The following is a 57,671-nucleotide window of genomic DNA, read 5'->3' as shown; positions in this document are numbered from 1 at the left end:
ACCGAAGGTGAATCAGGTGATGTATGATTATCTAAAAGAACATAATAAAATTGATGCCATTATTTCTAATGATCATGTTACTGGAATTGTAGCTATTAATATGGCGAGACGACTAGGGCGAAAGATTCCAGATGATATTTCAGTTATTGGTTTTGGATATGAAAATACTCAGATTATATCCAGTCCTAAGATTTCAATTATTCATCAAAAGGCATTTGAGATTGGCGAAATGTCAATTAAGCTACTAATTGAAAATCTAAGTAATGAAGCTCATGAGTTACAAACTATTGTAGTGCCAAGTGAGCTCAAATTAAGTGGGTCCACAAAAAAAGCCTGATCTCACCACCAAGCTTAACTAAGTATTTTTTATTGGTATTTAATTACCAATACTTCCTTTTGCTTCGTCTACTGCATCGTTCCCTGCTTCTTGAGCTTTTTCAATGGCGTCATTTCCGGCCTTCTTTACTTTGTCTACAGTGTCATTAGCAATATCTTTAGCTTTGTTAGCCATATCTTCTGCACCTTCTTTAACAGCATCAATAGCATCATTAGCAGCGTCCTCAGCACTATCAAGTGCATCACTTGCTACATCTGTAGCATCTTCTAATGCCTCACTGGTAGCGTCTTTAGCGTCGTTAACAGCATCACTAGCAGAATCTGCTTCTTTTTCTACAGCATTTTCTGTTTTTTCTTTTGTCTCTCTACAAGAGTTTAATGACAATCCTAGAGCCACAACTAGTGCTAAACTCAATACAATTCTTTTCATGTTAATAGTTTTAGTATTAATTGTTATAGTACGAGAATAGAAATTTTAACATTTTAATTGCTATTTCTCGATGTTATGACCTTAAATATGAATATAATCTAGTATTTGGATTACCGCACCTTTATTTTCTTTAATGTAATTGGAATTAATGGAACCCATTTCTCTACGTTTGGATACATTTTTTAATAATGAAGTCACAATTTTATTAAACTCCTGTTTTGAAGATACAGAAACTAGACCGTTCGAAGCCATAAGCGTTTTGGCTTCAGGAAACTTATCGAAATTTTTACCAATAATAATCGGTATTCCAAATACAGCAGGTTCTAATATATTATGTAATCCGGTATTTCCAGCGCCACCACCAACATAAGCAATATCTGCATGACTGTAAACCTTGGACAAATATCCTATGGTGTCTAAAATAAAAACATTAGAATCATTAAGATTTTTAGTTTCCATTGCAGAATAGCAAACGTTACTGACAGTCAATTGTGATTTAAGTGAGGTAATATAATTTGGCTTGATATTATGAGGAGCAATGATATATTTTATATCCTTTGACGAATTATTATTAATAAAGTCTAAATATAATTTATCGTCTTCGGGCCAAGTGCTTCCAAAAACAACACACAGCTTATTATTGATAAACTTTTCAATGAAAGGAAGTGAATTGTCAATTCTCAGTTGATTTGTAACCCTATCGAATCTTGTGTCTCCAGAAACTGATACGTTTTTATATTGAATGCTTCCCAACAGTATTTTTGATTTTTCATCTTGGGTGAAAATATGCTTGAATGCAAATAATGCCTTACGTCTTAAACTACCATACCACTTAAAAAAACTATGGTTTTCTCTAAAAAGTGTAGAAATAAGTATTCCATTAAAATTTCGTCTTTTTATTTCACCAAGAAAGTTTGGCCATATTTCATATTTGACAAATATGATGTATGACGGGTTTGTCAGATCTAAAAATCGTTTTGCGTTTTGAGCTGTATCTAAGGGCAAGTAAACCACAACATCTGCGATATCAGCATTTTTCCGTACTTCATATCCAGACGGTGAGAAAAAACTGAGGACAATTTTATAATTTGGATGTCTTTTTTTCAATGCTTCAAATACAGGAAGGCCCTGTTCATATTCTCCCAATGAAGCACAGTGAAACCAAAACACTTTGTCGTTTTCAGAAATTGAAGATTGGAGAAGTTTAAATGTTTCCTTTCTGCCATTAACACCAAGTTTTAATTTTTGATTATAAACTGCCAAAATCTTAATTAAAACACTGGTAATATAAATCCCTATGTTATAAAGTAGCCTCAATAGTTGAAATTTGTGCTAAAATACATTTCTTTCAATTAATTGCATTGGCTTAGCAATTACAATTTTGTATTTTCGCTCTAGTCGTACTTTAAGAAACGATTAAATTCAAATCTTCAGAATGAAAAAAATCCAAATGGTTGACCTTCAGAGTCAATACGCTAAAATTAAAGATGTTGTAGACCCTTCAATTCAAGAGGTTATGGAAAGTGCAGCATTTATAAATGGTCCAAAAGTTCATCAATTTCAGAAAAACCTGGAAGAATATTTAGGAGCAAAACATGTTATTCCTTGTGCTAATGGTACCGATGCACTGCAAATTGCTATGATGGGCTTAGGGTTAAAACCAGGAGATGAGGTAATTACAGCAGATTTTACATTTGCAGCAACTGTAGAGGTTATTGCATTATTACAGTTAACACCTGTTTTAGTAGACGTTAATCCTGTAAGTTTTAATATTGATGTGGATGCTATTGAAAAAGCGATTACTCCTAATACAAAAGCAATTGTTCCGGTTCATCTTTTTGGATTAGCCGCTAATATGGATCAAATTTTAGATCTTGCTAAAAAGTATAACTTATATGTTATAGAAGACAATGCTCAAGGAATTGGTGCAAACTACACACGTAAAGATGGGTCAAAAATAAAAACTGGTGTTATTGGAGATGTAGCATCAACTTCTTTTTTTCCATCAAAAAATTTAGGTTGCTATGGTGATGGAGGAGCTATTTTTACCAACAATGATGATTTGGCCCATACTATAAGAGGAATTGTAAATCATGGTATGTATAAGCGTTATCACCATGATGTGGTGGGAGTGAATTCTAGATTAGATTCAATCCAGGCTGCTGTCCTAGATGCAAAACTACCTCATTTAGATTCCTATAATGATACCAGACGTAATGCAGCAAGAAAGTACAATGAGGCATTTAAGGACCATCCTAAAATTACTATTCCTTCAGGAAGAACAGAGTGTGAAGGAATTTGTAGTACTTGCGATTGTCATGTATTTCATCAATATACATTAAAATTAAAGGATGTAGATAGGGATGCCTTAGTTGCACATTTAAACGAGAATAATATTCCTTGTGGTGTTTATTACCCTATTCCTTTACATAATCAGAAAGCTTATGTAGACGAGCGATATAATGAAGCAGATTTTACAGTAACGAATGAACTTGTAAAATCAGTCATATCATTACCAATGCATTCTGAACTTGATGATGAGCAAATTAATTTTATTTCCAACACAGTACTAAATTTTATAAATTCCAATTCTTAATTAATGAAAGTATTAGTGACAGGTGGTTTAGGTTTCATAGGATCTCACACCGTAGTTGAACTTCAAAATAAAGGCTTTGAGGTTGTTATTATTGACAATCTAAGTAACTCTTCAATTGATGTTATCGAAGGCATTACAAAAATTACTGATAAGCGACCTGTATTTGAGCAGTTAGATTTAAGAGATAAGCAAAGTACAGATCAGTTTTTTGAAAAGCATAATGATATAACAGGTGTTATTCACTTTGCAGCTAGTAAGGCGGTAGGTGAAAGTGTAAAAGAGCCTTTAATGTACTATGAAAATAATATTAATACCCTAGTTTACATGTTGCAAAATTTATGTCAACTAAATAATAAAAATTTTATTTTTAGTTCTTCATGTACAGTTTATGGGCAAGCAGATGAGTTACCTATTACAGAATCTGCTCCCGTTAAACCAGCAGAATCTCCTTATGGAAATACCAAACAAATAGGTGAGGAAATCATAAGAGACACCTGTAAGGTAAATGAAGACTTAAATGCAATCGCATTGAGATATTTTAATCCAATCGGAGCACATCCTTCCTCCGATATTGGTGAATTACCAATTGGAGTTCCTCAAAACTTAGTGCCTTATATTACCCAAACTGGAGTTGGAATGAGAGATCAATTAGCTGTTTTTGGAGATGATTATCCTACTGAGGATGGTACATGTATTAGAGATTATATTCACGTTGTGGATCTTGCCAAAGCACATGTTATTGCATTAGAACGTCTTATCGAAAACAAAAGTCTCTCTAATTATGAAGTGTTTAATTTAGGCACTGGAAAAGGGAGTTCTGTATTAGAAGTTATTCAATCTTTTGAAAAGGTATCAGGCCGAAAATTGAACTATAAAATTGCGGAAAGAAGAGAAGGTGATGTGATTTCAGCGTATGCAGACACAACACATGCCAATAAAGTCCTGGGTTGGAAAACAGAATCTTCTTTAGATGATGCCATGGCGTCCGCCTGGAATTGGGAGAAAAAAATAAGAAATAAATAGAATCAATATGAAGACTTTACTGAACATCTTAGCATTTACAATTACTCTAACAATAGTGGCACAAAACACCTATTTGCACTGTGGTAATATTATAGATACTAAATCGGGTAAAGTTTTAAATGAAAAAACAATCGTTATAAAAGGTAATACTATTGTTTCTGTAAATGACGGTTTTATTACTTCAGATAATGCAAATGATGTTATTGTTGATTTAAAATCTAAAACGGTAATGCCTGGATTAATTGATATGCATGTACATATCGAAGGCGAAACAAGTCCGACGCGTTATTTGGATCGTTTTACAAAGAATAAATCTGATGTGGCATTCGTTTCTGCAGAAATTGCAAATAGAACACTATTATCTGGCTTCACTACGGTTAGAGACTTAGGAGGGTCTGGTGTAAATGTTTCTTTACGTGATGCAATAAATAAAGGAATAGTATCTGGCCCTAGAATCTATACTGCTGAAAAAGCTATTGGGACAACAGGTGGGCACGCCGACCCAACAAACGGCATGCGTAAAGATTTAATGGGAGATCCCGGTCCTGCTGAAGGTGTTATTAATAGCCCAGAAGATGCTAGAAAAGCTGTAAGACAACGTTACAAAAATGGAGCAGATTTAATTAAAATTACAGCAACTGGTGGTGTTTTGAGTGTAGCAAAAAATGGTCAGAATGCCCAGTTTACTCAAGAGGAAGTAAACGAAATAGTCAAAACAGCAGAGGAATACGGAATGGTTGTAGCTGCTCATGCCCACGGCAAAGAAGGTATGAAGCGTGCAGTTATAGGTGGCGTGCAAACTATTGAGCACGGTTCCTTTATGGATGCAGAAGTTGCCAAATTAATGAAAGAGAATAATACGTATCTGGTACCAACTTTATCTGCAGGCAGATACGTTGAGGAGAAAGCTAAAATACCAAACTATTATCCAGATGTAATATTACCAAAAATTGCAAGTACTATGGACGTTCTTGATGATACTTTTAGCATGGTAGTTAAAGAAAATGTTCCAATAGCTTTTGGTACTGATGCAGGTGTTTTTCCTCATGGCGAAAATGCAAAAGAATTTATTTATATGGTAGAGGCTGGCTGGTCACCTATGTTCAGTATTAAATCTGCAACAATTACTAATGCCAAATTATTGGGCATGGAAGACAAACTAGGAGTCATAGAGTCTGGCTACTTAGCTGATATTATTGCGGTAGACGAAGATCCTACCAAGGACATTTCTACAATGGTAGAGGTCTCTTTCGTAATGAAAGATGGTGTTGTTTATAAGAAATAATGTTAAGACTCTTTTTTCGTTTTATTAAATACACCACTGAATAATAACATAATCATTCCTGTTGTTACAGATAAATCTGCGACATTAAAAATACCGGTTTTGATAGTCTCAGTGATTTTAATAAAGAAAAAATCGGTAACCTGACCATAAACAATTCTATCGAATACATTAGCGATTCCGCCACCAACTATACAACAAAAAGCAATTAAACTTGTTCGATCTAGGTCTTTGGTTTTTACGATGTAATAAATGACATAACCAAGGACTACAGTTGGTAAGATTAATAGAAAAATTAATTTCAAGGTAGGATTCATATCACTACCCATACCTAAAAAAGCTCCTTTATTTTCTACCCAAATTAGTTGAAAGTAGTCTTTAATGATGTCAATTTTACCACGTGCGCCTTCAATCATATTAGACCTAACAATTGTTTTTGAGATTTGGTCAATAGCAATATTAAAAGCTATAAGTAGGGTAATAAATACGTTTCTATTCAAAATGGATGATGTTAGGTGTTAGAATCTAAAGTGGCAGAAGAAGTTTCAGCCTCTCTATGTATTTTTTTAACTAGGCCTTGCAATACCCTGCCAGGTCCTACTTCTGTAAAATGTGTAGCACCATCAGCCACCATTTGTTGCACAGACTGTGTCCAACGTACGGGTGCCGTTAACTGAGAAATTAAATTACCTTTTATTTCATTTTCATCTGTAATTGCCGAAGCAGTTACATTTTGGTATATAGGACAATTAGGCTTACTAAAATTTGTGTTTTCAATGGCGCTTGCCAATTGTTCTCTTGCTGGTTCCATCATAGGAGAGTGAAATGCACCACCAACAGGTAATACTAATGCTCGTCTTGCACCTTCTTCCTTGAGGGTCTCACAGGCTTTATGTATTGCTTCAATTTCTCCTGAAATTACCAGTTGACCTGGGCAATTATAATTAGCAGCAACTACAACTCCTTCAGTCATTGCACATACTTTTTCTACAATGTCATCATCTAATCCTAATACAGCTGCCATTGTACTTGGTTGTAACTCACACGCTTTTTGCATAGCCTGTGCACGCTGTGAAACTAATTTTAATCCATCATCAAATGTTAACGCGCCATTTGCTACCAAGGCAGAAAATTCACCGAGTGAATGACCTGCAACCATATCTGGTTTAAAGTTATCTCCAATTGTTTTGGCAAGAATTACAGAATGAAGAAATATTGCAGGCTGTGTAACTTTAGTTTGCTTAAGATCTTCTGCAGAGCCTTCAAACATAATATCAGTGATATGAAATCCTAATATGCCATTCGCCTTTTCAAATAACTCTTGTGCTAATGGTGATTTTTCATAGAGATCTAATCCCATGCCTGGGAATTGAGCACCTTGTCCTGGAAATATATATGCGTTCATTTCGATTTAAAATTAGTGATGCAAAAATAGGAATATTTATTTTCTCATATAGGATACAAATGAAAAGGCATGTGCATGTTTTTCATCGGCATCATGTAATGTTCTGCTAACCTCTTTCCATATGGATTTATCAATTTCTGGGAAAAAAGTATCAGCATTATCAAAAGTAGCGTGAACTCTAGTGATTTCGAGTTTATCGGCAAGGCTAATGGATTGCTTGTATATTTCTCCACCACCTATTACAAAAGGGTGGTCGTCATTTTTAGCAGCATCAATTGCATCTTCTAAGCTATTTACAATAATTACACCTTCAGGAGCCTTATAGTCTTCTTGTCTCGTAATAACAATATGTGTACGATTAGGAAGAGGCTTCGGAAAGCTTTCAAAAGTTTTACGCCCCATTATAATATGATGCCCATTGGTTAATTTTTTAAATCGTTTAAGATCATTGCTTAAATGCCAAATGAGGTCATTGTCTTTACCAATAGCGTTATTTTCTCCTGCTGCAACAATAACTGTTAATTCCTTAGTCTTTTTTTTTTTTGAAATCTTGGGTTGAGATTGTACTTCATTATAGGCTTGAGACTGCGCTATTTTAGATTCTTCTTTTAGAAAATCCTTTTTTAAGGCATCTATGCGTGATTGCTGCAAGTTTACAAGCTTATCTAACTGTAATTTTTCCCATTCTTTACCCATGAATTTATTGGTTATAAACACATTAATAAAGTGATATATAAATAGAAAAAGCCAAGCCAATATGGCATAAACAAACCAATTAACACCGGCAATGGTAAAATCTTTGCCAATTCCTAATACTGTATTAGCAATAATCAAGAACACAGCACCAATAAGAAAAACAATAAAATGAATATATAGACGTTTTTTTTGCCTTATTCTTTTTTGTGCATATTTAATGAGTTCTAATTGATCTTTATCTATTGAAGAAACTTGTTTTTTCTTTCCAAACATAACTGAAATTTGAATGGTTAAAGATACCTAATTTTCACTAAAACGTTTTAGTTTTCCTCAGAGCTTAGAATCGTTAGTTTAACGCAAACGATATAGTTGATAATCAGGGCTTAATGACAATTAAATAACGTTGACAATCTCATAAAATTAGTCTTATAAAAATATGTACTTTATCAAAAATATAAGTCTATTTTATGAAAATAATAATTCTTTGGACTTAAGGGAATTAATGTTTATTTAGTGATTTATTCTTTTATACTTTTAACCCATAATTAAATCTATCTATTATGGCAATTAAAAAGCAGTATTTAAAAAGCAAGCCAGTATGTAAGGTTACATTTTCTGTGCCTGCGGAAGAAGCAAAAAAAGTAGCAGTAGTTGGAACATTCAATGAATGGAACGAGAAGAAAGCTGTTAAGCTTAAGAAATTAAAAAGCGGAACCTTTAAAGGAACTGTTGATTTAGAAAAAGACAATTCTTACGAATTTAGATATGTTGTTGATGGTGCTTACATCAATGATGAGCAAGCGGATGCTTATGCATGGAGTGATTATGCAGGAGCTGAGAACAGCGTTTTGAATTTGTAATTATTAATGTGCTATTAATCAATAAAAAGCGCCTCAATTTTGAGGCGCTTTTTATTATTGGTAGTTTTTTAATTTAAACTGCAACTTTACCTTTAATATGTGGATGTGGATTATAATCTACTAAAGTAAAGTCTTCAAATTTGAATTCGAAAATGTCTTTTACTTCTGGATTCAAAATCATTTTTGGCAATGGTCTAATATCTCGGGAAAGTTGTAATTCTAACTGCTCTAAATGATTATTGTAGATATGGGCATCTCCAAACGTATGGATAAATTCACCTGCTTCGAATCCACAAACTTGTGCCATCATCATGGTAAATAATGCATAGGATGCAATATTAAACGGTACACCCAAAAATATATCTGCACTTCTTTGATATAATTGACAAGAGAGTTTTCCGTCTGCAACATAAAACTGAAAGAAAGCATGGCATGGTGGTAAGGCGGCTTTGCCATTAGCTACATTCTCTGAAAATGATTTTGAGGTGTCCGGTAATACTGAAGGGTTCCATGCAGATACTAACATTCTTCTGCTATCTGGATTTCTTTTTAAACCTTCAATTACCGCTTTTATTTGGTCAATATCTTCACTTGCCCAATTGCGCCATTGATGGCCATAAACTGGTCCTAAGTCACCATTCTCATCAGCCCATTCATTCCAAATTCTAACACCATTTTTATTTAAGTAGTTAATATTTGTATCACCTCTTAAAAACCAAAGCAATTCATATATTATAGATTTAAGATGTAATTTTTTGGTTGTGACCATCGGGTAACCTTCACTTAAATCAAATCGCATTTGATAACCAAAAACACTCTTTGTACCAGTGCCTGTTCTATCACTTTTTTCATTACCGTTTTTTAATACATGTTTTACTAAGTCGTGATATTGTTTCATAAGCGTAGTGTGTTCTGTCTTGTTTTGGCTAGAATTTTTAAGAAAATTATTCGGGAACGAATTTAATTAAAAAGTCAATTAAATTTGGACTAATGAGTTTGTCAGATATTAAAAGTTATTAACGTGTACTATTAGATTTTGTAACGTTTAAATTGGTTTGCTTAACCAATGATCATACCTGCAATTGTAGCAGATAAAAGCGAGGCTAAAGTACCTCCAATTAGAGCTTTAATGCCAAACTCAGATAAAGTTTTACGTTGACCGGGTGCTAACGATCCTATACCTCCAATTTGTATACCTATAGAAGCGAAATTTGCAAAACCACATAACATATATGTAGCCATGATAATAGATTTCTGATATTTCAAATGAAGCAATTGTGCCGGATTTTTTAGTTCGGCCAGTTGAATATAACCCACAAATTCACTTGCTGCTAATTTGATTCCTAATAGTTGTCCCATAAGGGCAATATCTTCTTTAGCCACACCAATTAACCACATTAAAGGCGCAAATGTGTAACCAAGAATAAACTCGAGTGAAAACTCAGAATAGGTTGTATTACTTGCAATCCAACCATTTAGATTTGTCATATCACCAGCCCATCCTAGGATACCGTTTATCATTGCTATAAAAGCAAGGAAAACCAGAAGCATAGCACCAACATTAACTGCTAATTTTAAACCTTCGGTGGTACCGTTAGCAATAGCATCTAAAATATTTGAGCCTATTTTATCTTGAGTTATTTTTATTTCAGAATTGATTTTTTCCTGTTGAGGGTATAATATCTTAGAAATAACAATTGCTCCTGGGGCTGCCATTACCGAAGCTGTTAATAAATGTTTAGCATAGAATAATCGCAGTGCTTCATCTGAACCACCCAAAAAGCCAATATAAGCTGCCAAAACTCCACCTGCCACCGTTGCCATTCCACCAATCATCACTAAGAGAATTTCTGACTTTGTCATCTTTTCTAAGTAGGCCTTAATCATCAATGGTGATTCAGTTTGACCTAAAAAGATATTGCCGGCCACACTCAAGCTCTCAGCTCCAGAAATCTGTAATAATTTGGTGAGTAACCACGCCATTCCTTTTACTACTTTCTGGATTATTCCAAGATAGAATAAGACTGAAGTTAGGGCCGAGAAAAATATTATAGTAGGTAAAATTGATACTGCAAATGTCATTAAAGAATCTGCGATTTCATTGGTGCTGAATGATGCAAATAGAAATTTTGTTCCAGCCATAGTAAAATCGAGAACACTAATAAACAGTCCACCAACCCATTCAAATGCTGCCTGAACAAATGGTACTTTGAGGACTCCAACAGCCAAAACTAATTGGGCAAGTAATCCAAATCCAACTGTGCGCCAATTAATAGCTTTTCGATTTTTACTTAATAGAAACGCAATTATTAATAAAACCAACATACCTAATGCACCACGCATTATACTATTGAGTGTAAATCCTTGACTTGGTATAATATCATTTGTAATTACCTTATCCTGAATAAAAGGTTTGTAGCTATAAACGATGTTATTTTCTGTAAAAACTAATGTAGAATCCGTCAATTCCTTGATTCTATAATGTCTTATTGTATCCTTTGGCAAGGAATAATAGAGTACTAATACATTGCTTTGATGTAAATAATCACCAGACGCCCTTAATTTATTCTTTGTGTCCAGTGAATACATAAATTTTCCGGCATCAAACCTAAGTGTATCTGATTCAATGGTGTTGAATAAATTTTGTCCTGAAGTATCTTTAATAGATTCGAATTGCCAGGTTTTTTCAAGCTCTTGAGCTGTTATTGTAGAGAGTGCAATAAAAAAAGCTAATAGGGCTTTGAAAAAATTTGTCATCGAAGTTGTTAATTAGTTAACGCTTAGAAATTTCATCTCGTATCTTGGCAGCTTTCTCATAATCTTCATTATTCACAGCCTCATCAAGAAGTGTTTTTAACTCATCTAAAGATTTGTCTTTGTAACCTTCTTGTGCAATTACTGCAGTTTCAATTTCTTCAGCAACAAGATCGTCAACCAAAATACTATCTTCTTCCTCATCCTCTTTTTTAGGATTTACCTTAAGATAGATTCCTGCCTTGTCTAAGATGTTTTTATATGTAAAAATTGGAGCCTTAAACCTTAAAGCTAAAGCGATAGCATCACTAGTTCTGGCATCAATAATTTCTTCAATTTTATCACATTCGCAAATTAAGCTCGAATAGAAGACACCATCCACAAGTTTATGAATAATCACCTGCTTTACTACAATGTCAAATCGATCCGCAAAATTTTTAAATAAATCATGTGTTAATGGTCGAGGAGGTCTAATTTCCTTTTCTAGGGCAATTGCTATGGATTGAGCTTCAAAGGCTCCAATCACAATAGGAAGTTTTCTGTCGCCATCAACCTCATTGAGTATTAACGCATAAGCACCATTCTGAGTTTGGCTATAGGAAATTCCCTTGATATTTAAACGAACTAAGCTCATAAAATGTAAAACACAAAGAACTGTTTAAATTTGGACTTTACCAACTGTATTTAACAGTTTTGGTTTTTAACTGAACAAATACTAAATATAATGCGTCAGTAACATTCCAAATTTAAACAGTCCTATTGATAATACAAGTTAATAAATTTATGCGTTTTGTGCTTTAAAAGCTTTTAATTTTTCTGTTAATTTTGGTATAACTTCAAAAGCGTCACCAACAATACCATAATCTGCTGCCTTAAAGAAAGGTGCTTCAGGATCAGTATTAATTACGACTTTTACCTTAGAAGAATTTATTCCAGCTAAATGCTGTATAGCGCCAGAAATACCAATAGCGATATATAGGTTAGATGCAACAGGTTTGCCTGTTTGTCCAACGTGTTCGCTATGAGATCTCCAGCCTAAATCTGATACAGGTTTTGAACATGCAGTTGCAGCTCCAAGAACTTCAGCTAAATCCTCCACTAAAGCCCAGTTTTCAGGACCTTTTAATCCTCTACCTCCAGAAACAACAATTTCGGCATCTGCAATACTTACCTTATCTGTTGCCTTGTCAACAGATTCTACTGATACTCCTGAGTCTGGTATTGAAGGAGTAAATTCCTCAACTGAGGTGCTTCCTCCAGATTCTACTAATCCAAATGAATTATTTGAGAGTCCTACTAGCTTTACATCTGTGCTAATTTCTGTGTTGGCGAAGGCCTTGTTAGTAAAAGCTGTCCTTTTTACTGTAAAAGGTGATACACTTGATGGTGCTTCAACTACATTTGGAACATAACCTGCTTCTAATCCAACCGCCAATAAAGGAGCCAAATATTTACTGTCTGCACTAGAGCTAACAATTACAACATTTCCACCATCTTGCTTTGTAGCTTGCTCTATTACTGAAGCATATTGTTTGGCGTTAAATGTATCAAGGTTTGCATTATTGACAGACAAGACTTTTGATGCGCCATAGTTACCTAGACTTTCTACATTTTCTGCGTTTATTGTCACTGCGGTAACTGAAGTACCCATTTGATCTGCCACTGCCTTGGCATAAGAAACAACTTCAAATGCAGCCTTCTTAAATTTTCCTTTTTCTGATTCTGTATATACTATAACTGACATAACTTCTTTTTTTAAATCACCTTAGCTTCATTATGAAGTAAGCTTACTAATTCATCTACATTATCTGCATCAACCAATTTAACAGCTCCTTTTGGTGCTGGTTTTTCAAAACTTGTAGCATTGGTTTCAGCACTTGGGTCTAATGGTTCTATTACGTTTAAAGGTTTTTTCCTTGCCATCATAATACCTCTCATATTTGGTATTCTAAGGTCACTTTCCTCTACCAATCCTTTCTGACCTCCTATAACCAAAGGAAGAGATGTAGAAACAGTTTCTTTACCACCATCTATTTCTCTAACAACCTTAGCCCTAGTACCTTCAATTTCTAATCCTATACAATTGGCAACGAAATTTGCCTCTATTAATGATGCCAACATTCCTGGCACCATACCTCCATTATAATCTATAGATTCACGACCAGCAATAACGAGATCGTAGGCGCCGTCATTAACAACTTTGGCTAATTGTTTTGCCACGGCAAAACCATCAGTAGCTTCTGTGTTAACTCTAATTGCTGCATCTGCACCAATCGCTAAAGCTTTTCTTAATGTAGGTTCTGTTTCTGGTCCTCCAACATTTACAACGTCAACACTTGCTCCTTGTTTTTCTTTAAACCACATGGCACGTGTTAATCCAAATTCGTCATTAGGATTTATTACAAACTGAACACCATTGGTGTCAAATTTCGTGTCACCATCAGTGAAATTAATCTTTGATGTTGTATCAGGTACATGACTAATACACACTAAAATCTTCATATTTATATATTATTTAGTTTTTATTAATGCTTTTTTACATTACGATAACGTTATCGTAAATGCCAAAAATATTTCCATTTTTATAACAATTTAAGGCGATTGAAAGTCCTATTTATTGCGGTAGCGAAGATAAATATTTTATTTCGAATATTTACTATGCATGCATAATAAATTTTAAAGAAATTTGACATATATAGTTTTTCATTTATTCCTATTTTTGCTACTTGATTAAAAAATAGACAATGAAGACAATTCAATTTAGAGAAGCAATTTGCGAAGCAATGAGCGAAGAAATGCGTCGTGATGAAAGTGTTTATCTAATGGGCGAAGAAGTGGCAGAATATAACGGTGCATACAAAGCATCAAAAGGTATGCTTGATGAATTTGGCCCAAAGCGAGTTTTAGATACTCCAATTGCAGAATTAGGATTTGCTGGTATAGCGATTGGTTCTACAATGACAGGTAATAGACCAATTGTGGAGTACATGACCTTTAACTTCTCTTTAGTTGGAATAGATCAAATTATTAATAATGCTGCGAAGATTAGACAAATGTCTGGTGGACAGTTTAAATGCCCTATTGTATTTAGAGGACCTACTGCTTCAGCAGGACAATTAGCGGCAACCCACTCACAAGCTTTTGAAAATTGGTTTGCGAATACACCTGGTTTAAAAGTTATAGTGCCTTCTAATCCATATGACGCTAAAGGTTTATTAAAATCAGCCATCAGAGATGACGATCCAGTTATTTTTATGGAGAGTGAACAAATGTATGGTGATAAAGGCGAAGTGCCTGAAGGAGAATACACAATTCCAATAGGCGTTGCAGAAATTAAAAGAGAAGGAACTGATGTCACCATTGTTTCCTTCGGTAAAATAATTAAGGAGGCATATAAAGCAGCCGATCTGCTTGCGGAAGAAGGAATAAGCTGTGAGATTATAGATTTGAGAACTGTGAGACCAATGGATCGAAAAGCCATTGTTGATTCTGTCAAGAAAACGAATAGACTTGTAGTTTTAGAGGAAGCTTGGCCTTTTGGTAATGTTGCTACTGAGATTACATATTTAGTTCAGTCTGAAGCATTTGATTATTTAGATGCACCAATCGTAAAAATTAATACCGCTGATACTCCAGCACCTTACTCACCAGTATTACTAGCTGAATGGTTACCTAATAGTGACGATGTTGTTAAAGCAGTGAAAAAAGTGATGTATAAATAAATAATTCGCAGTTTTTTGCGTTAAACAGACTTCATTGATAACCGTAGAGACCTTAAAAGTTTGGTTATGGATGAAGTTTGTTTTTTTAATATGAAAATAAAACTACTTTTCTTTCTATTAGCCATTTCATCAATTTGTGTTTATACCCAGACAAAGGTTAGTGGTTATGTTTTTGATGAATATAACGAACCTGTTGCATATGCAAATATCCTATTTAAAGGCTCAACAGAGGGAACAACATCTAACGAAAATGGACGATTTTATCTTGAATCTGATGAAAAGTGGGACACGCTTATCGTATCTTTTATTGGCTATGAGCTTCTAGAAATACCACTTCCAAAAAGTGTCAATTTTGATTTAAAATTTATTTTGAAAGAAGAGGCATCCTCATTAGATGAGGTTGTAATAATAACCGGTAAGCAGTCTAAGAAAGCCTCAGAAAATCCTGCGGTTAAATTGCTAGAGAGAATTTGGGAAAGGAAACGTCAAAATGGACTTAATCAATTTAAGCAATATGAATACGATCAATATGAAAAGGTAGAGTTTGACCTTAATACAATCGATAGTTCCTTGATTAAAAGTAAGTTGTTTAGAGGGATGGAGTTTGTTTTTGAAGAAGTAGATACTTCTAGTGTAACAGGTAAAACCTATTTACCAATATTTTTGAATGAATCCGTAAAGAAAATTTCTGGAGATAATATCAGTAATAAAGAACGTCAAGATTTAGTAGGAAACAAAAACAGTGGCTTTAGCAATAATCAAGTCATAATAGACTTTATTGACGATTTATATTCAGAGTACAATGTATATGACAACTACATAAAGTTCTTTGATAAAAGCTTTGTGAGTCCATTAGGCAGGTCTGGTGTTCAGACCTACAATTATGTGCTGTCAGATAGTGCTTTTATAGATAACAAATGGTGCTATAATATTATTTACTATCCAAGGCGTAAAAATGAATTAACATTTAAGGGAGATTTTTGGGTTAACGACTCTACTTATGCTATAAAAGAAATTAATATGCAGGCTTCAAAGAGTGCCAATATAAATTGGGTAAAAGAAATTTATATTGAGCAAGAATTTGAGGTGTTAAACGACTCTGTGTTTTTAATAAAACGAGATTATTTTTTATCTGATTTTGCCTTTAATAAAAAAGAGAAATCTCGTGGCGTTTATGGTAAACGGACTACATTATATGACAACTATAAATTTAACGAACCAAAGGATCCTAAATATTATGATAAAGTAGTCTATAATTATGATGCAGATGTTTACAATAGGGGCGAAGAATTCTGGAATCAAAATAGGTTAGAAGCTCTCAATAAAGACGAAAAAGGTGTCTATACAATGTTAGATACTCTAAAGACAGTTAAAAAGTTTAAACGACTGTATAATTTAGGAAGTATACTGGCATCTGGTTATGTAGAGTTTCCAAGTATCAATTTTGATTATGGGCCAATATTTTCAACATTTGGATTTAATGATGTTGAAGGTTTACGATTAAGAACAGGTGGTAGAACTTATTTTGGGCCAAATGACCTTTGGAGACTTGAAGGTTTTGTCGCATACGGCTTTAGAGATAATAAGTTTAAACACGGCATTTCTGGTAAATGGCTATTAGATAAGAAGAGTAGGCTAACAGTTTTTGGTGGCCACCGAAGAGATATAGAACAGATAGGAGCAAGTTTAACCAGCTCTACTGACGTATTAGGTAGAAGTTTAGCTTCAAATGCTGTATTTACGGCGGGAGCTAATGATAAGCTTTCTAACATAAATCTTACAAATTTTGGTGTTGCAATAGAACCTCTAAGAAATTTGGAGGTGAGATGGGATGGTAGTTTTAGGAAGATAAGTAGTGCCTCCCCAACATTTAGTTTAGATTTTAATGATCCAACCTCTCCAACAGGAATTAGCTCAGAGGTTAGACAGTTTGAAAGCAGGTTTTCTCTAGGCTATTTCCCTAAACGCCAGATGACTGGATTTGGCGTAGAACGAAAAAATAAGAATGATAATTTCGCCCGATTGTTTGCTCAAGTCACTAGAGGAGACAAGAATTGGTTTAACAGTGATTTTGATTACACAAAACTTCAATTCTCCTATATTCAACCCTGGCAGATTGGTGGATTCGGAAGATTAGTAAGTTCAGTAGAACTAGGAAAAACATTCGGTGAAGTACCATTGGCCTTACTTAGTATCGTACCTGGTAATCAAACATATTTTTCAATATATAATACTTTCCCGCAGTTAGATTTTTATGAATTTGTAACAGACACCTATTCCTCATTGCACTTAGAACATAATTTCAATGGAAGATTATTTTCAAGAATCCCATTCTTAAAGAAATATAATCTTAGAGCCATTGTTGCATTAAGAGGTGTTTGGGGTGAGTTATCTGATGAAAACATAGCCTTAAGTACAACAGGCAACCCATTAGAATTTCCATTGATTGCGCCAGATTCTGAAGTTTATTATGAATATAGCTTTGGTGTAGCAAATATCTTTAAGGTACTAAGAATTGACTTCAACTTCAGAGGAAATTATCTTGATAATCCAGATGCAAGACGATTTGGTGTAACAGGTAGTTTTGGTTTTTATTTCTAGTAAAACGTGATTAGAATTAAGTAATTTATTTCAAATACTTATAACCATTTTCTAGGTAGAACCTGCACTATGTTGTATCTTCGCTGCCCGAAAATTTAATCAAACGTCCCAAAGAAGGGTTAACCTAATAAACCATTAAATGAAAGAAAAGAAGAAAATTACTTTTGACGTATTAATTGAAATACCAAAAGGAAGTAGAAACAAATACGAATACGATTTTGCATTAAATAAAATACGTTTTGATAGAACTTTATTCTCATCTATGATGTATCCAGGAGATTATGGATTTGTGCCAGAAACGTTAGCACTAGATCAAGATCCACTTGATGTATTGGTGCTTTCAACAGAACCGTCATATCCAATGGTTGTGATGGAAGTAAGACCTATAGGAGTTTTTCATATGACAGACGAAAAAGGTCCAGACGAAAAAATTATTTGTGTTCCAGTTTCTGATCCTGTTTGGAGTAAACGATCAGACATTAATGATTTAAACCCACATCGTTTAAAAGAAATAGAGCATTTCTTCCAGGTTTATAAGGATTTAGAGAAGAAAAAAGTAGATGTAGGTGGCTGGGGAGATGCAGAAGAAGCGATAAAAATATATCTTCAATGTGTTGAACGATACGAAGAGAGTGAACACAAAAAGAAAAGAACTTTTACGATATAATATATTTATTGTAAAAATTCACCATTCAAATGAGCTATCTTTAATTAAAGGTGGCTTTTTTTATCAGGTATATTTTTCTATTTTTGGCAGCATTAAAAATCAGTAACTAACTAACACATATTAATATGGATATTTTAATTAAAGCGCTTCCAGCTTTTGGTGTTTTAGCATTACTCTTTGTATTTATTAAAAGTGCATGGGTAAGCAAACAAGACCAAGGAACGGACAAAATGAAAAGAATTGCTCAGAATATTGCAGATGGTGCAATGTCCTTTTTAAAGGCTGAATACAAAATTTTAGCAATATTCGTTGCTGCAGTAGCAATACTACTTTTCTTTAAAGGTATTAATGAAGAAGGGTCAAATGGTGTTGTAGCTATTTCCTTTATTATAGGTGCAATTTGTTCTGCCCTAGCAGGTTTCATAGGAATGAAAGTTGCAACTAAAGCAAATGTAAGAACAACTAGTGCGGCGAGAACATCTTTAGGTAAAGCTTTAGAAGTAGCTTTTGCAGGTGGTGCTGTAATGGGACTTGGAGTTGTTGGCTTAGGTGTATTAGGACTAAGCGTTTTATTTATGATTTACAGCGAAATGGGCTGGGGAATAAATGAAGTCTTAAATGTTCTATCAGGATTTTCTTTGGGTGCTTCATCTATTGCCTTATTTGCGCGAGTTGGTGGAGGTATTTATACCAAAGCAGCAGACGTTGGAGCCGATTTAGTTGGTAAGGTAGAAGCTGGTATTCCTGAAGATCACCCATTAAATCCTGCTACAATTGCAGATAACGTTGGTGATAATGTAGGAGATGTTGCTGGTATGGGTGCTGATTTATTTGAATCTTATGTAGGCTCTATAATTGGTACTATGGTTCTTGGAGCATTTATTATAACACCTGACTTTAATGGTTTAGGTGCTGTATACTTGCCATTAGTTTTAGCAGCTGTAGGTATAGTAATGTCTATTATAGGAACATTCTTTGTAAAAGTTAAAGATGGTGGTAACCCACAAACAGCTCTAAATATTGGTGAGTTTGGTTCAGCTGGTTTAATGCTGGTTGCATCTTATTTTATTATAAACGCTTTAATTCCTGGAACTGTTGAAGGGTTACCAAGCGGTGCAACAGGAGTATTTATTGCTGTAATTGCAGGTTTAATTGCAGGTTTAGCCGTTGGTAAAGTAACAGAATATTATACAGGTACCGGGACTAAACCAGTTAACTCTATTGTAAAGCAATCGGAAACTGGTAGTGCTACAAATATTATTGCTGGATTAGGTGTGGGAATGATGTCTACGATGATTCCTATTCTTCTTATTGCTGCGGCAATATTAGTATCTCATTATTATGCAGGATTGTATGGTATTGCAATTGCAGCTGTTGGTATGCTTGCAAATACAGGAATCCAATTAGCAGTTGATGCTTATGGACCAATTTCAGATAATGCAGGTGGTATTGCAGAGATGGCAGAATTACCAAGTGAAGTACGTGAGCGTACTGATAAATTAGATGCTGTTGGTAACACAACTGCTGCAATTGGTAAAGGATTCGCTATAGCTTCTGCAGCGTTAACGGCATTAGCGTTATTCGCGGCATTTATGAAAACAGCTAACGTAACAGCAATTGACGTTTCTAAACCAACTGTTATGGCTGGTCTATTAGTAGGTGGTATGTTACCATTTGTATTTTCGGCATTGTCTATGAATGCGGTAGGAAGAGCTGCAATGGCTATGATTGAGGAAGTAAGACGTCAGTTTAGAGATATACCAAAATTAAAAGCTGCTTTAGAAGTAATGCGTGCTGTAGATTCTGATATGTCTAAAGCAACTGATGCCCAAAGAGCAATATTTGACGAAGCTGATGGTGTTGCAGAATATGATAAGTGTGTTGAGATTTCCACACAAGCGTCTATTAAAGAAATGGTATTACCTGGTCTATTAGCTATAGCCGTACCAGTTGCTGTTGGTTTTATTGGTGGAGCAGAAATGTTAGGTGGTCTATTAGCTGGTGTAACAACTTGTGGTGTTCTTATGGCGATATTCCAATCTAATGCAGGTGGAGCATGGGACAATGCTAAAAAGATGATCGAAGAACAAGGAAGAAAAGGAACTGACGCGCATAAAGCAGCTGTTGTTGGTGATACTGTAGGTGATCCATTTAAAGATACTTCAGGACCTTCATTAAATATCCTTTTAAAATTAATGTCAGTGGTGGCTTTAGTAATTGCACCGAGTATTGCAATATCTGCTACAGGAATGGCTTCTTATGAGACTGAGGAAATTAAAAAGGAGATTGTTATCTCAGATGATAATGAGGCCGAAGCTACAGTAGAATATACAATGGTAGTAAATGGCGAAGAAGTAAATGAAAGCAAGACTTTTAAGGGTACTGAGGCTGAGGTTGAAGCACAACTTAAAGCTTTTGAAGAAAACTTAAAGTCTTCTGAGAAAGATGTAGAAGTGGAAACTATTATAGAAAAAGTAGAAGTTTCTAAAAGCTAAAATAAAAGCTTATTAAATAGAAAAGCCCTCGCAATTGCGAGGGCTTTTCTATTTAATAGAGTTTAGGCTATTTGCCTTTGGGTTTATCTCTATTCATTTCAGTAATATCAATATCAGTAGCTTCATGATTGAGTAAATGCTTGCTGAAATGATCTGCTCTTAACCAAAATGAGTATTCTGTCATATTGCCAAAGCCATGACGTTGGCCTGGCATTAACATAAAATCAAATCGTTTGTTTGCTTTTATCAATGCATTAGCCATACGAATTGTACCACCTGGATGTACGTTATTATCTACATCACCGGTAATCAACATTAAATGTCCTTTCAAGTTTTTAGCAAGTGATTGATTGTCATCAATCATGTATTTATATTTTACATTGCCATTTTTATCAATTTCTTCTTGTACACCATGGTGCGTTTCACTCCACCAACTATTATAGATATTGTTGTCATGGTTTCCGGCAGAAGATACGGCAGCTTTAAAGAAATCTGGGTATACTAAAATTGCTGCAGTAGACATAAATCCACCTCCAGAATGACCGTATATTCCAACTTTTTCGATGTCAATAAAACCATATTTATCCGATAACTGTTCAGCTACATGTTTTTTATCTGCTAAACCATAATCCCTTAGGTTGCCATAACCATAATTGTGATACCATTTAGACCTATCTGGATGACCTCCTCGATTACCCATGGTTACAACAATAAACCCTACCTGAGCCATTCGATCTAACCTATCCATCCGTACAGAAAATGATTTGTTTACAGCTTCGGTCTGAGGACCTGGATAAACATATTCTAGTAGTGGGTATTTTTTTGTTTCATCAAAATCAAAAGGCTTATACATTACACCATAAATATCAGTAATTCCATCATCAGCTTTCATTATAAATGGTTCTGGAAATTGATATCCAGATGCAAACAATTGGGATAAATCTGCCTCCTCTAGTTGCATAACAACTTTGCCACTGCTATCCCTTAATTCTGACTTCGGAGTGGTATTAACTCTAGAATAATTACTAACAAAATATTTATTAGAATCAGCCATACTTGTGTTAGTATTAAAATCTCCACGATTAAGAGCTCTTAAAGCCGTACCGTTAAGGTTTATCTTATACATATGCTCATAGTAAGGATCTTGATTTTTTGGAATGCCATGAGCTGTAAAATACAGTGTTCTTGTTTTATCGTCCACACCAATTGAACGTTCTACATGATATGAACCACTTGTCACCTGATTTTTTAAGTTACCTTCTGTATCATATAGGTAATAATGAGCCCAACCAGAACGCTCAGCCCAGTGCAACATTTCTGTTTCATTATTAAATAGTACTAATGGTCTAGATTCAATGTATGTGTTAAAGCGTTCTTCTATTAATACTTTAACATCTCCAGTATTTATATCTGCCACACAGATATCCAATTTTTTTCGGTCTCGACTTATCGTATTGAAATATATTTTCCCCTTTTGAGATAATAAAAGAGATGGTTGAAAATCATCTCTGTAAGTCGATTTTTTTCTAGGTGCTCGGTAAATTTGAATACTTTGTTGTTTTACCGTATCTATTTTGACCTGAATACTGCTCTTTGATGGCATATCAAAAACATGAATTTCTGTTTTGTAAAATTCATCTTCTCCTGGCATATGATACTTGTAGGTTTCAAGTGTTGGTCTTTTACTAGATGTTGTGTTGATTACCCATAGATCTTTAATGTGTCTGGCATCTCGTCTTTGGAAAACAAACTTTTTAGAATCGTGTGACCATGTTCCTCCAACATATTTTCGATTGTCCTTATTTTTAAGTTTGGTCTCATTATTTTCTCCCCTTGTTCTGCCACCATAACTATAATTTTCTTCACCATCATTGGTCCATTGATTTTCAACTATGGTAGAGTCTTTCTCGTTTTTTACTGCTTTAAGAAAGTTTTCTTTATCCATCCAATAAAGATTGTAGTTCTTAGAAAATAGGACTATGGAGCTATCAGGTGCAATATTGGCCCATTTTTTCCATTCTTCTTTTTCCTTCTTTTTATTATCTAATACGATTAATGAATTACCACCAAGGCGATACTCAAAATGATAAACCTTGTTTACCATTTTTGGTTTACTTTTTTTCTTTTTGGTAGAAGTAGAATCCGTTTTTTGTTTGTCTTCTTCGTTTTTATCTTCCTTAATTTCTTCTACTTTCTCTGTAGAGGTAACATAAAATTGAATTGCTGTATCGTTTTTCACAAACTTAAAATCGAATCTAGGTAGGTGCTTTGCATCATAGGGATCTTTAGTGATTTCTGTAAGCCACTTGGCCATTTTTTCATTATCAAAAAGTTCTTTTTTAGTTCTGTTGTCTGCATCAACAATATAATATTTAGAGCCTTCTGTAGTTTTGTATTGATACCAAAATCGATTCCCTTTTTTTAACCAATTTGGTCTTACTGCAGTAGAGTGCACCATTTTCCCAAGGTTTGTAGGAGAATATTTAGAGGCTAATCTATAGTTAGGAACAGAAATATTATCCTCTTTTTCATATTGTGCACTAACAGTACCGTAAGTAAATAATACTAAAAGAACGACGAGTATTTTCTTCATGATTAGTTGGTTTTTTGAAGTTTATTAGGTAATACCACTAAATTACTTGTTAAAAATTGAAGTTATTATTACTTTAACATTTTCCTTAGTTTTTTAACTTACAAACTAGACATAACTTATAGTTTTAGTATCTTCAAACTTTCAAAAACTGTTTTCATTTGAGTTGGTTTAAAAAAGATCCATTACAGATAATACCTTTTGACACCTATGGTACAAATGAACACCTTTATTTGAAGGGTAGGGCATTAGAAGATGAGGATATAGATTTAGATAAAAAGGACTGGTTTAGTTTACTTTTAAACTCTTGGAAGCGTTTTGAAACTGATGAGATAAGAAATACACCATTGGCCATCAGCTTACCTAATCAAGAAATTATTAAATCGAGCACAGATGCAGAAGGGTATTTCCTATTGGATAAATCTTCTGATAACTTAAAACATCATATTGATGATGAAGGTTGGCTAGAATATTATGTCTCTTACAAAAGCAATAGTAAGAAAAGGCAGATTCAGTTAAGTAATAAGTTTAAAGGAAAAATGCTTATTCCAAGGCAAAATACAAGCTTTGGTGTAATTAGCGATATTGATGATACGATACTACATACTGGTGTAACTTCTAGATTAAAGTGGAGAGTTGTTGTAAATACATTTTTTAAAACACCTCATAAACGGAAAGCATTAGAGGGCTCAGCAGAGTTTTATCATTTGTTACATAATGGAAAGACAAACTTAGAGGCAAACCCCATATTTTATGTTAGTAATAGTCCTTGGAATTTATACCGTTACTTGGCGTTTTTTTTAAAAAACAATAATTTCCCTAAAGGACCAATTTTGCTAAGAGATTTTAGAACTCCATTTGATAGAACCCCAAAAATGGAATTGGCACACAAGTATCATGAAATTTTCAATATTCTAAAGACGTATCCCAACCTCAATTTTATTTTAATTGGTGACTGCGGCGAGAAAGATGCTTATATCTATTTAGATGTCGTAAAAGAATTTCCAAATAGAATTGCGGCAATATACTTAAGAGCTGTAGAGCATACTAAACGTATGAAACGTATCAGTAATCTTTTTGAAGATTATAACGAAGTCCCTGTGCTGATAGTAGAAAATGGAGAGCAGGCTTTGTTACATGCCAGAAAACATGGGTTTATTGCTTAGAATAAACCGTGAATTTGTGCATCAATTTTATTAATAATACCTCCCAGATCTTCAGGATTATCAACGAAATCTAGATCATCAACATCTATAATTAGAAGATTCCCCTTGTTGTAACCATGTATCCATGCTTCGTATCGCTCGTTTAATCTACTTAAATAGTCAATACTAATTGAATTTTCGTAGTCTCTACCACGTTTATGAATCTGAGCAACAAGATTTGGAATTGAACTTCTCAGATAAATTAATAAATCAGGTCCTTTTACAAAAGATTCCATTAAATCAAACAACGAAGAATAGTTCTCAAAATCGCGGTTGGTCATTAAACCCATAGCATGAAGGTTTGGTGCAAAAATATGAGCATCTTCATAGATGGTTCTATCTTGAATAATGTCTTTGCCACTACTATGAATCTGGTTTACCTGACGAAATCTGCTATTAAGGAAATATACCTGCAAATTAAAGCTCCAACGTTCCATCTGATTGTAAAAATCATCTAGGTATGGATTGTCTACAACATCTTCTAATTGCGCCTCCCATTTATAGTGTTTAGCAAGTAATTTGGTGAGCGTAGTCTTTCCAGCTCCTATATTTCCAGCAACAGCAACATGCATAATCTATTCTAGTTTAAGTTGATATTGACGCAGAATTCCGTCGTTGTAAATATACAAGGTTTCATTGGTTACCAAAAACTGATTTATTAACAAATTTGGATGTGTAATTGGTATGATTTCAGAATTGTTTTTGGGTAAAATAGAAAGCTGATTGTTATTTTTTAAAACAGTATGTGCTTGGCTAAATTCCATTTTCTCATAGTTATTATTAGGAAATTTTTTCACCAAACTGCCAAAGTAATTATAGACGTATAAAAATTGTTTAGTAAGTAGATAGCAGAAGTTATAGTCACTTTTTAAGTCTAGTACTTCGGATTGGATGGGTACTGTTTTAAGTCTTATTTTATTGGTTTTGTAATCGTACAATTCTAATTGCTGTAAATCCTGATTAAAAATCCAAATTGTGTTGTCATAACCAGTAGAAACATAACTAACATTCTTATAAGGAACTACCGTGTTGAAGTCAATTTTAAAAATTTCAGCAAGTCTATTATCTAGAATAATAACCGAATTAAAATCCCTGTAGAAGAGATTTATTTTTAATGGATTAAACGTATTTGCAGTACTTATTTCACTAAGTTGATAATTGGTATATGTAATTGTAGTGTCCTTGGTTTTTTTGTTAAATGTATTGTCATTGGTTGAATAATACATGGTGCCAAAAGTATCTACTCCGAATATATCCAAGACGTCAATTTTCATTGAATCTACTAAATTGGCTTTAACGGAATTTTGGCAAAAGCAGACTGTACCTACAAATAAGAATAAATAAAACATTTTTTTCATACCGTTCTGAAAAATACAAAAATTGAGCCACAGTATAACGCTATGAATTTTGATTTAGTTTTTATCTAGACGGTAAGTTTATAGCCAAATCCTCGCACATTTATAATTTGAATGCTATCATCCTTATTTAGTTTTTTTCTCAACTTAGAAATGAAAACGTCCATACTTCTAGCAGAAAAGAAATCATCTGTTCCCCAAAGTTTATTAAGAATGAGAGACCTGTCTAAAACTTTATTTTGATTTTTAATGAGATGAAATAATAAATGTGCTTCTCTATGTGTAAGTTGTAAAGGTGCTTCTTCTTTATAGTGTAGAAGTTGTTTTGGGAAATTAAATTGGTATTCTCCAATATTTAAAATATCTGCAGTTTTCTGAACTTGGGTTCTATTTAGTAAATTATGAATTCTCACTATGAGCTCTTCCATACTAAATGGTTTTTTGAGGTAGTCATTTCCTCCAATTGAAAACCCTTCTACAACATCTTCGGTTTGAGATTTTGCAGTAAGAAAAATAATGGGAATTCTTTTGTCAATTGCTCTAATTTCTTTAGCTAATGTAAAGCCGTCTTTTTTCGGCATCATTACTTCTAGAACAAGTATTTCAGGTTGTTCAGACTTGTATTTTTCAAAGGCTTTAACGCCATTTTCACATAGAATTACATCAAAGTCTCTTGTTTCAAGACTTTCTTTAATTATTTGGCCTAATGCAATTTCGTCTTCTGCTAAAATGAGTTTTATTTTTTTAGCCATTAGGTAATGTAATTTTAAACGAGGTTAAATTATTAGATAAATCTAAGTTAATTGAACCATTGTGTTTTTCAACAATAGTTTTGGTATAATAAAGTCCAATACCAAATCCTTTTACATCATGTGTATTGCCTTTAGGTATGCGATAAAATTTTTCGAAAATTCTACTCTTATTTGTCTTATCTATAGAATTGCCATTGTCTGCAATAGTAATGTCAAAATTCTCGCCTTTTGATAGTAGTGTAATTGATATAATGTCACCACCGTATTTTACAGCATTATCTAATATGTTATTAACGGCATTTTCAAAATGAAAGGCATCAACCTTAGCCATAAGATTTTCTACCATTAAGTTAAGATTAAAGGTTTTGTTGGGAAATTGGATACTGTATCTATTTAATAAAGAATTTAAAAGGTCATTGATATTGATAAGTTCTTTATTTAGGCTCAAATTGTCGCTATCAAGAGTGGCAGTTTCCAATAACTTTTCAACCATTAGGTTCAGTTTGTTTAGCTGATCAGAAGACATGTTAATGTATTTTTTTGTCTTTTCTTTATCATCTATACCGTTGAAATTACTGATGCCTTCAAGGGCAACGCCAATCGTGGCAATTGGTGTTTTAAACTCATGAGTTATATTACTTATCAAATCATTTTTTACTTCAGCCAATTGTTTTTGGTTTCTGATGATTTTCAACAGATAAAATAAGCAACTAATTACTGCTAAAACTAAAATGCTCGAGATCAAAATACCGTTTAAACTTCGTTTAAGGATTGTAAATGTTTCATTACTATAGTTTAATTCTAAGATACTTCCTTTTGGTAGAAAAGTAGATTTTGAAATAGCAGAAAGGCTATACTCACCAATTTTACTTTCAGCTTTTGAAATTGAATCTTTAACCTTGGTTAATTGGTGCAATATGTCAGATTTATGAAAAGTAAGTTTACTCTTAACCTCAATTTGTTTTCTTTTAAATTCTTCATTTAAAAGACTATCAACTTCTGAAACATTTAAGCTGTCATTTGTTATTGAAACCACAATTTTAGATGTGAGCATTTCTATGTCGTTCAATTCAAAATCCAGAGTTTTTGATTTTATGCTATCTATTCGTTTTTTGAAAATGTCTGGTGTAGTCGTAGGATGTAATTCGTCATGAATTGTGGTCATGGAGTCTAATTTTGACCCTCTTAAAATTGTGATGCCTTCAATATTATTGATTTTTAAAGAATCTAGCGTTTTAAACTCACCTTTAATACTATCAATTTGGTTAAATAATTGATCTAATTCTCCACCTTCAGTTAGAGCATCTTTTTGTTGGTCACCTTCCAAAAAAATACCAACAGTTGTACGTTCTGCTAAATTGGCATAATAATCCTCTACAGCTTTGTCTAAACTAACCTGAACATCATTGATAAGTTGCTGTTTATTGTTGAGGTAATTCTTATAATTCCAATAGATTTGAATTGCTATTGTTGCCACAATTACAGTGACAATAACATATAAAATCCATCTATATCGTTTTTCATTCATATATCAAAAGTATAAGTATTTCTATAGTTTAACGAATCGGTTAACACACGTTAACACTAGTTAACTCAAATACTTGGTTTGAGTTGAGATATTTGTACTGTATTAATCAAAAGATATAAAAACATGAAAAAATTAATTTTACCTTTATTATTGTTAATCGGTTCTTTAGGCTTTAGCCAAACCAAATCTGTTGAAGAAATTGAAATAATAAAAAAGATCGAAGAAACCAAAGTAGAAAGTGTAGATGTTGTGGTGACAGTAGATAATATTGAAGAACTAGAATCTACATTTACAATAGATGACGTTAAAGAGATGTTTGATCTAAGTGAGGGAAAAGAATCGGTTTCATTTAAGTTAGTGTGCAACGGAGAAGTTATGTCTAGTGGAAAAAAGTCTAAAATGACCTACAAAGTAGAAGGAACTTCTGATGATAAAGAGACATTTGTACAGCGTGTAGAGAAAATTAGAAATGCAGCAATTAAGTATTACAAGAATAAAGAATAATTATAACATCAATCAAATGACAACAATAATTAGAGTTTTAGTTATATCCCTAGCATTAGTATATGCTTCTGCTATTGATGCACAAGATTTTCAAGGCGTTGCAACATATAAAACGCAAAGAAAAGTAGACATTAAAATGGATAGTACCTCCATGAATTCTGAGATGCATGAAAGGATGATGGAAATGATGAAAAAACAATTTCAGAAAACATTTCTACTTACCTTCAATAAAGAAGCTTCATTGTACAAGCAAGAAGAAGAATTAGACAAACCAAATGTCGGTATGGGTGATGGTATTCAGATTGTATCCATTGGTGGAGGTGGGGGTTCTGATGTACTTTACAAGAACACTAAAGAACAAAGATATACTGACCAAGTAGATACCTATGGTAAAATCTTTTTGGTTAAAGATGACATTGAAAAGATTGATTGGAAATTAGAATCTGACACAAAGTATATCGGAGAATATCAATGTTTTAAGGCAACATATACAAAAATGGTTGAGAAGCCTAGGGTTTCTTTTGGTAGTGATGATGAGTTTGATGAAGAGAAGGAGCCTGAAATGGAAGAGCGAATAGTGACTGCATGGTATACACCGCAAATACCTGTAAATAATGGACCTAATAACTACCAAGGATTACCAGGATTAATTTTAGAAGTTCATGATGGAAAGCTAACCATTATATGTAGCAAAATTGTACTTAACCCAGAAGATAAAATTGAAATTACGGAACCTACAAAGGGCAAAGAAGTTAATCAAGAGGCTTATGAAAAGATTATGGATAAGAAAGCCAAAGAAATGATGGAGCGTTATAGACCACGAAATGATGGTAGAGAAGGTGAAAGTATAAGCATCTCAATTAGAGGGTAATTCAATAAATTAATAAAATCGTTGAAGTAGTAAATAAATCACCTTGTGGTTTTTAGTGTTAATATTATGATAAACAAGATGGTATTGTTTAATGTATTTATAGATTTGTTAGACAATTTTAACTAAAAGTTTATCCCATTATGAAATCAATTCTATTAAAAATCAGTGTTTTAGCACTTCTATTTACATTTTCAGTTAATCCAAAACCAGAGGTTAAACAAGAATTTCAAGGTAAGGCCTATTATTTTTCAAAATCTAAAATGGAATTAGGTAGATGGGGTGCACGATTAAGTGAAGCGCAGAAAAAGCAAGTTGCTGCAAGAATGAAGAATAGATTAGAGAAAAATTATGTACTGACATTCAATAAGGAGGAATCATTTTTTGAGGAGGAAGACAAATTGGATGCTATGACTGGTGCTACTGATTCATGGGGTAAAAATTTTACTCCAGGTGATCAATATAAGAATGTGAAAACGAACACACAGATTCAGACACAAGAGTTTTATGGTAAGAAATTCTTAGTAAAGGATAATTTGCAACCAATAGAATGGGTAATGGGTTCTGAAACAAAACAAATAGGAAACTACACATGTTTTAAAGCTACTGCTTCAATACCAACTAATGAGTTGACATGGTATAACTTTTCATGGGATAGATTGAGAAATCAAGAACCAACTACAGATTCAACAGGTGTGGTAACAGTACCAGAGGTAAAAATGACAGAAATTGAAGCGTGGTATACCGTTCAAATTCCTGTTCGTCATGGGCCATTAGAATATTGGGGATTACCTGGTTTGATTCTAGAGGTAAGTGCAGATAACACAACAATGCTATGTTCTAAAATTGTCTTGAACCCTGAAGAGATTGTTGAGATTATTGCTCCAGATAAGGGTAAAGAAATTACAAAGTCAGAGTATCAAAAAACGATTACTGCCAAAATGAAAGAATTTAGAGATAACCGTGGTAGAAGAAGAAGTTAATCTTTTAACAATAGTTTAACTTCAATGAAATAAACCAATGGGATTTTATAGAGTCAAAGTGATATAATTGTTAAAATAGAACATGTTAATTTTATGATAAACCAAATGTAATAGGTAGATCATTAAGTTACATTTGTTGGATAATCAATTCTTAATAGACAAGATGAATAAATCATTACTAAAACTCACTTTCACTTTTATAGTTTTACTCTATGCCTTAAATACATTTGCTCAAAACGATTTTCAAGGAAAGGCATATTATATGTCTAAAACTACAATGGACATGGATCAATGGGGCGGTAGGGAAATGTCTCCGGATCAGAAAAAGCGTATTGAAGAAAATATGAAAAGCTTTTTAGAAAAAGAGTACATTCTTACTTTCAATAAATCCGAGTCAATATATAAGGAAGATGAAAAATTAGAAGCTCCTGGATCTGGCAGAGGATGGGGAGGATTTGCAAGTAGTTTTACTGGTGGCCCTAAATATAAAAATGTAAAAAACCAAGAATTGTTACAAGATCAAGAATTTTTTGGCAAGCAGTTTTTAATAAAGGATGATTTAAAGCCACTTGAGTGGAAAATGGGCACTGAAACCAAACAGATTGGTCAATATACCTGTTTTAAAGCTACTGCAACCAAGGTATTAGATGAGTTCGATTGGAGAAGTATGAGACGAAGGACGCCTCCACCTCCAAAAAAGAAAGACTCTACAGACTCAGGTGACTCTGCTAAGGCAGATTCAGATGATCCAATGAATGAAATTGAAGTACCAAAGACCATTGAGGTAGTTGCTTGGTATACACCTCAAATTCCAATAAACCAAGGACCTGACGATTATTGGGGGCTTCCAGGATTGATTTTGGAAGTGAATGCAGATAGAACGACAATCCTTTGTACCAAGATAGTTATGAATCCTGAGGAGAAAGAAGATATTAATAAACCTAAAAAAGGAGATGAAGTTACTCAAGCCCAATACAATGACATTGTCACGAAAAAAATGACAGAAATGAGAGAAATGTATGGCGGTCGAGGACGAGGTAAGCGTAATTAATTTATACTTAACAGACAATACAAACTTATGAGCCATTCATTAGAATTAGGCTAACATCCAACCTAAACAAACCAAACCAAATGAAAAAAGTTTTAGTGCTACTTTTAGCCTTAGTAGCTAACAGTTCCTTTGCGCAATTAAAAATGCAAGGTGTCGTAAAAGATAGTATTGACACACCCTTAGAACTTGCCAATGTTATAGCTATAAATCAAGAAACTAATGCTTTGGAGTCTTATGCGGTAACAAATGATAAGGGTAAGTATATCCTTTCGTTAGGTAAGAATGGTAAATATAAAGTACAAGTGAGTTATATAGGATTAAAATCCCTAAACGAAGTAATAACTACACAAGAAGCAAATATTACCAGAGATTTCACTCTTGTGCCAGACAATGCGTTAGATGCAGTTGAGTTAACATATGAAATGCCTGTGACCATTAAAGGAGACACACTTATTTATAATGCTGATTCGTTTAAAAACGGATCAGAACGAAAGCTAGAAGATGTTTTGGAGAAATTACCAGGTGTAGAAATCAATGAAGATGGCCAAATTGAAGTTGAAGGTAACGCAGTACAGAAATTAACTGTTAATGGAAAAGATTTTTTTGATGGAGACACAAAATTAGCTACTAAAAATATTCCCTCAAATGCTGTCGATAAAATTCAAGTTTTACGAAATTATGCTGAGGTTGGACAACTCAGTGGTGTGCAGAATAATCAAAACAATGTTGCTATTAATATTAAGCTTAAGGAGGGAAAAGAAAATTTTTGGTTTGGAGATATAACTGCAGGTGCAGGTCAGGCACCTTCACCAAATAACGAATTATACTTATTTCAGCCCAAGCTTTTTTATTATAGTCCAAAATACAGTATAAATGTTATAGGTGATTTAAATAATATTGGAGAGGTAGCTCTATCTAATAGAGATGTGCGTGGTTTTGGTGGAGGCTTTAGGCTGCCAAGTAGAACAAGTGGTACAAATATCAATCTAGGCAATAATGGCTTAAGTGGATTAACTAATATTGCCAATGCACAAGAGGTAATAACAAAATTAGGAACAGTAAATTTTAGTTATTCACCGACAAAGGCATTAGATTTGAGTGGATTTGTTATTTATAATAGTAGTAGATTAAGAACACGAGAGGAGAATTTTATTGACTACATTGAAATTGAAGATGATCCGTTAACACCTGAAGATGAATCTACAGGTTTACCTCCAGATGAATCTACAGTACAACGAGGGAGAGAAGCAACCAACCAAATTGTTGCAAAACTAAGTGCTTCCTACAAGCCCAACTTCAACAATCAACTGGATTATGATGTGTTGGCAAAGATATCTGATGATAAGGAACTACAAAACTTATTCTCATCTGTAGTTGGTGATACAGATCAGCTCAATAAAGTTAATCCGTATAGTATTAATCAAAATTTGAATTACTATTACACGCTAAACGAGGATAATATATTTGCTTTGGAGGTGCAACACCTATTGAGTGACGAGGATCCATTTTATAATGCATTGTTAGTTAATGATCCAGATAATAATGACGAGCCTAATCCAGACGATAGAGATGCATTTGACAGAACGGCTGCAGGTTTAGGTTTAGATTTAGACCAGTCTAATTATGATATAAATCAAGATAGACGTGTTCAGAGTAATAAGCTTGATGCTAAACTAGATTACTATAATATTCTTAACTCAAAAAGTAATATCAATTTTACCTTAGGGACTATTTTTAGTAATCAAAAATTTGATTCTAATATTTTTCAGTTTTTAGATGAAGGCTCAAGGTTTGATCCAACACCAATTATTACCGATCCACTTGATAATGTGTTATCTGCTACAAATGATGATGTGGATTACACATTTAGCGATGTATATTTAGGTGTGCATTATAGGTTTAAGACTGGTAAATTTACATTTACACCTGGAGTATCATTCCACGCCTACAGCAATCAAAACACTCAAATGGGTAATAATTTTAAAGATAACTTCTTTGATGTTTTACCAGATTTTGAAGCACTTATTCAATTTAAAAAGAGTGAATCTTTAACGTTGAACTATAGAATGACTAATACATTTACTGACGTTACTAATATTGCACAAGGACTTGTGCTAAATAACTTTAATAGTATTCAATATGGTAATCCGGAATTACAAAACGCTTTAACCCATAATGTAAGTCTGTTTTATAGAAGTTTTAATTTATTTAATTATACTAATGTTTTTGCTAGTATAAATTATAATAAAAATATTGATCAAATCCGAAGTTTTACTGATTTTGAAAGTGTAATTGGTACAAATACGTTTTTTAATTCTCAGTTTGCAGATGAAACTGCTTCTGTATTTGGAAGAGTAGAACGTACTTTTGGAAAATTAAGAGCACGTTTAAATGCTAACTTTTCTTATAGTAAGTTAAATCAGTTTATCCAAGGCCGTCAATCATTGAACGAGAATTTTACTCAGAGCTATTCTCCTGAAATACGGACTAATTTTAGAGAGGCACCAAATGTAAGGTTACGCTATCGATATACAGTTAGAGATAATGTACAAGGATCTAATACAACCAAATTTATTACTCGTGCGCCATCAATACGTTTTGATGCATATATATGGGATTCTTTAACCTTTATTACGGATTTTGCTTACACTGAACAAGAAACACAAGGACAAACCGAAGCCTTTAAAACATGGAATGCTTCCTTACGTTATAGAAAAGATAGAGATGCTAAATGGGAGTATTCACTAAGAGCCTCTAATATTTTAGATATAGACTCTAATATTAGTAATGGAGCATCTAATATCTCAGTATTTAGCTCAGAAACATTTATTCAACCACGATTTATAACTTTAAGGTTGACTTATACATTATAAAATTAAGAAGCCTTCTCAAACGAGAAGGCTTATATAATTTCAACTACTATAATTTAAAAGCCTCCTTAACCTTATCTACATAGTCTAGTTTTTCCCATGTAAATAACTCTACATCCATTGTTACGGATTCTCCATTTGGTTGTTCAAAGGTCTTACTTACTGTAATATTTTCCCTTCCCATATGGCCATATGCGGCAGTTTCACTGTACATTGGTTGGCGTAATTTTAGTCGCTTTTCTATCGCTGCTGGTCGCATGTCAAAAAGGGTAGCAACTTTTTCTGCAATCTCACCATCAGTTAAATTTAAAGGGCAAGTACCGTAAGTTTCAATAAAAATTCCCATTGGTTCAACCACACCAATAGCATAGGATACTTGGACTAAAACTTCTTCACATAAACCAGATGCCACCAAATTTTTAGCAATATGCCTAGTAGCATAAGCGGCACTTCGATCAACCTTACTTGGATCTTTGCCTGAAAAAGCACCACCACCATGAGCTCCTTTACCACCATAAGTATCCACAATAATTTTTCTTCCCGTTAATCCTGTGTCACCATGTGGTCCACCAATTACAAATTTACCGGTAGGATTGATGTGATATTTAATATCCTCAGTAAATAAGGGTTTAATATGTTCTGGCAATTTTTTAACTACTCTTGGGATCAATATATCCACCATATCCTTTCTAATTTTAGAAAGCATGACCTCTTCGCTATCAAAATCATCATGTTGCGTTGATATAACGATAGCCTCTATGCGCTGTGGTGTATTATCGTCACTGTATTCTATAGTAACTTGACTTTTAGAATCTGGTCTTAAATACGTAATCTCTTTGTTTTCTCGTCTCAGCTCTGCCAATTCCCTTAATATTAAGTGAGAAATATGAAGAGCCAAAGGCATGTAATTGTCCGTTTCACTGGTTGCATAACCAAACATCATTCCTTGGTCACCAGCACCTTGTTCTTCTTTTACTCCCCTATCTACACCTCGATTAATGTCTTCTGATTGTTCATGGATTGCAGATATGACACCACAAGAATTTCCGTCGAACATGTACTCTCCTTTTGTGTAACCGATTTTATTAATGGTATCTCTAGCAATTTTCTGAACGTCTAAATAGGTGTTTGATTTAACTTCACCTGCCAATACAACTTGTCCTGTAGTAACTAAGGTTTCGCAAGCTACTTTAGATTCTGGATCGAAAGCTAAAAAATTATCAATTAAAGCATCACTGATTTGATCTGCTACCTTATCTGGATGTCCTTCTGATACACTCTCTGATGTAAATAAATACGCCATATGTAAATTCTTATGTGTTGATTTGACGTAATTGTTCGGAAAGTTTACACTGTCTTTAGCATTTTTTCCCGAGGTTGCAATCAGTCAAATCATTCCTCTAATTTTGATGAGCAAAAATACATATTAAAATGTAAACAGAAAACCTTAATTGCTTAAGATACTCTTAAATAAAAACAATTATTTTTACGGTCAATTACAAGTTTATGAGGCAAAGGCTTAGCTACCTTTTTATATTATATTGTTTTTTTGGCTTTTCTCAAGTAGACAAAACTTCTAATACATATTTTGATTTAAATTATTTCTCAGGCAATATTGCGCTTCATAATACTGATATACTTCATTTGATATCTGGGAGACCACAAGGCTTTATATTTAGTTGGAATAAAAAGACCTATGGAGAAGAAGCGTGGGAACAACGATTTAATTATCCTGATTACGGTGCGTCATTCATTTATCAGGATTTAGTTGATGAAAGATTGGGTAATAACTTTGGGTTATATGCGCATTATAATTTTTATTTTTTTAAGCGGAACCTTACCCTTAGAATTGCACAAGGATTAGCTTACACAACCAATCCCTATGATAAAATTGACAATCCCAAAAATATAGCTTTCGGCACAAGACTTTTAAGTTCAACTTACTTAATGGTTAATTATAAAAAGGAAAACCTATTCAAGCACTTTGGGATACAAGGAGGTTTATCATTAATACACTATTCTAATGCTAATGTAAAAGCACCAAATACAAGTATAAATACCATTGCATTCAATGTAGGTGTAACCTATAATTTGGCCGAAATTGAAAAGGAATACATAGAGAATTTGGATGAGGAAAAATTTACAGAACCAATTAGATTTAATATAGCCTTTAGATCTGGGATTAACCAGAGTGATGTAATAGGTAGTGGGCAATTTCCGTTTTATATTTTGTCTGCTTATGCAGATAAACGATTAAGTCACACAAGTGCTGTTCAGTTTGGGGTAGATGCATTTTTCTCAAATTTTCTTAAAGAATTAATTTATTATCAATCTGTGTCATTTCCAGAAGAAAATGTGAGCGGAGATGAGGATTATAAAAGAGTTGGGCTTTTTGTAGGACATGAGTTATTTATAAACAGAATGTCAATTGAAACACAACTTGGTTATTATGTATATTATCCATTTGATTTTGAAGGCCGAACCTATATTAGAATAGGTTTGAAAAGATATTTTAGAAATAAGTTTTTTGCAGCGGTAACATTAAAATCACATGGTGCGAAGGCCGAAGCTGTAGAATTGGGTATAGGTGTTAGATTATGAAAAAAATAGGTTACATATTAAGTCTATTAGTATTCGCTTGTAATAGCGAAGATGCTAATGATTGTTTTCAAACTTCGGGTGACATTATACAGGTAGAAATTGATGTGAACAGTTTTGATCAAATATTAGTAAATAGAGATATAGAATTAGTCATTAAGGAAGCGCCCGATTTTAAGGTAACAGTAGAAACAGGTGAAAACTTAATTAATGATGTTGAGATCGAAGTTATTGGAGATAGATTAGTATTAACCGATAATAACACTTGTAATTATATTAGAGATTTTGGTATTACAAAAGTTTTTGTGGAAGCACCTAGTATAACTGAGATAAGAACATCCTCACAATATGATGTGTCGTCTAATGGTATTTTAAACTTTGATGACTTAACATTGTTATCTGAAGATTTTAATGGTGAAGGTGAATTTACAGTTGGTGATTTTAGATTAAGTCTTGACTCACAAAATCTTTCCGTTATATCTAATAATATTTCGTTCTTTTATTTAGATGGTGAAGTAGACGAGTTATTTGTTGGATTTTTTGCAGGATCTGGGCGCTTTGAAGGGGAGGATTTAATTGCTCAAAATGTACAAATTAGTCATAGAGGGAGTAATGATATTATTGTTAATCCACAACAATCTTTAACTGGTATAATAAGGGGAACAGGAAATGTAATATCTGTTAATGAGCCTCCTATTGTTGATGTTGAAATTATTTATACAGGAGATTTAATTTTCAACTAGTTAGCTCCCTAAAGAGACTTTCTAAACTTGTATTTTTTTGATTTAACTGTAAAATCCTAAGATCGTTATCATGAGCAAAATCAAAAACATGTGACCTCATGTCTTCTTCGGTAGAGAAGGTAATTTCATACACAAAACCGTTTGGGTTTTTTACTGATTTTACCATTGGTAATTTCAATAAAAAAGCTTCTTCAACCCTATAATCAAATTCGACAATAACTATTTGTTCTTGTCCGTCCCTCAACTCTTTGAGATATTTATCTGCAACAACTTCTCCTTTATTAATAATTATCACCCTATCGCACATGGCTTCAACCTCTTGCATAATATGTGTAGAAAGAAATACAGTTTTCTCTTTGCCGATAGACTTAATTAAATTTCTGATTTCAACGAGCTGATTAGGGTCTAATCCTGTGGTCGGTTCATCGAGTATTAAAACATCTGGGTTGTGCAATAAGGCATTGGCCAATCCAACGCGTTGGCGATAACCTTTAGAAAGCTGCCCTATTTTTTTATGAGCTTCTGGTGTTAACCCTGTGAGTTCAATCACTTCATTTATTCTCGATTTTGGCGTACCGTATACATTAGCATTAAAATCTAAGTATTCTTTAACATACAAATCTGTATATAATGGATTGTGCTCTGGTAAATATCCAACACTTTGCTGTACAATTTTCTTGTCAATACAAACATCATGACCATTGACCATCGCACTGCCTTCATTTGCATTAATATAGGTGGTTAAGATCTTCATCATAGTCGATTTTCCAGCACCATTTGGTCCTAGAAATCCAACGATTTCAGCATCTTTAACTTTAAAGGAGACATTGTTGAGCGCTTTTTGCTCCTTGTAATACTTGGATATATTAATTACTTCAATAGACATTTTTCAGTTTATTTTTTCAAAAATAGGTATTCTATAATATTGTAGCCTAAATATTGACAATTCTTTAATTCTTGATATTAATATTCAAAAAAAAAGGCTCTTATTTTTATTTGTAAAAATATTAATTACTTTAGCATGAGAATTATAACAATGAATACATTTAAAACATATTATAGCTGGTTTTATTTCTTTTTTAGCAAAAGAAACGAGGCTTAGTATGTTTTAATAAAATATAATTATGAAAGTCTCGATTTGGTCGAGACTTTTTTGTTATGAGCAAGCCAATAGCAATACAAGGAATTAGAGGTTCATTTCATCACGAAGTGGTTCAGCATTATTTTAATGGAAGTAATAATGTAATTGAATGCATGTCTTTTGATAGTGCTGTAGATAGTTTATTAAATGGTAAGGCAGATGATATCGTTATGGCATTAGAGAACTCTATTGCAGGATCTATATTACCCAACTATGCGTTAATAGATAAGCACGATCTTAAAATTGTAGGTGAATATTTTTTAGATATTCAACATAGTTTAATGGCCTTAGATGGACAAACGATTAATGATATTAAAGAGGTGCACTCGCACCCCATGGCACTTTTGCAGTGCAAAGTGTTTTTAAAAAAACACCCACATATAAAATTGGTTGAAGCAAAAGATACTGCTGATGTTGCAAAACAAATATCTGAAGATAAGATATTCGGCATTGCGGCTATTGCTAGTAAGAATGCTGCCTTAATGTTTGGTTTAAATGTTTTGGCTGAGAGTATTCAAACTATAAAGCATAATGAGACAAGGTTTGTAATTGTAAAACGCGAAAGTCCAGAAGCAAACGAAAAGATGCTCAATAAGGCTTCCTTAAAGTTTATTTTGGACCATAAACGTGGCAGTTTGGCTACTATACTTAATGTTATGAGCGATTGTAAGCTTAATTTAACAAAAATACAATCCTTACCAAAAATAGATACACCATGGAAGTATGCCTTTTTTGTAGATGTTACTTTTGATGAATATAAAGACTACGAAAAGGCTAAATCCATAATAGCATTAATGGCTGATGATTTTAAAATATTGGGTGAATATAAAAATGCAAGATTATGATTGAAGTAGCAGATCGATTAAAGAACGTAGAAGAATACTATTTCTCAAAAAAACTGAGGGAAGTTGCGTTTTTAAAGTCACAAGGTAAACCAATTATCAATCTTGGTATAGGTAGTCCTGATTTAGAACCACCTCATAAAGCTACTATTGTACTTCAAGATAGTTTGTTAGATGAAGGGGCTCACAAATACCAGAGTTACCAAGGTTTACCAGAGTTAAGAACTGAAATTGCAAATTTCTATAGAAACAGATATAAGGTTAACCTTAGTGCACAAACGGAGGTGCTTCCTCTTTTAGGAAGTAAGGAAGGTATAATGCATATTTCAATGGCATTTTTAAACTCTGGCGATGAAGTGTTAATCCCAAATCCTGGATATCCAACATATGCAGCAGTTACCAAATTATTACAAGCAAAGCCAGTTTATTATGATTTAATTGAAGAAAATCACTGGCTTCCAGATTTCATTGCATTAGAACGCTTGGACTTAAGTAAAGTTAAAATTATGTGGATTAGCTATCCGCATATGCCAACTGGCGCTAAAGCAACAAATAAGTTTTATGATGAGGTAATTGCCTTTGGGAAGCGTCATGATATATTAATTGTTAATGATAATCCATACAGTTTTGTACTTAATGATAAACCAATAAGTATAATGCGTTATCGTAATGCCAAGGATGTTTGTTTAGAATTAAATTCATTGAGCAAAACCTTTAATATGGCAGGATGGAGAGTCGGCATGTTAGTTGGGAATTACGATTTTGTTCAAGCTGTACTTAAGGTTAAAAGTAATATGGATTCTGGGATGTTCTATGGTGTACAAAAAGGAGCGATTGAAGCACTCAAATGCTCTGATCTTTGGTATGTAAGTTTAAATAGTGTTTACCAACAACGAAGAGAGCTAATCTGGAAATTGGCAACCGAATTAAACTGCACTTACGATGACGATTCAGCAGGAATGTTTGTTTGGGCAAAATTGCCACCACATGTTAAATCTGAAGAATTCACAGATTTAATCTTAAAGAAACATTCTGTGTTTATTACTCCAGGTACGGTCTTTGGTAGTAATGGTGAAGGATATATTAGATTTTCGTTATGTGCCTCAGAAGATATAATTAAAGAAGCAATTGCAAGAGTATAAAGATTATGAATAATTTTTATGTCATAGGAGTTGGGTTAATTGGAGGAAGTTTTGCTTTAGATATTAAGGCGCTGTACCCAAATTGTACTGTTTATGGTATAGACAATAATGAAGTTCATATTCAACAGGCATTAGAATTAGGCGTAATAGATAAAAAAGCTACTATTACAGAATTGAAAAATGCGGAAATGGCAGTATTAGCAATTCCGGTTGATACCACTATTAAAGTATTGCCAGAAGTCTTAGATAATATTTCAGATGAAACTATTGTTTTTGATGCCGGTTCTACAAAAGAGGATATTTGTTTAGAGGTAAAGAATCATCCTAAACGCAGAAATTATTTAGCAGCACATCCAATTGCGGGTACTGAGTTTTCTGGACCTAAGGCGGCCATTAAAGGACTATATAAAAATAAAACAAATATCATTTGCGAAGTAGAGGACACAGCGTTTAAGTTACAGGAAAAAGCCCTGAATTTATTTTCAGATTTAGGTATGAGAATTCGCTATATGAATCCTAAAGCACATGATAAGCATATCGCATACGTATCACATTTATCTCATATAAGTTCTTTTATGTTAGGTAAAACAGTAATTGAAAAAGAGAAGAACGAAAGAGATATTTTTGATATGGCAGGCAGCGGATTTGAAAGTACTGTGCGATTGGCAAAAAGTTCACCTGCTATGTGGACACCAATTTTTGAACAGAACAAAACCAATGTAATTGAAACCCTAGAAGAATATATTTCAAATCTAAAGCACTTTAAAAAGCTAATGGAAGATGAAGACTTTGAGGCAGTATATAAAGAAATGGAAGAAACAAACCATATACAACACATATTAAACGGAATAAAATAAAATCTAGAAGAAGAGATTAACAACAAAATGGAAAACAAGAAAGAATTAAGGAATTGGTTAGACGCTTTTAACTTAGATCATCCACTAGTTATAGCAGGACCATGTAGTGCGGAAACAGAACAACAAGTATTAAACATTGCTCATCAATTAAAGGATAGTGATGCCACCGTATATAGAGCAGGAATTTGGAAACCAAGAACGCGTCCAGGAAATTTTGAAGGTGTAGGTGCCCTAGGATTAAAATGGCTTCAAAAAGCTAAGCAGGAAACTGGAATGATGATTACAACTGAGGTTGCTAACCCAAACCATGTGGAGCTTGCTTTAAAACATGACGTAGATATCCTATGGATTGGTGCTAGAACTACTGTAAGTCCTTTTATAGTACAAGAGATTGCAGAAGCATTAAAAGGAACAGATAAACCTGTTTTAATTAAAAACCCAGTAAACCCAGATTTATCATTATGGTTGGGAGCAGTAGAGCGTTTTTATACAGCGGATGTGAAAAACCTGGGTGTAATTCATAGAGGATTCTCTACTTACGAAAAAACACGTTATAGAAACAACCCAGAATGGCAAATCGCGGTAGATTTACAAAACCGTTTTCCTGATTTACCATTAATTTTAGATCCATCACATATTGCAGGTAGACGTGATATCATTTTTGATCTTAGTCAGACAGCTTTAGACTTAAATTATGATGGATTAATGATTGAATCGCATCACGATCCCGATAATGCTTGGAGTGATGCTGCACAGCAAATTACACCTGAAGTGCTTATTCAGTACACAGAAGATTTAAGGATAAGAAAAGAAACAGATGATGATGCCGTTTTTAACAATAAGATCAATACACTTAGAACCAAGATTGATGTTATTGACCATCAATTAATAGAAATATTGGGCAAGCGTATGCAAGTTGCAGATGCAATTGGTCAATTGAAAAAGGACCACAACGTGGCCGTATTACAATCTAAACGTTGGAACGAAATCCTAGGCAAAATGATTTTAGAAGGTGAGGAAAAGAATCTTAGTGAAGAATTTGTATTGCGTATGTTCAAAGCAATACACCAAGAATCAATCAACCATCAAAAAGAAATTATTAATCATTAATAATACTAAAATAAAAGGCTCGCAGACGCGAGCCTTTTTAATATTATTGAGCAATACGCTTAAATATATATCGAGTAACAAATATTCCCTGTCCGTCACCTTTTCCAGCATCGCTTTCGGAGCTACTGGTTACAAATGCGAGTTCCCAGCCATCTTTAGCCATAGTAATGAGTTTTGAGCTTATTACAGCGTCATTGGCCACAATGTTTTGAAATCTAATTCCACCAAGGTTGAAAAAGTTCAATAGCTTTGTTTCTTCAAAATCCTTAACGCGAATTTCACTACGTTTAGACTTGTTTCTGCCATCTTCGTCTTTATTGCTAGAACGTTCAGAAGTGAATTCACTATAGTCTCTAGTAACATTAGACGAAATTAATCTTGACCTACCTAAACCATTTGGTACAATAGATTCAACACTCGTCACAACTTTATACTCAACTTCAGCATAAGATTTTTCATTGTTGATAAACGAAAACGAAATGAATCCAACGAGGAGTAAGCCAATAATTAAATTTTTTTGTTTCATAATACATAATTTAGTTTAGGCTTAAAATTAAAGACTTTTTTCCGTAATTGTTGTTTCTTTGTTATGATTAATAATAACAATGGTCGGAACGGTTTATAAATCTACAGGAAGCTGGTATACAGTTAAAACCAGAAATGGTAAGTTTTACCAATGCAGAATAAAAGGCCGTTTTAGAATTACCGAAATTAAAAGTACAAACCCAATTGCGGTTGGCGATATTGTGCAATTTGAATTAGAGACTAAAAATAACGAGGATACAGGAGTAATTAACCGAATAGAAGAAAGAAAAAACTATATTATTCGTAAATCAGTTAATCTTTCTAAACAAACCCATATAATTGCCTCAAACATAGATCAGGTGTTTCTCTTAATAACACTTAATAATCCTCAGACGTTTACAAGTTTTATCGATCGTTTTTTAGTTACAGCAGAAGCTTATGCCGTAAAAACTATTCTATTATTCAATAAAATTGATACTTATGATGAGGAAGAGCTATTGGAAGTAAAATATTTAGCTTCTTTATACCGTAAAATTGGTTACGAGTGTATTGGTATTTCTGCGACAACAACAGAGAATGTCGATAAGGTCAAAGTCCTGATGGTTAATAAAGTGAGTATGTTTAGTGGTCATTCCGGTGTTGGAAAATCAACTCTGGTAAATACTATTGAACCCTCTTTAGATTTAAAAACGAAGAAAATTTCACAGCAACACATGCAAGGCCAACACACAACTACATTTGCGGAAATGTTCGACCTTAGTTTTGATGCTAAGATTATTGACACTCCTGGAATTAAAGGATTCGGTGTGGTTGACATGGATCCAGAGGAAGTCGGAGATTATTTCCCTGAATTTTTTGCATTAAAACAAGACTGTAAATTCAATAACTGTTTGCATTTAAAAGAGCCAAAATGTGCAGTGAAAGAGGCCTTAGAAAACGATGAAGTGTCGTATTCTCGATATAAGAGTTATCTTCAGATTTTAGAAGGAGAAGAAGAGAATTACAGAACCGATAATTGGGATAATTTATGAGGGTAGTTGTTCAAAGAGTTTCAGAAGCTTCTGTTATAATACAAAATAAGAAGGTTGCTTCAATTCGTAATGGATTATTGGTTTTGTTAGGTGTTGTAAATGAGGATAGTGTGGAAGATATTGATTGGTTGTGTAAAAAAATAGTGAATCTTAGGATTTTTCCAGATGAAAAGGGTGTTATGAATACCTCTGTTTTAGATGCTGATGGCGATATTATTGTGGTTAGTCAATTTACATTACACGCTAGTACAAAAAAGGGTAATAGACCAAGTTATATAAAGGCTGCCAAACCAGATATTGCCATACCTTTGTATGAAAAGTTTGTGGAAAGATTAAATACAGATACAGATAAACCTATTCAAACCGGAGAGTTTGGAGCAGATATGAAAGTACATCTTGTAAATGATGGACCTGTTACAATAATTATTGATTCAAAAAATAGAGAATAAAATATGAATATTCAGAACGCCCAATTAGAAGTTGATAATTGGATCAAGGAACACGGAGTGAGATATTTTAACGAGCTTACCAATATGGCCCAACTGACTGAGGAAGTTGGTGAAGTAGCACGTATAATTGCTAGACGATATGGAGAACAAAGCGAAAAAGAAACAGATAAAGACAAGGACTTAGGCGAAGAACTTGCCGATGTGGTATTTGTAGTTTTATGCTTAGCTAATCAAACAGGTATTGACCTACAAGAAGCTTTTGACAGAAAAATGGATAAAAAAGCAAAACGAGATCACGATAGGCACCATAATAATGATAAATTAAAGTAATTTTGTTCCCGCTTAAGTGGGAATTTCTTTTAATATGGATATTCAAATTTCTAAATCGTCAATTGCTCGTAAATCATCAATTGAAATTACTGGTTCCAAAAGTGAGTCTAATAGGTTGCTATTGCTTCAGGCTCTATATCCTTTTTTAATGATAAAGAACCTCTCAAACTCAGACGATTCAGTCTTAATGCAAAAGGCACTAAAATCAAATGAAGAGGTTATTGATATCCATCATGCTGGCACTGCAATGCGATTTTTAACCGCGTATTTTTCAACCAAAGAAAATAGAGAAACCATTTTAACAGGTTCTTCTCGTATGAAGGAACGGCCAATAAAAATTCTTGTTGATGCGCTGGAAACCCTTGGTGCTAAAATAAGTTACCTTGAAAACATAGGATATCCTCCAATTAAAATCAGTGGCAAAAAACTCAATAAAAACAAAGTGAGTCTAGAGGCAAATGTGAGCAGTCAATATATTTCTGCATTATTGTTAATTGCATCTAAGCTCAAAAATGGCCTAAAACTCACATTAAAAGGTAAGATCACTTCAGTACCGTACATTAAAATGACCCTTGCTTTGTTAAATGAAATTGGAATAGAAACAAAGTTTGAGGATAATATTATTACGGTTAAACCAAAATTATCTGAACCTGAAAATAAAGAAATCACGGTAGAATCAGATTGGTCATCAGCTTCGTATTATTACAGTATTGTTGCCTTAAGTGAAATTGGCACCGAAGTGGCTTTATCGTCTTATAAGAAAAGTTCCTTACAAGGCGATTTTGTATTAGCAGATATTTACAATCAATTTGGTGTTGAAACGCAATTCGATGGTAATACGGTTGCAATTAAAAAAACCTCTGCGGTGGCAAGCGACTCAAAAATTGAATTAGACCTTAGTAACGCACCAGATATTGCACAGACGATTTCAGTTACGGCATTCGGACTTGGGTTAGAGTGTTTCTTATCTGGTCTTCATACCCTTAAAATCAAGGAAACAGATCGTTTAGTAGCCCTCAAGGTAGAGCTTGAAAAATTGGGTGCTGAAGTAGTAATTACGGAAGCAACGTTGCATTTAAAACCATCAACTAAAATTTTCAGTGATGTTGAAATTGCTACTTACAATGATCATAGGATGGCCATGGCCTTTGCGCCGTTAGGCCTGAAAACTTCTTTAAAGGTTAAAGATGCTCATGTAGTTAGCAAGTCCTATCCTCAATTTTGGGAAGATTTAAAAACTCTCGGCTTTAATTTAAAATAAGTAAGTAATTACTTGACAAGGCCTATTTTGAGATTGTATATTTGCAACTTCAAAAAAACAAGACTTAATTTATGAAATTATCACACTTCAATTTTGACCTTCCCGAAGAATTATTAGCAGAGCATCCAGCAGAGCATAGAGATGAATCAAGACTAATGGTACTTAATAGAGAGAAGCAGACAATAGAGCATAAGCTTTTCAAAGATATTATTGATTATTTTGATGAAGGTGATGTGATGATACTTAATAATACAAAAGTATTTCCGGCTCGTTTATTTGGTAATAAGGAAAAAACTGGTGCGCGCATCGAAGTTTTTCTTTTAAGAGAATTAAACCAAGATCAACGCTTATGGGATGTATTGGTGGATCCTGCACGTAAAATTAGAATAGGTAATAAACTCTATTTTGGTGAAGATGAAAGTCTAGTTGCTGAAGTAATAGATAATACTACTTCGAGAGGTAGAACATTACGTTTTCTATATGACGGGTCTTATATGGACTTTAGAAGAAAACTTAATGAATTAGGTCAGACTCCACTACCAAAATACATTAAGAGAGATGTTGAGCCAGAAGATGAAGAGCGCTATCAAACCATATTTGCCAAGAATGAAGGTGCAGTAGCAGCACCAACAGCAGGGTTGCATTTTTCAAAACACCTGTTAAAGCGATTGGAGATCAAAGGTGTTGATATGGCTGAGGTCACATTGCATGTTGGTCTAGGTACGTTTAATCCAGTAGAGGTTGAGGATTTATCTAAGCACAAAATGGATAGTGAGGAAATTTCCATTGATGAAAGATCGGCGACAATTGTTAATAGAGGAATAGAGAATAAGAAGCGTGTGTGTGCAGTTGGTACAACATCTATGAGAACCATTGAGAGTTCGGTTTCTTCAAGCGGAAGATTAAATCCTTATGAAGGATGGACAAATAAATTCATTTTCCCACCTTATGATTTTAGTATAGCAAACAGTATGATTACAAATTTCCATACACCAAAATCTACTTTATTAATGATGGTTTCTGCATTTGCTGGTCACGACTTTATAAAAAAGGCATATGATGAAGCGGTAAAAGAAAAGTATAGATTTTACTCTTACGGAGATGCGATGCTAATTATCTAGTGATACAATATTCAATTTAAAGCCTCTTTTAGAGGCTTTTTTTATTTACGTTAAAACCAGATTACAATTAATTACTTTTGCATCATAAATGGAAATAAAGAAAAAGGACATACGTGCGTTAACGAAAGACCAGTTAAGAGATTTTTTTGTCAAGCAGGGCGATAAAGCTTTTCGTGGCAATCAGGTCTATGAATGGTTATGGCAAAAGTCTGCTCATAATTTTGAAGATATGACAAATATTTCTTTGAAGACTCGCGAGATGCTTCAAGATAATTTTGTTATTAATCATATTAAAGTAGATCAGATGCAACGCAGTTCTGATGGGACTATAAAAAATGCAGTACGCCTTCATGATGACTTAATAGTGGAATCTGTTTTAATACCTACACCAAGTCGTACTACAGCTTGTGTGTCTTCTCAGGTAGGATGTAGTTTAGACTGTAAATTTTGTGCAACGGCAAGGTTAAAACGTATGCGCAATCTTAATCCGGATGAAATTTATGACCAAGTTGTTGCAATTGATAATGAAAGTAGGCTATACTTTAACAGACCTTTGAGTAATATTGTTTTCATGGGTATGGGTGAACCACTGATGAATTATAATAATGTCCTCAAAGCAATTGATAAAATTACCTCTCCTGAAGGTTTAGGTATGTCCCCAAAACGTATTGTTGTATCTACTTCTGGAGTACCAAAAATGATTAAAAAAATGGCGGACGATGAAGTTAAATTTAAACTGGCAGTATCGCTACATTCTGCAATTGATGATGTGCGTACGTCGATAATGCCTTTTAATGCAACTTTTCCTTTAAATGATTTAAGAGAAGCACTGCAATATTGGTATGCTAAAACCAAGAATAGAATAACGTATGAATATGTGGTTTGGGATGGCATCAATGATAAGAGAAAGGATGTAGATGCTTTGGTAGAGTTTTGCAAATTTGCACCAAGCAAGGTAAATTTAATAGAATACAATCCAATTGATGATGGTGAGTTTCAGCAGGCAGACTCAAAAGCAATTGATATGTATGTAGATATTTTAGAGAAGAATAATATTACCGTAACTGTAAGGCGTAGCAGAGGTAAGGATATTGATGCAGCTTGTGGCCAGCTAGCAAATAAGACATAAAAAAAGCGACTTTAAAAGTCGCTTTTTTATTTTATGTACAGTTATTATTTTTTAGCAACTTTAATCGTTTGGGATTTATCTCCAGACGTAATTTTAACTAAATATAATCCTTGAGGTAAACTCGACAAATTTACGCTTTTATTGTCAATATTATTGTTGTTAAAGTTTGCTACTTGTTTACCTAATAGGTCATATACTAAAACACTATCAATTTCATTTACTGACTTAATGTTTAATATATCACTAACTGGATTTGGTGATACGCTGAAAACTTCAATTTCTTCCTCTACCACAGATAAAGCTTCATTTGTTGTAAAACTCCATACAGGTCCAACTGTTGTTCCAAAACAATTTACTGAATCCACACTCCAAAAATATGTTGTGTCTAGGGCTAATCCCGTAATAGGGTCACCGTTTTCAAAATTGTTAAATGCTTGTGTTGGAGGATTTGTAGTGCCTAAATTTAAGGTGTAATCTGTACCTGCTGCCCCTGTACCCCACGAAAAATAAACTCTATTCCCGTCTACATTTACAGCAACATCTGTAGCCATGTCAGCAGGGCTAGGTGAACTTGTCGCCACCGGAGCTGAAGTTTCAGTACAAGCAGAGGTTGTAAAGCTCCAGACAGGTCCTTGAGTTGAACCCGCACAATTAACAGCTGTGACATACCAGAAATATGTGGTGTTTGGTTGCCATGCAAAGTTAATTCCTCCGCCACTATCAAAACCATTAAGTGTTCCAATATCATCACCAGAAGGTGTTGAACCTAATGAGAGATTAAAACTATCTGCAGGATCACCAGTGGTCGCAGCCATCCATTCAAATGGATTAATATTATTAGTTGTACCATAATTTATTTCTACACCAGTAGCTCCATTTGCTGGTGTCGTTGCCATAGTTACTTGATCTGGTGCACTAACAGGACATTGAAAAACAGAAACATTATCAACATACCAAGCAACTGACCAATCACCTGTCCATCTAAATCTGACCTGAGCATTTGCAACACCTGCTAATTCGTTCGTTACATCAAGGTTTATGGCTCCACCTGCATAATTATCTGCAGAGTAATTTGCCACACCAACCCAATTAGTCCCGTCAAAAACTTCCACAAAACCACTACCACCAAAATTTCCCGCAAACAAATGATTATAAGCTAAAGTAACTGATGTTAGTGCAGAACAGTTGAATACTGGACTTTCTAAAGCGGCATTTTCAGCGGTGCCGTTATTACCATAGTCATCACTATCGAAAGTAGCATAATTTCCTGTTGCCCCTCCAGCCGAATAAATTAAAGTATTACCTGCACCAGCAAGTACGGCTTCACCGCCAGATTCTATTGTCCATATCTCGCCATTCCCGGCTATATCAAGATTTGTCCAATCTGCAGGAATAGTGGTTCCTGATTCAAAATCCTCGGTTAGAACAGTTTGTCCAAACATTAGACTCACAGAAAAGACCAATGTGAATAATAAAGTAATGTTTTTCATATAATAATAAGGATTAATTAATAGAAACTAAATTACAAATTATTCAATAAAGTAAAAGTTAAATCTTTAATAATGATAATTTTAACTATTAAGCGTGTGGTAATTTGTAATTTTACAATCTTAGTAGAACGTATAATTTTAGATTTGATAAAAAAGAAGTTTTTAATTATTTAAATGAAAATCACAGAACAAATAAAGCAACCTATAGCCTATGAAATGGAGCTTTTTGAGCAGAAGTTTAGGCTATCTATGGCTAGTAAAGTTGCACTACTCAATAGAATTACCCACTACGTAGTAAACAGAAAAGGAAAACAAATGCGGCCCATGTTTGTATTCCTTGTTGCTAAAATGCTAAATAATGGTAGGGTTAGTGAACGTACATATCGTGGAGCGTCTGTAATTGAGCTTATCCATACGGCTACATTGGTACATGATGATGTTGTAGATGATAGTGACAGAAGACGTGGTTTCTTTTCCATCAATGCACTTTGGAAAAATAAAATTGCTGTCCTCATTGGAGATTATTTATTATCAAAAGGCTTATTACTTTCTATAGATAATAATGATTTTGATCTTTTAAAAATTATTTCAGTTGCAGTTAGAGAAATGAGTGAGGGCGAACTATTACAGATTGAAAAGACGAGACAATTAGATATCACAGAGGAGGTTTATTACCATATAATAAGGCAAAAAACAGCAACCTTGATTGCAGCTTGTTGCAGTTTGGGAGCCGCCTCTGTTAAACCAAATACTCCTCAAGTTGAAACCATGAGAAAATTTGGTGAACTTATTGGAATGGCTTTTCAAATAAAGGACGACCTCTTTGATTATGGTGGAGAAAAAATAGGTAAACCAACGGGAATTGATATTAAAGAGCAAAAAATGACATTGCCATTAATACACGTGCTAAACATTTGTAATAAAAAAGACAAGGCATGGCTTATCAATTCTGTTAAAAATTACAATAAAGACAAGAAGAGGGTGAAACAGGTTATAACCTTTGTGAAAGAAAATGGTGGACTAGAATATGCTATTAAAAAAATGAAAAGTTTTCAAGAAGAAGCACTGTTATTATTGGATAGTTATCCTGATTCACCATACAAAGCGTCCCTAAAGCTAATGGTCGAGTATGTAATTGACAGAAAAAAATAATTTTCATACTACTGATAATCAGTAGTTAATAATAAATTCTCAATCTTTTTTTACTTTCAAGCAACCATTTGTATAACTATTGCGTCTTTTATAATATAAGAGCAATCGTAAAAACCAACATGAAAGTTATACAACTTCATAAAAACGAATCTAAACTCATAAAAAAGGCTTCAAAAAACAATAGAGAAGCACAGCATTTGTTGTATGAACTACATGCTCCAAAAATGCTTAGTGTATGTAGATACTACATTAAGGATGTACATCAAGCGGAAGAGGTAATGCTTAATGGTTTCTTTAAGGTTTTTAAACATCTTAAATCATTTAAGAATGAAGGTAGTTTTGAAGGTTGGATTAGACGAATTATGGTTAGGGAGGCCATTTCGTTTCTTCGTACTAAAAAAAATATTGAGTTTGTTGCAGAGGATAGCTATATAGAGAAGGATTACTCTAATAACATAAAAACAAATATTGAAGTTGCAGAGATACAGCAAGTAATAGATAGTTTGCCAGAAGGATATAAGATGGTATTTGTAATGTATGCCATTGAAGGATATAAACATTATGAAATTGCAGAATTATTGAATATTTCAGAAGGGACATCTAAATCACAATTATTCAAAGCAAGAAAGATTTTACAACAAAAGATTAAAGAATTAAATAACAATAGTTATGGCACCAATTAAATTTGAAGAACAATTAAAGGAAAAGCTTGAAAAGCGCACCTTAACACCATCGTCAGACGGTTGGGCCTATCTATCTGACAGATTAGATGCTGACGACAAGAAATTTAAAAGACCTATCTATTGGTGGTTAAGTATTGCGGCTATGTTAGTTATTATGATTGCTATAACAATCCAGGTTTTTAACAAGGACGAGGTTATTAAGGTTTCGCCAGAAATTGTAAATGAAGATTCAAATGAGATTAAGAAGAATGAAGATGCTATTCTAATTAACAAAGAAAATAACCAATTAGTTAATGAGAAAGTTTCACCTAAAGATCAAATACAGGTAGAAGAAAAAATAGAAAATTCTATTATTAATAGTGATATTAGGCAACTAGTTGAAAATAAATCTGAGCCTAAAACAAAGTTGGTTTCTAATACAAAAAAGGTAGAAGTCAAAAATCTGGAATTAGAGAGTCATAAAGATGACAATAACCAAAACATCATTAAAATTCCAGAGATTGATAAAACAGCAGTGGCAGAAGTAATTGAGAACATTAAGGAAACAAGCACCATACAACTTGATAGAGAAGTAGACTCGTTATTAAAATTAGCTAGCAAACAACTCAAAACAAACAAACTAATTAAAGGATCTAGTAAAATAGTGGATGCGAATGCTTTACTAGAAGAAGTGCAAGATGATATGGGGCAGTCTTTTAGAAGTCGTGTATTTGAAGCGCTAAAGGATAGCTATGAGACGGTAAAAACTGCAGTTGCGCAGCGTAACAATTAAAAGAGAATCAAATTAAACAATTATAATCATCAAAAATCGAACAGTTATGAATACAATTACAAGAATTTTTATCCCATTATTAATATTAGGTATATGTATAATATCATATGGTCAAACCAAAGAGATCGACAGTGTTAATATAGACTCAATGGAACCAGAATTGGCAAGTCAAACATATAAAAATGAACAAATAGAAAAGCTGAAAAAGCAAAAAGAAAATGTAGAAAAGCAAGAACGCGAATATCTAAAAGAAGACATTGAAAAAATAAATCAACAGTTAGACTCTGGTGAGATAACAGCAGAGCAAGCAGAGAATCTAAAGAAAGAGGCGGCTGCAAAGAGAGCAGCAAATATTGCAGATAAGTTGGCTATAATTGATAAGCAGATAGCCATTTATCAAAGAACTGAAAAAGTTTATCAAGCAAGTATGCCGGGATCTGAAGACGACCAGACTATAATCAGAATTGGTGGTGATGACAATACCAGTGAGAGTTTTATTTACATAGGTAAAAAGCACGATGATAAACCAAGAAAATATGACAGAAGAACTACTGAAGATATTGTATTTGCTATTGGTTTTAATAATGCATTAATCGATGGGCAAAGCCTTAACGATTCGCCATATAAACTTGGTGGTTCAGGATTTGTGGAACTGGGCTACGCTTGGAAAACGAGATTGTTTGTCAATACAAATTTCTGGAGGGTTAAATACGGATTTTCTTTTCAATGGAATAAGTTTGATTTGAAGGATAATATGTTTTTGGTAAATAACAATGACCAGATTGAACTACAAGAATTTTCTATAGATTTAGATAAGGCCAAATTCCGAACTACTAATTTAGTATTTCCACTCCATTTAGAATTAGGTCCATCAAAAAAGATAGAAAGAGACAACTACTTTAGATATTCAACACGTAATCAATTAAAGATTGGGCTTGGAGGTTATGCAGGTCTTAATATTGGTAGCAGACAAAAACTTAAGTATAAGGAGGGTGGAGAACGCGTAAAAGATAAGCAAAAAGGAGGTTTTGAAGTAAGTGAATTTGTTTATGGGCTTAGCGGTTATTTAGCTTGGGGTGGTACAGCCTTATATGTTAAGTACGATTTAAACCCTTTGTTTAAGGATCAGACATTCGATCAGAACACCATTTCCCTTGGGTTAAGATTTGACATGGATTAAATCAAACAATATTTTAAATTTTAAGCCTTGATCTATATTAAGATTAAGGCTTTTTCTTTTGAAGTTTTACGCGTCAATTGAATAAGTTGGGATAGTGTCAAATTCTATATTATAATGATAAGGATTTAAAACTTAATTAATAATGGGAAATGATCAGATAAGTGTAAATTGTCAGCTCTTCTATCATCTATGCATCGATAGCTTTTCACCTTTATATTCTTAGTAAGTATATAGTCTATTTTTTTGCTAACAGGTTTTGTAGTATCGAATCCATTAAAAGTACCAATAGGACCATAAGCGGAGGAATCCTCTATTTTGGAACTCAATTTAAACTCTTTTTCTAGAAATTTAATAGGGGATTCTGAAGGAAGGCAATTAAGGTCTCCCATTAAAACTATTCTTTTATTTGTCAATTGATTTTTTCTGATATAATCAATTATTAAATCTGCAGATTTTAAACGTGCATTTTCTCCTTTGTGATCAAAGTGAGTGTTAAAAACATAAATAATTTGTTTTGTTGATTTTGATTTGAATTTTCCGTAAACAACAATCCTATTTAGGTCAGCATCCCAGCCTTTAGAAACCCTATCAGGAGTACTAGATAGCCAAAAAATCTTTTTATCTATTAATTCATACTTAGAATTGTTATAAAAAATAGGACATCCTTCGCTGTCAGTGTCTAACCCATCCCTGCCATGACCGATAAACTTATATCGACCAAGATGGTCAGCAATAAATTTTAATTGATTTGGCATTGCTTCTTGAATACCAATAAAGTCTGGGCTATAGTATTTTAATAGTTTCATGACTCCATTTTTACGGAGATCCCACCAGTTCTCTCCATCATTTGGAGTATCATATCGTATATTATAAGACATAATTTTGGTTTGAGCAAAACAGCTCGAGAAGTTTAGTACTAAGTATATAGTAATAGCTATGAGTCTAGAATATTTCATTTTATTAAATTACTTGTTGTTTGTCTGTAGATAATTCATTTAAAACAACTTTCTATTCATGTTTTTTTTGAATTGATTTAATCCTCGAATCTTTGTGGAATTACCCAGGTATTTTCTTCTTTATTAATTGTTCCGCCCAATTCTTCTTTTACAACTCTGTCAACTATTATCAATCCCTTTTTAGCCATATTTTCAAAAGTGTCAATTCCATTATCTGGGAAGTTTTGTCTTGTTCTGTGGATATTAAATCGATTTGAGAATTGTCTTTTGAAAGTTTTTTCTATTCCATCTTTTCCTATCATAAAACCAATTAAACCACCCCAAGTAGCGGTAGGATTGTCAGAGTCCCATCCAGCAAGAGTTCCAATCTTTATAGTGCGTTTTAAATCGCCCTCACCATAAAATAAACTTACTAAGCTTGCTGCAAAGTTTATACCAGAAGCAAAGCAACCGTTACAATACAAGTTCTTTGAAGTTATATCGTATCCGTCTTGTTGTTTGACTTGATATCTATAATAAATTGAATCTCTAGTTTGTTCCCATTTAATTCCTGATTTATAAAGTTTTTGAGTGTAATCAAACATCTTTGCTGGATAAGAATTATCATTAAGAACTGCTCGGGCTTCATTTGCCATCCAATGTATTCTCTTACTCATAGATATTTCTGTATTCTTTTTTGATGCCAATGAATACATTGAAACATAAAACTTTGAAATATCTTCTGCTTCATTTCTTGCGGTGGTCTGAATAGGTAAATGAGCTATATTGATTGCAACATCAGGTCTTGTAGGTGAGTACAGACCAAAAATCTCAGTAGTTAATTGCGCATCTATCATTTCATAATGTTCATTGTTTGAAGGATTGCCGGTCTCAGGAGGTAGCAAACCATCCCTCATTAAATCAAACGCTTTTTGATTTGACACCCATAAATAATTTTCCTCCTCAGCTTTAATATGTTCTAGCCATCCGTCACGTATTTGTTGCGCTGATAAAATATAAGTGTTATTGGTATTGAGGAGGTACTGATACATATATTCTATATCCGTATCATCATCCGATCCCCAAATTTCAGATTGATCTTTAAAGACGAAGTCAATGCTATCTGAAATATCACTAGGTAACCCTTCGCCCCAAATACTAGGTTGATCTTGTTTGCCCCAGTTTGCTCTTGTATAAAAGTCACCAGTCTTAATTTCACCTATATTGCCAATTTTATCCATTTCTGTAACGAGACCGGTCCAATTGGCAATACTCTGGCCAAGCCAAAAACCATATAATTGATCACAGTATCGAGCACGTGATAAGGAGATGTATTCTTTTTTCTTATTTGTTGAGATTATCTGGGTTTCCTTATTCTTTATCTCAGTATTGCACGAAAAAAATATAATCAATAAAAATACTATTGTTATAAATTGTTTCATTATCAAGGCTTATAATTTTGGATAAGATTCTATTTTATTCAATGTATGTAAGTTAAACGAAGTTCGTCGTTTTTTGGGACAAAGTCAAATTAGTTTCTATCTGCTGTTTTCAAAACAAATAGATTATCTTAAATTTACAGACGTACTAAAATACAAACATTTGATTTCACAAAATACCATATCACAAGTTTTTGAAACAGCTCGCGTAGAAGAAGTGATTGGTGATTTTGTACAACTTAAAAAGGCAGGTAGTAATTTTAAAGGGTTAAGTCCATTTAGTGATGAGCGTACTCCAAGTTTTATGGTGTCACCAGTTAAGCAAATCTGGAAGGATTTCTCTACCGGTAAAGGGGGAAATGCTGTTACCTTTTTAATGGAGCATGAACATTTTACGTATCCTGAAGCTATTAAATACCTTGCAAAAAAATATAATATTGAAGTAGAGGAGACCCAGCGTACAGACGAGGAAAAGGCTAAGGCCGACACACGGGAAAGTTTGTACTTAGTAAGTGAATTTGCAAATACTTATTTTCAGAAAATATTACATAAAACCGATCAGGGTCAGGCCATTGGTTTAAGTTATTTTAAGGAACGTGGTTTCACGGAAGAAACCATAAAGAAATTTCAACTTGGATATGCTTTAGATGAGTGGCAGGCATTTACAGATAATGCCTTAAAAAATGGTTACAGTATTGAATTTTTGGAAAAAACAGGCCTTACCATAGTTAAGGATCAAAAACGATTTGATAGATTCAAGGGAAGGGTAATGTTCCCAATTCATAGTATGAGTGGTCGGATACTTGGTTTTGGTGGCCGAATTTTGGGTAACGATAAAAAGGCAGCAAAATATCTTAATTCTCCTGAAAGTGATATATATCATAAGAGTAAAATTCTTTACGGTTTATATTTTGCTAAGCAGGCCATTGCTAAAGAAGATAATTGTTACTTAGTTGAAGGCTATACCGATGTTATACAATTTTATCAGACTGGGATTAAAAACGTAGTATCTTCTTCAGGTACGGCCTTAACACCAGAACAAATTAGATTAATTAACAGACTTACTAATAATATAACCGTTTTATTTGATGGTGATGCGGCAGGTATCAGGGCTTCAATTAGAGGTATTGATTTAATTTTGGAGCAAGGTATGAACGTAAAGGTCTGT

Annotated in this window: 53 protein-coding genes (2 of these 53 cut by a window edge); 32 read left to right on the top strand and 21 right to left on the bottom strand. The window is 33.5% G+C overall.

The features are described 5' to 3' along the window. On the top strand, window positions 1–337 hold the 3' portion of the coding sequence (locus DUZ96_RS01685; RefSeq protein ID WP_114299851.1) for a LacI family DNA-binding transcriptional regulator. 668 nt of this gene lie to the left of the window's left edge; 337 of the gene's 1,005 nt are visible here — the last part of the coding sequence; the start codon falls outside the window, past its left edge; it ends in the stop codon at window positions 335–337. A 39-nt stretch (window positions 338–376) separates the two neighbouring features. Here the strand turns inward: DUZ96_RS01685 and DUZ96_RS01680 are convergent, their stop codons facing one another. Next, window positions 377–766 (bottom strand): hypothetical protein, encoded by a 390-nt coding sequence (locus tag DUZ96_RS01680; RefSeq protein WP_114299849.1) that lies wholly within the window; start codon window positions 764–766, stop codon window positions 377–379. A gap of 81 nt (window positions 767–847) precedes the next feature. Beyond that, window positions 848–2,083 (bottom strand): 3-deoxy-D-manno-octulosonic acid transferase, encoded by a 1,236-nt coding sequence (locus DUZ96_RS01675; protein WP_114299847.1) that lies wholly within the window; start codon window positions 2,081–2,083, stop codon window positions 848–850. Between the two features lie 118 nt (window positions 2,084–2,201). Here DUZ96_RS01675 and DUZ96_RS01670 point away from each other — a divergent pair, with 118 nt between their 5' ends. From DUZ96_RS01670 to DUZ96_RS01660, 3 genes are read left to right on the top strand one after another with little or no spacing between them, the layout of a single operon-like run. Further along, window positions 2,202–3,362, top strand: a complete 1,161-nt coding sequence (locus DUZ96_RS01670; protein ID WP_114299845.1) for a DegT/DnrJ/EryC1/StrS aminotransferase family protein — start codon at window positions 2,202–2,204, stop codon at window positions 3,360–3,362. A gap of 3 nt (window positions 3,363–3,365) precedes the next feature. Continuing rightward, window positions 3,366–4,385 carry a UDP-glucose 4-epimerase GalE gene (gene galE, locus DUZ96_RS01665; RefSeq protein ID WP_114299843.1) on the top strand — a complete coding sequence of 340 codons (1,020 nt, stop codon included), beginning with the start codon at window positions 3,366–3,368 and terminating at the stop codon, window positions 4,383–4,385. 7 nt (window positions 4,386–4,392) lie between these two features. Beyond that, on the top strand, window positions 4,393–5,670 hold the full coding sequence (locus DUZ96_RS01660; protein ID WP_114299841.1) for an amidohydrolase family protein: 1,278 nt from the start codon (window positions 4,393–4,395) through the stop codon (window positions 5,668–5,670). Window positions 5,671–5,672: 2 nt separating this feature from the next. Here the strand turns inward: DUZ96_RS01660 and lspA are convergent, their stop codons facing one another. From lspA to DUZ96_RS01645, 3 genes are read right to left on the bottom strand one after another with little or no spacing between them, the layout of a single operon-like run. Continuing rightward, entirely contained in the window at window positions 5,673–6,167 is a 495-nt protein-coding gene (gene lspA, locus DUZ96_RS01655; RefSeq protein ID WP_114299839.1) for a signal peptidase II, read from the bottom strand. 11 nt (window positions 6,168–6,178) lie between these two features. Next, entirely contained in the window at window positions 6,179–7,072 is an 894-nt protein-coding gene (gene fabD, locus DUZ96_RS01650; RefSeq protein WP_114299837.1) for an ACP S-malonyltransferase, read from the bottom strand. 36 nt (window positions 7,073–7,108) lie between these two features. After that, entirely contained in the window at window positions 7,109–8,041 is a 933-nt protein-coding gene (locus DUZ96_RS01645; protein ID WP_114299835.1) for a dihydrofolate reductase, read from the bottom strand. Between the two features lie 287 nt (window positions 8,042–8,328). Between DUZ96_RS01645 and DUZ96_RS01640 the strand changes: the two genes are divergently transcribed. After that, window positions 8,329–8,628 (top strand): isoamylase early set domain-containing protein, encoded by a 300-nt coding sequence (locus DUZ96_RS01640; protein ID WP_114299833.1) that lies wholly within the window; start codon window positions 8,329–8,331, stop codon window positions 8,626–8,628. Between the two features lie 73 nt (window positions 8,629–8,701). Here DUZ96_RS01640 and DUZ96_RS01635 read toward each other — a convergent pair whose 3' ends face one another. The 5 genes from DUZ96_RS01635 to DUZ96_RS01615 all read right to left on the bottom strand — a co-directional run bounded on the left by DUZ96_RS01635 (window position 8,702) and on the right by DUZ96_RS01615 (window position 13,884). After that, window positions 8,702–9,526 (bottom strand): thymidylate synthase, encoded by an 825-nt coding sequence (locus DUZ96_RS01635; RefSeq protein ID WP_114299831.1) that lies wholly within the window; start codon window positions 9,524–9,526, stop codon window positions 8,702–8,704. A 161-nt stretch (window positions 9,527–9,687) separates the two neighbouring features. Continuing rightward, window positions 9,688–11,385: a nucleoside transporter C-terminal domain-containing protein gene (locus DUZ96_RS01630; RefSeq protein ID WP_114299829.1), complete on the bottom strand. Its 1,698-nt coding sequence runs from the start codon at window positions 11,383–11,385 to the stop codon at window positions 9,688–9,690. A gap of 16 nt (window positions 11,386–11,401) precedes the next feature. Next, window positions 11,402–12,016, bottom strand: a complete 615-nt coding sequence (locus DUZ96_RS01625) for a bifunctional nuclease family protein (RefSeq protein WP_114299827.1) — start codon at window positions 12,014–12,016, stop codon at window positions 11,402–11,404. A 147-nt stretch (window positions 12,017–12,163) separates the two neighbouring features. Beyond that, entirely contained in the window at window positions 12,164–13,126 is a 963-nt protein-coding gene (locus DUZ96_RS01620; protein ID WP_114299825.1) for an electron transfer flavoprotein subunit alpha/FixB family protein, read from the bottom strand. Between the two features lie 11 nt (window positions 13,127–13,137). Continuing rightward, the gene (locus tag DUZ96_RS01615; RefSeq protein WP_114299823.1) at window positions 13,138–13,884 is read right to left on the bottom strand and encodes an electron transfer flavoprotein subunit beta/FixA family protein; all 747 of its coding nucleotides are present in this window, start codon (window positions 13,882–13,884) and stop codon (window positions 13,138–13,140) included. Window positions 13,885–14,126: 242 nt separating this feature from the next. Between DUZ96_RS01615 and DUZ96_RS01610 the strand changes: the two genes are divergently transcribed. From DUZ96_RS01610 to DUZ96_RS01595, 4 genes are all read left to right on the top strand, one after another. Beyond that, window positions 14,127–15,104, top strand: coding sequence for a pyruvate dehydrogenase complex E1 component subunit beta (locus tag DUZ96_RS01610; RefSeq protein ID WP_114299821.1), 978 nt, complete (start codon window positions 14,127–14,129; stop codon window positions 15,102–15,104). Window positions 15,105–15,194: 90 nt separating this feature from the next. Beyond that, window positions 15,195–17,705, top strand: a complete 2,511-nt coding sequence (locus DUZ96_RS01605; RefSeq protein ID WP_114299887.1) for a DUF5686 and carboxypeptidase-like regulatory domain-containing protein — start codon at window positions 15,195–15,197, stop codon at window positions 17,703–17,705. Window positions 17,706–17,844: 139 nt separating this feature from the next. Further along, window positions 17,845–18,372, top strand: coding sequence for an inorganic diphosphatase (locus DUZ96_RS01600; RefSeq protein WP_114299819.1), 528 nt, complete (start codon window positions 17,845–17,847; stop codon window positions 18,370–18,372). Window positions 18,373–18,497: 125 nt separating this feature from the next. Continuing rightward, the gene (locus DUZ96_RS01595; protein ID WP_114299817.1) at window positions 18,498–20,867 is read left to right on the top strand and encodes a sodium-translocating pyrophosphatase; all 2,370 of its coding nucleotides are present in this window, start codon (window positions 18,498–18,500) and stop codon (window positions 20,865–20,867) included. A 67-nt stretch (window positions 20,868–20,934) separates the two neighbouring features. Here DUZ96_RS01595 and DUZ96_RS01590 read toward each other — a convergent pair whose 3' ends face one another. Next, window positions 20,935–23,460, bottom strand: coding sequence for a DPP IV N-terminal domain-containing protein (locus tag DUZ96_RS01590; protein WP_114299815.1), 2,526 nt, complete (start codon window positions 23,458–23,460; stop codon window positions 20,935–20,937). 158 nt (window positions 23,461–23,618) lie between these two features. Between DUZ96_RS01590 and DUZ96_RS01585 the strand changes: the two genes are divergently transcribed. Beyond that, a complete protein-coding gene (locus DUZ96_RS01585) occupies window positions 23,619–24,623 on the top strand; it encodes an App1 family protein (RefSeq protein ID WP_114299813.1) in 1,005 nt (334 codons plus the stop codon). Here the strand turns inward: DUZ96_RS01585 and DUZ96_RS01580 are convergent. From DUZ96_RS01580 to DUZ96_RS01565, 4 genes are all read right to left on the bottom strand, one after another. Then, window positions 24,620–25,234: a deoxynucleoside kinase gene (locus DUZ96_RS01580; RefSeq protein WP_114299811.1), complete on the bottom strand. Its 615-nt coding sequence runs from the start codon at window positions 25,232–25,234 to the stop codon at window positions 24,620–24,622. The genes DUZ96_RS01585 and DUZ96_RS01580 overlap by 4 nt on opposite strands. A 3-nt stretch (window positions 25,235–25,237) precedes the next feature. Then, the gene (locus DUZ96_RS01575) at window positions 25,238–25,936 is read right to left on the bottom strand and encodes a hypothetical protein (protein WP_258774288.1); all 699 of its coding nucleotides are present in this window, start codon (window positions 25,934–25,936) and stop codon (window positions 25,238–25,240) included. 149 nt (window positions 25,937–26,085) lie between these two features. Beyond that, window positions 26,086–26,769: a response regulator transcription factor gene (locus tag DUZ96_RS01570; RefSeq protein WP_114299807.1), complete on the bottom strand. Its 684-nt coding sequence runs from the start codon at window positions 26,767–26,769 to the stop codon at window positions 26,086–26,088. Continuing rightward, window positions 26,762–28,297: a sensor histidine kinase KdpD gene (locus DUZ96_RS01565; RefSeq protein WP_114299806.1), complete on the bottom strand. Its 1,536-nt coding sequence runs from the start codon at window positions 28,295–28,297 to the stop codon at window positions 26,762–26,764. The genes DUZ96_RS01570 and DUZ96_RS01565 overlap by 8 nt, the downstream gene beginning before the upstream one ends. Before the next feature lie 123 nt (window positions 28,298–28,420). Here DUZ96_RS01565 and DUZ96_RS01560 point away from each other — a divergent pair, with 123 nt between their 5' ends. The 5 genes from DUZ96_RS01560 (at window position 28,421) to DUZ96_RS01540 (ending at window position 34,576) form a co-directional block, all read left to right on the top strand. After that, window positions 28,421–28,801 (top strand): hypothetical protein, encoded by a 381-nt coding sequence (locus DUZ96_RS01560; protein WP_114299804.1) that lies wholly within the window; start codon window positions 28,421–28,423, stop codon window positions 28,799–28,801. A 16-nt stretch (window positions 28,802–28,817) separates the two neighbouring features. Continuing rightward, window positions 28,818–29,672, top strand: a complete 855-nt coding sequence (locus tag DUZ96_RS01555) for a GLPGLI family protein (protein WP_114299885.1) — start codon at window positions 28,818–28,820, stop codon at window positions 29,670–29,672. A 140-nt stretch (window positions 29,673–29,812) separates the two neighbouring features. After that, window positions 29,813–30,652 carry a GLPGLI family protein gene (locus DUZ96_RS01550; protein ID WP_114299802.1) on the top strand — a complete coding sequence of 280 codons (840 nt, stop codon included), beginning with the start codon at window positions 29,813–29,815 and terminating at the stop codon, window positions 30,650–30,652. 163 nt (window positions 30,653–30,815) lie between these two features. Continuing rightward, window positions 30,816–31,703, top strand: a complete 888-nt coding sequence (locus DUZ96_RS01545; RefSeq protein ID WP_114299800.1) for a GLPGLI family protein — start codon at window positions 30,816–30,818, stop codon at window positions 31,701–31,703. Between the two features lie 80 nt (window positions 31,704–31,783). Beyond that, complete coding sequence (locus DUZ96_RS01540; protein ID WP_114299798.1) at window positions 31,784–34,576, top strand: TonB-dependent receptor; 2,793 nt, start codon at window positions 31,784–31,786, stop codon at window positions 34,574–34,576. 46 nt (window positions 34,577–34,622) lie between these two features. Here the strand turns inward: DUZ96_RS01540 and metK are convergent, their stop codons facing one another. Next, the gene (metK, locus tag DUZ96_RS01535; RefSeq protein ID WP_114299796.1) at window positions 34,623–35,876 is read right to left on the bottom strand and encodes a methionine adenosyltransferase; all 1,254 of its coding nucleotides are present in this window, start codon (window positions 35,874–35,876) and stop codon (window positions 34,623–34,625) included. Window positions 35,877–36,079: 203 nt separating this feature from the next. On the opposite strand from metK, the gene DUZ96_RS01530 reads away from it, so the two are divergent. Both DUZ96_RS01530 and DUZ96_RS01525 read left to right on the top strand, forming a co-directional pair. Further along, the gene (locus DUZ96_RS01530; RefSeq protein WP_114299794.1) at window positions 36,080–37,174 is read left to right on the top strand and encodes an acyloxyacyl hydrolase; all 1,095 of its coding nucleotides are present in this window, start codon (window positions 36,080–36,082) and stop codon (window positions 37,172–37,174) included. Further along, window positions 37,171–37,914 (top strand): head GIN domain-containing protein, encoded by a 744-nt coding sequence (locus DUZ96_RS01525; protein ID WP_114299792.1) that lies wholly within the window; start codon window positions 37,171–37,173, stop codon window positions 37,912–37,914. Before DUZ96_RS01530 ends, DUZ96_RS01525 begins: the two co-directional genes overlap by 4 nt. Here the strand turns inward: DUZ96_RS01525 and gldA are convergent. Further along, window positions 37,907–38,800 carry a gliding motility-associated ABC transporter ATP-binding subunit GldA gene (gldA, locus tag DUZ96_RS01520; protein WP_114299790.1) on the bottom strand — a complete coding sequence of 298 codons (894 nt, stop codon included), beginning with the start codon at window positions 38,798–38,800 and terminating at the stop codon, window positions 37,907–37,909. The two genes, DUZ96_RS01525 and gldA, sit on opposite strands and share 8 nt — an antisense overlap. Before the next feature lie 272 nt (window positions 38,801–39,072). Between gldA and DUZ96_RS01515 the strand changes: the two genes are divergently transcribed. The 4 genes from DUZ96_RS01515 to DUZ96_RS01500 are packed head-to-tail and all read left to right on the top strand — an operon-like array spanning window position 39,073 to window position 43,006. Beyond that, entirely contained in the window at window positions 39,073–39,900 is an 828-nt protein-coding gene (locus DUZ96_RS01515; protein ID WP_114299788.1) for a prephenate dehydratase, read from the top strand. Beyond that, window positions 39,897–41,039, top strand: a complete 1,143-nt coding sequence (locus DUZ96_RS01510; protein ID WP_114299786.1) for a pyridoxal phosphate-dependent aminotransferase — start codon at window positions 39,897–39,899, stop codon at window positions 41,037–41,039. Before DUZ96_RS01515 ends, DUZ96_RS01510 begins: the two co-directional genes overlap by 4 nt. A gap of 5 nt (window positions 41,040–41,044) precedes the next feature. Then, on the top strand, window positions 41,045–41,896 hold the full coding sequence (locus tag DUZ96_RS01505; protein WP_114299784.1) for a prephenate dehydrogenase: 852 nt from the start codon (window positions 41,045–41,047) through the stop codon (window positions 41,894–41,896). Window positions 41,897–41,923: 27 nt separating this feature from the next. Beyond that, a complete protein-coding gene (locus DUZ96_RS01500) occupies window positions 41,924–43,006 on the top strand; it encodes a bifunctional 3-deoxy-7-phosphoheptulonate synthase/chorismate mutase type II (RefSeq protein WP_114299782.1) in 1,083 nt (360 codons plus the stop codon). A gap of 43 nt (window positions 43,007–43,049) precedes the next feature. On the opposite strand, the gene DUZ96_RS01495 is transcribed toward DUZ96_RS01500, so the two are convergent. Beyond that, window positions 43,050–43,532: a hypothetical protein gene (locus tag DUZ96_RS01495; protein ID WP_114299780.1), complete on the bottom strand. Its 483-nt coding sequence runs from the start codon at window positions 43,530–43,532 to the stop codon at window positions 43,050–43,052. A gap of 79 nt (window positions 43,533–43,611) precedes the next feature. On the opposite strand from DUZ96_RS01495, the gene rsgA reads away from it, so the two are divergent. The 6 genes from rsgA (at window position 43,612) to rlmN (ending at window position 48,852) form a co-directional block, all read left to right on the top strand. Then, complete coding sequence (gene rsgA, locus DUZ96_RS01490; RefSeq protein WP_114299778.1) at window positions 43,612–44,562, top strand: ribosome small subunit-dependent GTPase A; 951 nt, start codon at window positions 43,612–43,614, stop codon at window positions 44,560–44,562. After that, window positions 44,559–45,011, top strand: a complete 453-nt coding sequence (gene dtd, locus DUZ96_RS01485; protein ID WP_114299776.1) for a D-aminoacyl-tRNA deacylase — start codon at window positions 44,559–44,561, stop codon at window positions 45,009–45,011. Before rsgA ends, dtd begins: the two co-directional genes overlap by 4 nt. 3 nt (window positions 45,012–45,014) lie before the next feature. Then, window positions 45,015–45,341 (top strand): nucleotide pyrophosphohydrolase, encoded by a 327-nt coding sequence (locus tag DUZ96_RS01480; protein WP_114299774.1) that lies wholly within the window; start codon window positions 45,015–45,017, stop codon window positions 45,339–45,341. A 34-nt stretch (window positions 45,342–45,375) separates the two neighbouring features. Next, window positions 45,376–46,602: a 3-phosphoshikimate 1-carboxyvinyltransferase gene (locus DUZ96_RS01475; protein WP_114299772.1), complete on the top strand. Its 1,227-nt coding sequence runs from the start codon at window positions 45,376–45,378 to the stop codon at window positions 46,600–46,602. 71 nt (window positions 46,603–46,673) lie between these two features. Beyond that, window positions 46,674–47,723 carry a tRNA preQ1(34) S-adenosylmethionine ribosyltransferase-isomerase QueA gene (gene queA / locus DUZ96_RS01470; protein WP_114299770.1) on the top strand — a complete coding sequence of 350 codons (1,050 nt, stop codon included), beginning with the start codon at window positions 46,674–46,676 and terminating at the stop codon, window positions 47,721–47,723. An 88-nt stretch (window positions 47,724–47,811) separates the two neighbouring features. Then, the gene (gene rlmN / locus DUZ96_RS01465) at window positions 47,812–48,852 is read left to right on the top strand and encodes a 23S rRNA (adenine(2503)-C(2))-methyltransferase RlmN (RefSeq protein WP_114299768.1); all 1,041 of its coding nucleotides are present in this window, start codon (window positions 47,812–47,814) and stop codon (window positions 48,850–48,852) included. A gap of 44 nt (window positions 48,853–48,896) precedes the next feature. Here the strand turns inward: rlmN and DUZ96_RS01460 are convergent, their stop codons facing one another. Then, entirely contained in the window at window positions 48,897–50,342 is a 1,446-nt protein-coding gene (locus DUZ96_RS01460) for a T9SS type A sorting domain-containing protein (protein ID WP_114299766.1), read from the bottom strand. Between the two features lie 174 nt (window positions 50,343–50,516). Here DUZ96_RS01460 and DUZ96_RS01455 point away from each other — a divergent pair, with 174 nt between their 5' ends. From DUZ96_RS01455 to DUZ96_RS01440, 4 genes are all read left to right on the top strand, one after another. Beyond that, on the top strand, window positions 50,517–51,494 hold the full coding sequence (locus DUZ96_RS01455) for a polyprenyl synthetase family protein (RefSeq protein WP_114299764.1): 978 nt from the start codon (window positions 50,517–50,519) through the stop codon (window positions 51,492–51,494). Window positions 51,495–51,613: 119 nt separating this feature from the next. Then, window positions 51,614–52,177 carry an RNA polymerase sigma factor gene (locus DUZ96_RS01450; RefSeq protein ID WP_114299762.1) on the top strand — a complete coding sequence of 188 codons (564 nt, stop codon included), beginning with the start codon at window positions 51,614–51,616 and terminating at the stop codon, window positions 52,175–52,177. After that, a complete protein-coding gene (locus tag DUZ96_RS01445) occupies window positions 52,164–52,949 on the top strand; it encodes a hypothetical protein (RefSeq protein WP_114299760.1) in 786 nt (261 codons plus the stop codon). The genes DUZ96_RS01450 and DUZ96_RS01445 overlap by 14 nt, the downstream gene beginning before the upstream one ends. A 46-nt stretch (window positions 52,950–52,995) precedes the next feature. Continuing rightward, complete coding sequence (locus DUZ96_RS01440) at window positions 52,996–54,129, top strand: hypothetical protein (protein WP_114299758.1); 1,134 nt, start codon at window positions 52,996–52,998, stop codon at window positions 54,127–54,129. Window positions 54,130–54,254: 125 nt separating this feature from the next. Here the strand turns inward: DUZ96_RS01440 and DUZ96_RS01435 are convergent, their stop codons facing one another. Next, on the bottom strand, window positions 54,255–55,007 hold the full coding sequence (locus DUZ96_RS01435) for an endonuclease/exonuclease/phosphatase family protein (RefSeq protein WP_181855209.1): 753 nt from the start codon (window positions 55,005–55,007) through the stop codon (window positions 54,255–54,257). Between the two features lie 155 nt (window positions 55,008–55,162). Continuing rightward, entirely contained in the window at window positions 55,163–56,506 is a 1,344-nt protein-coding gene (locus DUZ96_RS01430) for an ADP-ribosylglycohydrolase family protein (protein WP_114299754.1), read from the bottom strand. 160 nt (window positions 56,507–56,666) lie between these two features. Here DUZ96_RS01430 and dnaG point away from each other — a divergent pair, with 160 nt between their 5' ends. Then, a protein-coding gene (dnaG, locus tag DUZ96_RS01425; protein ID WP_114299752.1) for a DNA primase crosses the window boundary here: on the top strand, window positions 56,667–57,671 show its 5' portion. Its footprint extends 975 nt past the window's final position; the window shows 1,005 of its 1,980 coding nt (coding positions 1–1,005); it begins with the start codon at window positions 56,667–56,669; its stop codon lies off the right edge, out of view.

The organism is Winogradskyella sp. KYW1333 (genome assembly GCF_003335675.1).
Classification (GTDB): domain Bacteria; phylum Bacteroidota; class Bacteroidia; order Flavobacteriales; family Flavobacteriaceae; genus Winogradskyella.
The sequence above is the reverse complement of the archived record's forward strand: the minus strand, read 5'-3'. Positions and strand labels throughout refer to the sequence as shown.

Excerpts from the sequence above, each read along its gene's own strand:
- DUZ96_RS01640 (WP_114299833.1), top strand. The coding sequence starts at position 8,329 with ATGGCAATTAAAAAGCAGTATTTAAAAAGCAAGCCAGTATGTAAGGTT.
- DUZ96_RS01500 (WP_114299782.1), top strand. The coding sequence starts at position 41,924 with ATGGAAAACAAGAAAGAATTAAGGAATTGGTTAGACGCTTTTAACTTA.
- DUZ96_RS01660 (WP_114299841.1), top strand. The coding sequence starts at position 4,393 with ATGAAGACTTTACTGAACATCTTAGCATTTACAATTACTCTAACAATA.
- DUZ96_RS01595 (WP_114299817.1), top strand. The coding sequence starts at position 18,498 with ATGGATATTTTAATTAAAGCGCTTCCAGCTTTTGGTGTTTTAGCATTA.
- DUZ96_RS01610 (WP_114299821.1), top strand. The coding sequence starts at position 14,127 with ATGAAGACAATTCAATTTAGAGAAGCAATTTGCGAAGCAATGAGCGAA.
- DUZ96_RS01435 (WP_181855209.1), bottom strand. The coding sequence starts at position 55,007 with ATGTCTTATAATATACGATATGATACTCCAAATGATGGAGAGAACTGG.
- DUZ96_RS01620 (WP_114299825.1), bottom strand. The coding sequence starts at position 13,126 with ATGTCAGTTATAGTATATACAGAATCAGAAAAAGGAAAATTTAAGAAG.
- DUZ96_RS01530 (WP_114299794.1), top strand. The coding sequence starts at position 36,080 with ATGAGGCAAAGGCTTAGCTACCTTTTTATATTATATTGTTTTTTTGGC.
- DUZ96_RS01635 (WP_114299831.1), bottom strand. The coding sequence starts at position 9,526 with ATGAAACAATATCACGACTTAGTAAAACATGTATTAAAAAACGGTAAT.
- DUZ96_RS01630 (WP_114299829.1), bottom strand. The coding sequence starts at position 11,385 with ATGACAAATTTTTTCAAAGCCCTATTAGCTTTTTTTATTGCACTCTCT.
- queA (WP_114299770.1), top strand. The coding sequence starts at position 46,674 with ATGAAATTATCACACTTCAATTTTGACCTTCCCGAAGAATTATTAGCA.
- dtd (WP_114299776.1), top strand. The coding sequence starts at position 44,559 with ATGAGGGTAGTTGTTCAAAGAGTTTCAGAAGCTTCTGTTATAATACAA.
- DUZ96_RS01480 (WP_114299774.1), top strand. The coding sequence starts at position 45,015 with ATGAATATTCAGAACGCCCAATTAGAAGTTGATAATTGGATCAAGGAA.
- gldA (WP_114299790.1), bottom strand. The coding sequence starts at position 38,800 with ATGTCTATTGAAGTAATTAATATATCCAAGTATTACAAGGAGCAAAAA.
- DUZ96_RS01550 (WP_114299802.1), top strand. The coding sequence starts at position 29,813 with ATGAAATCAATTCTATTAAAAATCAGTGTTTTAGCACTTCTATTTACA.
- DUZ96_RS01525 (WP_114299792.1), top strand. The coding sequence starts at position 37,171 with ATGAAAAAAATAGGTTACATATTAAGTCTATTAGTATTCGCTTGTAAT.
- DUZ96_RS01450 (WP_114299762.1), top strand. The coding sequence starts at position 51,614 with ATGAAAGTTATACAACTTCATAAAAACGAATCTAAACTCATAAAAAAG.
- DUZ96_RS01590 (WP_114299815.1), bottom strand. The coding sequence starts at position 23,460 with ATGAAGAAAATACTCGTCGTTCTTTTAGTATTATTTACTTACGGTACT.
- DUZ96_RS01575 (WP_258774288.1), bottom strand. The coding sequence starts at position 25,936 with ATGAAAATTGACGTCTTGGATATATTCGGAGTAGATACTTTTGGCACC.
- DUZ96_RS01580 (WP_114299811.1), bottom strand. The coding sequence starts at position 25,234 with ATGCATGTTGCTGTTGCTGGAAATATAGGAGCTGGAAAGACTACGCTC.
- DUZ96_RS01475 (WP_114299772.1), top strand. The coding sequence starts at position 45,376 with ATGGATATTCAAATTTCTAAATCGTCAATTGCTCGTAAATCATCAATT.
- DUZ96_RS01460 (WP_114299766.1), bottom strand. The coding sequence starts at position 50,342 with ATGAAAAACATTACTTTATTATTCACATTGGTCTTTTCTGTGAGTCTA.
- DUZ96_RS01670 (WP_114299845.1), top strand. The coding sequence starts at position 2,202 with ATGAAAAAAATCCAAATGGTTGACCTTCAGAGTCAATACGCTAAAATT.
- DUZ96_RS01430 (WP_114299754.1), bottom strand. The coding sequence starts at position 56,506 with ATGAAACAATTTATAACAATAGTATTTTTATTGATTATATTTTTTTCG.
- fabD (WP_114299837.1), bottom strand. The coding sequence starts at position 7,072 with ATGAACGCATATATATTTCCAGGACAAGGTGCTCAATTCCCAGGCATG.
- DUZ96_RS01560 (WP_114299804.1), top strand. The coding sequence starts at position 28,421 with ATGAAAAAATTAATTTTACCTTTATTATTGTTAATCGGTTCTTTAGGC.
- DUZ96_RS01645 (WP_114299835.1), bottom strand. The coding sequence starts at position 8,041 with ATGTTTGGAAAGAAAAAACAAGTTTCTTCAATAGATAAAGATCAATTA.
- DUZ96_RS01565 (WP_114299806.1), bottom strand. The coding sequence starts at position 28,297 with ATGAATGAAAAACGATATAGATGGATTTTATATGTTATTGTCACTGTA.
- DUZ96_RS01540 (WP_114299798.1), top strand. The coding sequence starts at position 31,784 with ATGAAAAAAGTTTTAGTGCTACTTTTAGCCTTAGTAGCTAACAGTTCC.
- galE (WP_114299843.1), top strand. The coding sequence starts at position 3,366 with ATGAAAGTATTAGTGACAGGTGGTTTAGGTTTCATAGGATCTCACACC.
- DUZ96_RS01570 (WP_114299807.1), bottom strand. The coding sequence starts at position 26,769 with ATGGCTAAAAAAATAAAACTCATTTTAGCAGAAGACGAAATTGCATTA.
- DUZ96_RS01455 (WP_114299764.1), top strand. The coding sequence starts at position 50,517 with ATGAAAATCACAGAACAAATAAAGCAACCTATAGCCTATGAAATGGAG.
- DUZ96_RS01440 (WP_114299758.1), top strand. The coding sequence starts at position 52,996 with ATGAATACAATTACAAGAATTTTTATCCCATTATTAATATTAGGTATA.
- DUZ96_RS01680 (WP_114299849.1), bottom strand. The coding sequence starts at position 766 with ATGAAAAGAATTGTATTGAGTTTAGCACTAGTTGTGGCTCTAGGATTG.
- rsgA (WP_114299778.1), top strand. The coding sequence starts at position 43,612 with ATGGTCGGAACGGTTTATAAATCTACAGGAAGCTGGTATACAGTTAAA.
- DUZ96_RS01510 (WP_114299786.1), top strand. The coding sequence starts at position 39,897 with ATGATTGAAGTAGCAGATCGATTAAAGAACGTAGAAGAATACTATTTC.
- DUZ96_RS01625 (WP_114299827.1), bottom strand. The coding sequence starts at position 12,016 with ATGAGCTTAGTTCGTTTAAATATCAAGGGAATTTCCTATAGCCAAACT.
- DUZ96_RS01600 (WP_114299819.1), top strand. The coding sequence starts at position 17,845 with ATGAAAGAAAAGAAGAAAATTACTTTTGACGTATTAATTGAAATACCA.
- DUZ96_RS01545 (WP_114299800.1), top strand. The coding sequence starts at position 30,816 with ATGAATAAATCATTACTAAAACTCACTTTCACTTTTATAGTTTTACTC.
- rlmN (WP_114299768.1), top strand. The coding sequence starts at position 47,812 with ATGGAAATAAAGAAAAAGGACATACGTGCGTTAACGAAAGACCAGTTA.
- DUZ96_RS01515 (WP_114299788.1), top strand. The coding sequence starts at position 39,073 with ATGAGCAAGCCAATAGCAATACAAGGAATTAGAGGTTCATTTCATCAC.
- DUZ96_RS01615 (WP_114299823.1), bottom strand. The coding sequence starts at position 13,884 with ATGAAGATTTTAGTGTGTATTAGTCATGTACCTGATACAACATCAAAG.
- DUZ96_RS01605 (WP_114299887.1), top strand. The coding sequence starts at position 15,195 with ATGAAAATAAAACTACTTTTCTTTCTATTAGCCATTTCATCAATTTGT.
- DUZ96_RS01505 (WP_114299784.1), top strand. The coding sequence starts at position 41,045 with ATGAATAATTTTTATGTCATAGGAGTTGGGTTAATTGGAGGAAGTTTT.
- DUZ96_RS01555 (WP_114299885.1), top strand. The coding sequence starts at position 28,818 with ATGACAACAATAATTAGAGTTTTAGTTATATCCCTAGCATTAGTATAT.
- DUZ96_RS01495 (WP_114299780.1), bottom strand. The coding sequence starts at position 43,532 with ATGAAACAAAAAAATTTAATTATTGGCTTACTCCTCGTTGGATTCATT.
- metK (WP_114299796.1), bottom strand. The coding sequence starts at position 35,876 with ATGGCGTATTTATTTACATCAGAGAGTGTATCAGAAGGACATCCAGAT.
- DUZ96_RS01445 (WP_114299760.1), top strand. The coding sequence starts at position 52,164 with ATGGCACCAATTAAATTTGAAGAACAATTAAAGGAAAAGCTTGAAAAG.